At 63.5% G+C, this 55993-nt stretch carries 54 protein-coding genes and 1 tRNA gene (2 of these 55 only partly in view); 42 read left to right on the top strand and 13 right to left on the bottom strand.

What is annotated here, in order from left to right; genetic code table 11:
• Window positions 1-68: transfer RNA gene (locus WH367_RS13245), tRNA-Asp, on the top strand; it begins 9 nt to the left of the window's first position.
• A gap of 140 nt (window positions 69-208) precedes the next feature.
• Here WH367_RS13245 and WH367_RS13240 read toward each other — a convergent pair.
• From WH367_RS13240 to WH367_RS13230, 3 genes are all read right to left on the bottom strand, one after another.
• Entirely contained in the window at window positions 209-967 is a 759-nt protein-coding gene (locus WH367_RS13240) for a 3-hydroxyacyl-CoA dehydrogenase (RefSeq protein WP_312986395.1), read from the bottom strand.
• A gap of 107 nt (window positions 968-1074) precedes the next feature.
• Window positions 1075-2118: a Fe(3+) ABC transporter substrate-binding protein gene (locus WH367_RS13235; protein WP_021028627.1), complete on the bottom strand. Its 1044-nt coding sequence runs from the start codon at window positions 2116-2118 to the stop codon at window positions 1075-1077.
• A gap of 360 nt (window positions 2119-2478) precedes the next feature.
• Complete coding sequence (locus WH367_RS13230; RefSeq protein WP_027011309.1) at window positions 2479-3036, bottom strand: phasin family protein; 558 nt, start codon at window positions 3034-3036, stop codon at window positions 2479-2481.
• Between the two features lie 394 nt (window positions 3037-3430).
• Here WH367_RS13230 and WH367_RS13225 point away from each other — a divergent pair, with 394 nt between their 5' ends.
• From WH367_RS13225 to WH367_RS13165, 13 genes are all read left to right on the top strand, one after another.
• A complete protein-coding gene (locus WH367_RS13225; RefSeq protein ID WP_445228112.1) occupies window positions 3431-3898 on the top strand; it encodes an acyl-CoA thioesterase in 468 nt (155 codons plus the stop codon).
• 176 nt (window positions 3899-4074) lie between these two features.
• Window positions 4075-5328 (top strand): nicotinate phosphoribosyltransferase, encoded by a 1254-nt coding sequence (gene pncB / locus WH367_RS13220; protein WP_339536499.1) that lies wholly within the window; start codon window positions 4075-4077, stop codon window positions 5326-5328.
• A 130-nt stretch (window positions 5329-5458) separates the two neighbouring features.
• Window positions 5459-6880, top strand: a complete 1422-nt coding sequence (locus WH367_RS13215; protein WP_339536498.1) for a sodium:proton antiporter — start codon at window positions 5459-5461, stop codon at window positions 6878-6880.
• Between the two features lie 19 nt (window positions 6881-6899).
• Window positions 6900-7895, top strand: coding sequence for a 2-hydroxyacid dehydrogenase (locus WH367_RS13210; protein WP_339536497.1), 996 nt, complete (start codon window positions 6900-6902; stop codon window positions 7893-7895).
• Window positions 7896-8071: 176 nt separating this feature from the next.
• Window positions 8072-9559 carry a DNA recombination protein RmuC gene (gene rmuC, locus WH367_RS13205; protein ID WP_445228115.1) on the top strand — a complete coding sequence of 496 codons (1488 nt, stop codon included), beginning with the start codon at window positions 8072-8074 and terminating at the stop codon, window positions 9557-9559.
• A 53-nt stretch (window positions 9560-9612) separates the two neighbouring features.
• On the top strand, window positions 9613-10872 hold the full coding sequence (locus WH367_RS13200) for an MFS transporter (RefSeq protein ID WP_021028634.1): 1260 nt from the start codon (window positions 9613-9615) through the stop codon (window positions 10870-10872).
• 85 nt (window positions 10873-10957) lie between these two features.
• Entirely contained in the window at window positions 10958-11311 is a 354-nt protein-coding gene (locus tag WH367_RS13195; protein WP_021028635.1) for a single-stranded DNA-binding protein, read from the top strand.
• 41 nt (window positions 11312-11352) lie between these two features.
• Complete coding sequence (tmk, locus tag WH367_RS13190) at window positions 11353-12048, top strand: dTMP kinase (protein ID WP_339536495.1); 696 nt, start codon at window positions 11353-11355, stop codon at window positions 12046-12048.
• A gap of 1 nt (window position 12049) precedes the next feature.
• Window positions 12050-13093: a DNA polymerase III subunit delta' gene (locus WH367_RS13185; protein ID WP_339536494.1), complete on the top strand. Its 1044-nt coding sequence runs from the start codon at window positions 12050-12052 to the stop codon at window positions 13091-13093.
• Between the two features lie 97 nt (window positions 13094-13190).
• Entirely contained in the window at window positions 13191-13565 is a 375-nt protein-coding gene (locus WH367_RS13180) for a PilZ domain-containing protein (RefSeq protein WP_021027879.1), read from the top strand.
• 156 nt (window positions 13566-13721) lie between these two features.
• Window positions 13722-14528, top strand: a complete 807-nt coding sequence (locus WH367_RS13175) for a TatD family hydrolase (protein WP_339536493.1) — start codon at window positions 13722-13724, stop codon at window positions 14526-14528.
• A gap of 29 nt (window positions 14529-14557) precedes the next feature.
• Window positions 14558-15343: an ankyrin repeat domain-containing protein gene (locus tag WH367_RS13170; RefSeq protein ID WP_339536595.1), complete on the top strand. Its 786-nt coding sequence runs from the start codon at window positions 14558-14560 to the stop codon at window positions 15341-15343.
• Between the two features lie 111 nt (window positions 15344-15454).
• Window positions 15455-17953: a heavy metal translocating P-type ATPase gene (locus WH367_RS13165; RefSeq protein WP_339536492.1), complete on the top strand. Its 2499-nt coding sequence runs from the start codon at window positions 15455-15457 to the stop codon at window positions 17951-17953.
• Window positions 17954-18023: 70 nt separating this feature from the next.
• Here WH367_RS13165 and fabI read toward each other — a convergent pair whose 3' ends face one another.
• Complete coding sequence (gene fabI, locus WH367_RS13160) at window positions 18024-18824, bottom strand: enoyl-ACP reductase FabI (RefSeq protein ID WP_021027875.1); 801 nt, start codon at window positions 18822-18824, stop codon at window positions 18024-18026.
• 121 nt (window positions 18825-18945) lie between these two features.
• Between fabI and WH367_RS13155 the strand changes: the two genes are divergently transcribed.
• Both WH367_RS13155 and WH367_RS13150 read left to right on the top strand, forming a co-directional pair.
• Window positions 18946-20784, top strand: a complete 1839-nt coding sequence (locus WH367_RS13155) for an extracellular solute-binding protein (protein ID WP_339536491.1) — start codon at window positions 18946-18948, stop codon at window positions 20782-20784.
• A gap of 134 nt (window positions 20785-20918) precedes the next feature.
• Window positions 20919-21944 (top strand): microcin C ABC transporter permease YejB, encoded by a 1026-nt coding sequence (locus WH367_RS13150; protein WP_021027873.1) that lies wholly within the window; start codon window positions 20919-20921, stop codon window positions 21942-21944.
• 52 nt (window positions 21945-21996) lie between these two features.
• On the opposite strand, the gene WH367_RS13145 is transcribed toward WH367_RS13150, so the two are convergent.
• Window positions 21997-22470, bottom strand: a complete 474-nt coding sequence (locus WH367_RS13145; protein WP_339536490.1) for a DUF2127 domain-containing protein — start codon at window positions 22468-22470, stop codon at window positions 21997-21999.
• Between the two features lie 170 nt (window positions 22471-22640).
• Here WH367_RS13145 and WH367_RS13140 point away from each other — a divergent pair, with 170 nt between their 5' ends.
• The 4 genes from WH367_RS13140 to WH367_RS13125 all read left to right on the top strand — a co-directional run bounded on the left by WH367_RS13140 (window position 22641) and on the right by WH367_RS13125 (window position 27029).
• Complete coding sequence (locus tag WH367_RS13140) at window positions 22641-23780, top strand: ABC transporter permease (protein WP_339536489.1); 1140 nt, start codon at window positions 22641-22643, stop codon at window positions 23778-23780.
• Window positions 23773-25410, top strand: a complete 1638-nt coding sequence (locus WH367_RS13135; protein WP_339536488.1) for an ABC transporter ATP-binding protein — start codon at window positions 23773-23775, stop codon at window positions 25408-25410. The genes WH367_RS13140 and WH367_RS13135 overlap by 8 nt, the downstream gene beginning before the upstream one ends.
• A gap of 84 nt (window positions 25411-25494) precedes the next feature.
• Window positions 25495-26280: an ABC transporter ATP-binding protein gene (locus tag WH367_RS13130; RefSeq protein ID WP_339536487.1), complete on the top strand. Its 786-nt coding sequence runs from the start codon at window positions 25495-25497 to the stop codon at window positions 26278-26280.
• On the top strand, window positions 26277-27029 hold the full coding sequence (locus tag WH367_RS13125) for an ABC transporter ATP-binding protein (protein WP_339536486.1): 753 nt from the start codon (window positions 26277-26279) through the stop codon (window positions 27027-27029). The genes WH367_RS13130 and WH367_RS13125 overlap by 4 nt, the downstream gene beginning before the upstream one ends.
• Before the next feature lie 84 nt (window positions 27030-27113).
• Here the strand turns inward: WH367_RS13125 and WH367_RS13120 are convergent, their stop codons facing one another.
• The 3 genes from WH367_RS13120 to WH367_RS13110 all read right to left on the bottom strand — a co-directional run bounded on the left by WH367_RS13120 (window position 27114) and on the right by WH367_RS13110 (window position 29525).
• Window positions 27114-27716: a lipocalin family protein gene (locus WH367_RS13120; protein WP_021027869.1), complete on the bottom strand. Its 603-nt coding sequence runs from the start codon at window positions 27714-27716 to the stop codon at window positions 27114-27116.
• Between the two features lie 520 nt (window positions 27717-28236).
• Window positions 28237-28557 carry a MerR family transcriptional regulator gene (locus tag WH367_RS13115; RefSeq protein ID WP_339536485.1) on the bottom strand — a complete coding sequence of 107 codons (321 nt, stop codon included), beginning with the start codon at window positions 28555-28557 and terminating at the stop codon, window positions 28237-28239.
• A gap of 2 nt (window positions 28558-28559) precedes the next feature.
• Window positions 28560-29525, bottom strand: a complete 966-nt coding sequence (locus tag WH367_RS13110; protein WP_339536484.1) for a DnaJ C-terminal domain-containing protein — start codon at window positions 29523-29525, stop codon at window positions 28560-28562.
• 187 nt (window positions 29526-29712) lie between these two features.
• On the opposite strand from WH367_RS13110, the gene WH367_RS13105 reads away from it, so the two are divergent.
• The 8 genes from WH367_RS13105 (at window position 29713) to WH367_RS13070 (ending at window position 39353) form a co-directional block, all read left to right on the top strand.
• The gene (locus WH367_RS13105; RefSeq protein ID WP_339536483.1) at window positions 29713-30087 is read left to right on the top strand and encodes a thioredoxin family protein; all 375 of its coding nucleotides are present in this window, start codon (window positions 29713-29715) and stop codon (window positions 30085-30087) included.
• A 195-nt stretch (window positions 30088-30282) separates the two neighbouring features.
• Entirely contained in the window at window positions 30283-30882 is a 600-nt protein-coding gene (gene rimP, locus WH367_RS13100; RefSeq protein WP_021027865.1) for a ribosome maturation factor RimP, read from the top strand.
• 69 nt (window positions 30883-30951) lie between these two features.
• Window positions 30952-32436 (top strand): transcription termination factor NusA, encoded by a 1485-nt coding sequence (nusA, locus tag WH367_RS13095; RefSeq protein WP_021027864.1) that lies wholly within the window; start codon window positions 30952-30954, stop codon window positions 32434-32436.
• 23 nt (window positions 32437-32459) lie between these two features.
• Window positions 32460-35321 (top strand): translation initiation factor IF-2, encoded by a 2862-nt coding sequence (gene infB / locus WH367_RS13090; RefSeq protein WP_339536482.1) that lies wholly within the window; start codon window positions 32460-32462, stop codon window positions 35319-35321.
• 6 nt (window positions 35322-35327) lie between these two features.
• Window positions 35328-35705, top strand: a complete 378-nt coding sequence (gene rbfA / locus WH367_RS13085) for a 30S ribosome-binding factor RbfA (RefSeq protein WP_021027862.1) — start codon at window positions 35328-35330, stop codon at window positions 35703-35705.
• 4 nt (window positions 35706-35709) lie between these two features.
• On the top strand, window positions 35710-36702 hold the full coding sequence (truB, locus tag WH367_RS13080) for a tRNA pseudouridine(55) synthase TruB (RefSeq protein ID WP_339536481.1): 993 nt from the start codon (window positions 35710-35712) through the stop codon (window positions 36700-36702).
• The gene (gene typA, locus WH367_RS13075) at window positions 36699-38528 is read left to right on the top strand and encodes a translational GTPase TypA (protein WP_021027860.1); all 1830 of its coding nucleotides are present in this window, start codon (window positions 36699-36701) and stop codon (window positions 38526-38528) included. Before truB ends, typA begins: the two co-directional genes overlap by 4 nt.
• Window positions 38529-38879: 351 nt before the next feature.
• Window positions 38880-39353 carry a hypothetical protein gene (locus WH367_RS13070; protein WP_339536480.1) on the top strand — a complete coding sequence of 158 codons (474 nt, stop codon included), beginning with the start codon at window positions 38880-38882 and terminating at the stop codon, window positions 39351-39353.
• A 22-nt stretch (window positions 39354-39375) separates the two neighbouring features.
• Here the strand turns inward: WH367_RS13070 and WH367_RS13065 are convergent, their stop codons facing one another.
• A complete protein-coding gene (locus tag WH367_RS13065; RefSeq protein ID WP_339536479.1) occupies window positions 39376-40266 on the bottom strand; it encodes a LysR family transcriptional regulator in 891 nt (296 codons plus the stop codon).
• A gap of 106 nt (window positions 40267-40372) precedes the next feature.
• Here WH367_RS13065 and WH367_RS13060 point away from each other — a divergent pair, with 106 nt between their 5' ends.
• The 7 genes from WH367_RS13060 (at window position 40373) to WH367_RS13030 (ending at window position 48716) form a co-directional block, all read left to right on the top strand.
• On the top strand, window positions 40373-41551 hold the full coding sequence (locus WH367_RS13060; RefSeq protein WP_339536478.1) for a CaiB/BaiF CoA transferase family protein: 1179 nt from the start codon (window positions 40373-40375) through the stop codon (window positions 41549-41551).
• Between the two features lie 87 nt (window positions 41552-41638).
• On the top strand, window positions 41639-42076 hold the full coding sequence (locus WH367_RS13055) for a MaoC family dehydratase (protein WP_407928857.1): 438 nt from the start codon (window positions 41639-41641) through the stop codon (window positions 42074-42076).
• Window positions 42077-42126: 50 nt separating this feature from the next.
• The gene (locus WH367_RS13050) at window positions 42127-43104 is read left to right on the top strand and encodes a Bug family tripartite tricarboxylate transporter substrate binding protein (protein WP_339536477.1); all 978 of its coding nucleotides are present in this window, start codon (window positions 42127-42129) and stop codon (window positions 43102-43104) included.
• Window positions 43105-43119: 15 nt separating this feature from the next.
• Window positions 43120-44277: an acyl-CoA dehydrogenase family protein gene (locus WH367_RS13045; RefSeq protein ID WP_339536476.1), complete on the top strand. Its 1158-nt coding sequence runs from the start codon at window positions 43120-43122 to the stop codon at window positions 44275-44277.
• Window positions 44278-44290: 13 nt separating this feature from the next.
• A complete protein-coding gene (locus WH367_RS13040; protein WP_339536475.1) occupies window positions 44291-45319 on the top strand; it encodes an acyl-CoA dehydrogenase family protein in 1029 nt (342 codons plus the stop codon).
• Between the two features lie 82 nt (window positions 45320-45401).
• Window positions 45402-46496: an enoyl-CoA hydratase/isomerase family protein gene (locus WH367_RS13035; RefSeq protein ID WP_339536474.1), complete on the top strand. Its 1095-nt coding sequence runs from the start codon at window positions 45402-45404 to the stop codon at window positions 46494-46496.
• A gap of 255 nt (window positions 46497-46751) precedes the next feature.
• On the top strand, window positions 46752-48716 hold the full coding sequence (locus WH367_RS13030) for an oleate hydratase (protein ID WP_339536473.1): 1965 nt from the start codon (window positions 46752-46754) through the stop codon (window positions 48714-48716).
• A 90-nt stretch (window positions 48717-48806) separates the two neighbouring features.
• On the opposite strand, the gene WH367_RS13025 is transcribed toward WH367_RS13030, so the two are convergent.
• From WH367_RS13025 to smpB, 3 genes are all read right to left on the bottom strand, one after another.
• Entirely contained in the window at window positions 48807-49208 is a 402-nt protein-coding gene (locus WH367_RS13025) for a COG4315 family predicted lipoprotein (protein ID WP_027010979.1), read from the bottom strand.
• A 122-nt stretch (window positions 49209-49330) separates the two neighbouring features.
• Window positions 49331-49945, bottom strand: a complete 615-nt coding sequence (locus tag WH367_RS13020; RefSeq protein ID WP_339536472.1) for a Pr6Pr family membrane protein — start codon at window positions 49943-49945, stop codon at window positions 49331-49333.
• 104 nt (window positions 49946-50049) lie between these two features.
• Window positions 50050-50523 (bottom strand): SsrA-binding protein SmpB, encoded by a 474-nt coding sequence (gene smpB / locus WH367_RS13015; RefSeq protein WP_021027262.1) that lies wholly within the window; start codon window positions 50521-50523, stop codon window positions 50050-50052.
• Window positions 50524-50660: 137 nt separating this feature from the next.
• Between smpB and WH367_RS13010 the strand changes: the two genes are divergently transcribed.
• Both WH367_RS13010 and WH367_RS13005 read left to right on the top strand, forming a co-directional pair.
• Entirely contained in the window at window positions 50661-51101 is a 441-nt protein-coding gene (locus WH367_RS13010) for a type II toxin-antitoxin system RatA family toxin (protein WP_116924090.1), read from the top strand.
• Window positions 51094-51450 (top strand): RnfH family protein, encoded by a 357-nt coding sequence (locus tag WH367_RS13005; protein WP_445228111.1) that lies wholly within the window; start codon window positions 51094-51096, stop codon window positions 51448-51450. The genes WH367_RS13010 and WH367_RS13005 overlap by 8 nt, the downstream gene beginning before the upstream one ends.
• A gap of 87 nt (window positions 51451-51537) precedes the next feature.
• Here the strand turns inward: WH367_RS13005 and WH367_RS13000 are convergent, their stop codons facing one another.
• Window positions 51538-52116 carry a DUF4124 domain-containing protein gene (locus WH367_RS13000; protein WP_021027259.1) on the bottom strand — a complete coding sequence of 193 codons (579 nt, stop codon included), beginning with the start codon at window positions 52114-52116 and terminating at the stop codon, window positions 51538-51540.
• Between the two features lie 144 nt (window positions 52117-52260).
• Between WH367_RS13000 and guaB the strand changes: the two genes are divergently transcribed.
• The 5 genes from guaB to guaA form a co-directional block, all read left to right on the top strand.
• Window positions 52261-53736 (top strand): IMP dehydrogenase, encoded by a 1476-nt coding sequence (gene guaB / locus WH367_RS12995; protein WP_021027258.1) that lies wholly within the window; start codon window positions 52261-52263, stop codon window positions 53734-53736.
• Between the two features lie 61 nt (window positions 53737-53797).
• Window positions 53798-54256, top strand: coding sequence for a DIP1984 family protein (locus WH367_RS12990; RefSeq protein WP_239811727.1), 459 nt, complete (start codon window positions 53798-53800; stop codon window positions 54254-54256).
• Window positions 54257-54640: 384 nt separating this feature from the next.
• Window positions 54641-54901, top strand: a complete 261-nt coding sequence (locus WH367_RS12985; protein WP_021027256.1) for a type II toxin-antitoxin system Phd/YefM family antitoxin — start codon at window positions 54641-54643, stop codon at window positions 54899-54901.
• Window positions 54898-55344, top strand: a complete 447-nt coding sequence (locus WH367_RS12980) for a type II toxin-antitoxin system VapC family toxin (RefSeq protein WP_339536471.1) — start codon at window positions 54898-54900, stop codon at window positions 55342-55344. Before WH367_RS12985 ends, WH367_RS12980 begins: the two co-directional genes overlap by 4 nt.
• Window positions 55345-55387: 43 nt before the next feature.
• Window positions 55388-55993: the 5' portion of a glutamine-hydrolyzing GMP synthase gene (gene guaA, locus WH367_RS12975; RefSeq protein ID WP_021027254.1), read on the top strand. 1011 nt of this gene lie beyond the right edge of the window; 606 of the gene's 1617 nt are visible here — the first part of the coding sequence; its start codon is at window positions 55388-55390; its stop codon lies off the right edge, out of view.

The raw sequence follows: 55993 nt of genomic DNA, 5'->3' as shown, positions 1-55993 counted from the left end.
GTTCAGTTGGTTAGAATACCGGCCTGTCACGCCGGGGGTCGCGGGTTCGAGTCCCGTCCACTCCGCCAGATTCCAAAAGCCTTCTTGTCATGCGGCAAGAAGGCTTTTTTCATGGCCGCTGCAGGCGTGCAGCGGCCAAGAAAAAGCCGATCGCCGGGTGGCCCCGCAGATCGGCTTTTGGCTGGCCAAGGCCCGCAGGCCTGTGGTCTTACTTCGGTGCCAGGCGAATGGCGCCGTCGAGGCGGATCACTTCGCCATTGAGCATGTCGTTCTCGACAATGTGCTTGACCAGCTTGGCATAGTCCTCAGGGGTGCCCAGGCGGCTGGGGAAGGGCACGCCGGCGGCCAAGGCATCCTGCACCTCCTGGGGCATGCCAAACAGCATGGGGGTGCCAAAAATGCCGGGCGCAATCGTCATGTTGCGGATGCCGCTGCGCGCCAGATCGCGGGCGATGGGCAAGGTCATGCCGACCACGCCGCCCTTGGAGGCTGCATAGGCTGCCTGGCCGATCTGGCCGTCATAGGCGGCGACGCTGGCCGTCGAGATCAGCACGCCGCGCTCGCCGGTGGCTTCGGGCTCGTTCTGGCCCATCGCTTCGGCGCAGAGACGGATCATGTTGAAGCTGCCAATCAGGTTGACCGTGATGGTCTTGCTGAACAGCTCGAGCGAATGGGCGCCTTTTTTGCCCACGGTCTTTTCAGCCGGTGCGATGCCGGCGCAGTTGACCAGGCCAAACAGCTTGCCCAGCGAGACGGCTTTGGCAACCACGGCCTGGGCTTGCTCTGCATTGGACACATCGCATTGCACAAAGGCGCCGCCCAGCTCCTGGGCCAGGGCCTGGCCTTTCTCTGCCTGCATATCGGCGATGACGACGGTCGCGCCCTCGCGGGTCAGCATGCGTGCCGTGCCTTCTCCCAGGCCCGAAGCGCCGCCTGTGACGATAAATACCTTGTTGGCGATTTGCATCGCTATGTCTCCTGATTGTTGGATCCAAAGCATCTTAGCCCAGAGCCGGGCGGCGAGCAGTCACAAAAAAAGCCCGCGAACGGGCTTTTCGTGACAGTGCGCAGCGCTTATTGGAAGCCGGCGCGGTCCAGCATCTGCTGCACCTTGGGCATATTGCTGCCCACGGCGCTGATTGGGATGGTCTCGCTCTTGAACGGCTTGTTCTGCGTCATCGTCTTCAAAGCCGGGTTGTCGGTCTCGACATTCTTGGCAGCAGGCCACTCGTTGTTGCCGTTGGCAAAGTAGGTCTGGGCCTCGGGGCTGGCCAGGTACTCCAGGAACTTGACGGCATTGTCCTTGTTCTTGCTGTACTTGGCGACGGCGCCACCAGCGATGTTCAGGTGCGTGCCCCAGCTGCTTTGGTTGGGGAACACCACGCTGACCTTGTTGGTGATCGCGACATCGTCGGGGTTGCTCGAGCGCATCAGGCGGGCAAAGTAGTAGCTGTTGGTGATGGCGATATCGCATTCACCAGCGGCCACGGCCTTGATCTGGTCGGTGTCGCCACCCTTGGGTGGGCGGGCCAGATTGTCCTTGACGCCTTGCAGCCATTGCTGGGCCTTGGCCTCGCCGATGTGCTCGGTCACGGCGCCAAACAGGCTCAGGTTGTAGGGGTGCGAGCCCGAGCGGATGCAGATCTTGCCCTTGTTCTTGGGATCGGCCAGCTTCTCGTAGCTGTCGACATCTTCCAGCTTGACCTTGTCCTTGTTGTAGGCGATCACGCGGGCGCGGGTCGAGAGACCGAACCAGGTGATGCCGCCATCGGCTTCGGGTTGGGCGCGCAGGTTGGCGGGAATCACTTCCTCCAGTTTGGCCGAGCGGATCGGCAGGAACAGGTTGTCCTTCTCGCCGCGGTACAGGCGTGCGGCATCCACCATCAGCACCACATCGGCAGGGGAGGCGGCGCCTTCTGCCTTGAGGCGGGCCACAATGCCTGCGTCGTCCGAGTCCACACGGTTGATCTTGATGCCGGTCGCTTTTGTGAAGTTGTTATAGAGCGCCTCATCCGTCGCATAGTGGCGGGCAGAGTACAGGTTGACCACTTCTTGGGCTTGTGCGGCGGCACCTGCCGTGATGGCGCAAGCCAGTGCAAGGATTTTGAAAGAATGCATAGGGCAAAACGTCTCTGTAAAGTTGGAGACGCGATCTTAATTGAAACAAGAATTGTTTCTATTTAAACCATTGCAGGCTCTGAGCTTATTCAGGTCGCGTTAAGTGTGGCTCTGGTGATAAGAAGCGCATGCAGCGCTATTGCCAAATGCAGCGCAAAAAAAAGCCCGGCAAGGCCGGGCTTTAAAAGGATCCAAGAAACCAGGTTTCGAAAAGATCCAAGGAGACAACTGGGTGTGTTGAAATTTTCAACACCATGGGTAAATTATAGGGTTTACCCTTGAGTCTGTCCAGCGAACTGGCGAAAATTTGACCAAACTGTAGGTCTTGGGCAACGGCAGCGCGCTCAAGAGGCTCGCTAGTTAGCGCTTGCGAGCGGTCGCGGCGCTGACGGTGCCAGCAGCCTTGACGGCGTTGTTGGTGATGGTGTTGAAGTTGGTTTCAGCCACTTCACCGGCTTGCTTGACAGCCTTTTGCACGGAGTCGTAGGCATTGTTGGCAGCAGCAACCGCAGTCTTCATCACGGCCACAGCGCTTTCGGAGCCAGCCGGTGCGTTCTTGGCAGCGGTGTCGACAAATTCGTTGAACTTGGACTGGGCTTCAACGGCCTTGTTCTCGAAAGCCTTGCTGAATTCCAGGCTGGTAGCAGCGGCGATTTCGTACAGGTGACGGCTGTAGGCAGCGGTCTTTTCGGCCATGGGTTGCAGCAGGCCGCTTTGCACGCTCAGCAGGTCTTGGGCGTTCTTGGCATCGAGCACGGCCGAGGTGTTGGCCGAGACATCGGACAGCGCAGCGCGGGTTGCAGCCACGTTCAGTTCCACCAGCTTTTCCACGCCTTCGAAGGCCTTGTTGGTCAGGCCCAGCAGGGTTTCCAGATTAGCTTTGTGTGCAGCCAGGATTTGGTCAGGGGTCAATGCCATGTTCATACTCCGTCTCGTTAGAAGTGTTGAAGGTACAAATCCGGGCACGTCCTGTGCGCCGGAGGTTTGTGCATTGCGTTGAATTTGCTGCACTGCACAATGACTCTATTGTTGGGCATCTTCGCGCCTTTTGCAAGCCTTTTTTGTGCAGTGCAGCAAAAAAGTCTTTTGTTTTGATTTCAATCATTTACCATTTGTTTAATTGGTTGATCGGGTAACGAATTAGCCGCCTGGCAACCGACTGAAATCAGCTTGCTCTGACGTTGTAGTTGCGCCATGTGTCAGCACGATGGCAGCGCCTGTGATTGCCTGCCATCGCCTGTCCCCGACGTGCAGCGTGGCGCTGGCGCCTGGGGCCCGCACTTCTACAATGCCTGCGAACGATGTGACCAGGATGGCCAAGATGTCTTCTTCGCAGCAGCATGCCGAGCGCCCCCAGCCCCAGCCCCGATCTGCCTATGCGCAGTTTGTGCGCGTGACCACGCGCTGGGCCGACAACGATGCCTATGGGCATGTGAACAATGTGGTGTATTACAGCTGGTTCGATACCGCTGTGAACCGCTTGCTGATCGAAAAGGGTGTGCTCGATATTGAAGCGAGCAGCAGCATTGGCCTGGTGGTGGAGACCCAATGCCATTATTTTGCGCCGGTGTCCTATCCGCAGGATGTGGATGTGGGCGTGCGCGTGGCGCATCTGGGCAAGAGCAGCGTGCGTTATGAGCTGGCGATTTTTGTCGCCGGTGAATCGCAAAGCGCCGCTTGCGGGCATTTTGTCCATGTCTATGTAGACCGCAGCAGCCGCCGCCCGGTGGCGCTGCCCGATGCCACGCGCCAGGCGCTGGACAGCCTGCGTTTGCCGTAAACAGCTTCCAGGCGCCTTGCCCTGCCTGGCTGCAGGGCAGCGGGCAATCGCCTACACTTGCCGCTGTTGCGACCTTATGAAATAGGCGCTGGGTTGTGGATATGAGACATGGCGCCTGCCGCCAGCAGCCAAATGGGCTGCTGCACGGGTTGGCGCGCAACCCTGTGCTGCCAACCATGATTATCCAAAGTCTGCTGGACACCGACCTGTACAAGTTCACCATGATGCAGGTGGTGCTGCACCAGTTCCCCGGGGCCCAGGTGGAATACAAGTTCCGCTGCCGCAATCCCGGCGTACAACTGGCGCCCTATGTGGACGAGATCCGCGCCGAAATCCGGCAGCTGTGCAGCCTGCGTTTTGCCGATGACGAATTGGCCTATCTGCAATCGCTGCGCTTTATCAAAAGCGACTTCATCGATTTTCTGCGGCTCTACCAGCTCAAGGAAAAATACATCAGCGTGCTGCCGCTGCCCAGCGGCGAGATCGACATCACCATCACCGGCCCCTGGCTGCATACCGTGCTGTTCGAGATCCCGGTGCTGGCCATCGTCAACGAGGTCTACTTTCGCAATACCCAGCCCGAGCCCGACTGGGCCGAAGGGCGCCGGCGCCTGGCAGGCAAGATCGAGGCCATGCGCGGGCCGGGGCTGGAGGCGCTCAAGATTGCCGACTACGGCACGCGCCGGCGCTTCAGCCACCGCTGGCAGCGCGAGGTGCTGGGCAGCCTGGTAGGCGGGCTGGGCGTGGCCACCCATCCTGCGATGCCGGGCGAGCGCCGAGGCCAATTGGCCGGCACCAGCAATACCTTGTTTGCCAAGCAGCTGGGCCTGACCCCGCTGGGCACCATGGCCCATGAATACCTGCAGGCCTGCCAGGCGCTGGGCCCGCGCCTGCGCGAGAGCCAGATCTACGGCTTTGACATGTGGGCCAAGGAATACCGGGGCGACCTGGGCATTGCGCTGTCCGATGTCTATGGCATGGATGCGTTTTTGCGCGACTTCGACCTGTACTTCTGCAAGCTCTTTGATGGCGCGCGCCATGACAGTGGCGATCCTTTCAGCTGGGGCGAACGCCTGATCGCGCACTACAAGCTGCACAAGGTCGATCCGCTGACCAAGATCCTGATCTTCAGCGATGCGTTGACGATACCGCGCACGATTGCGCTGTTCGAGCGCTTCCAGGGCCGCTGCCAGCTGGCCTTTGGCGTCGGCACCAACCTGACCAATGACCTGGGCTACGAGCCGCTGCAGATCGTCATCAAGATGACGCGCTGCAATGGGCAGCCCGTCGCCAAGATCTCGGACACGCCCGGCAAGAGCATGTGCGACGACGAAAAATACCTGGCCTACCTTCGCCAGGTGTTCAACCTGCCCCCCAGCCAGCACATTCCGCCGCAAGGCGTGGCCCCCGCTCCCGCACGTGCGGGTTAATCGGGATGGCTGCTGTCGCCAGCGGCCCGTCTTGGGACAGGACCGCTGACTAAAATCACCGGGCTGCGTGCGTCTGCCGGACGGTGTTGGGCTGCCATGCATGAATAAGCACAAACACAAGGAGCAGGTTATGGGGCAGCAGTATGGGGTCTGGGGCAGGGCGGCGGTGGGCGCTGCGGTGCTGGCGCCCGGGTGGGCCGGCGCGGCCACGGTCAATGGGGCCGAGCTCTCCGTTTTCTGGGGCATCCCCTTTGCCGGCATTCTGCTGTCGATTGCGCTGATGCCGCTGTTTCTGCCCAACTTCTGGCACCACCATTTTGGCAAGGTGGCCGCGTTTTGGGCGCTGGCCTTCTTGCTGCCTTTTGCGGCAGTCTTTGGCCCGGGGCTGGCCGCCGGCAGCCTGGCCCATGCGCTGGTGGCTGAATACATTCCTTTTGTGATCCTGCTCACGGCCTTGTTCACGGTCTCGGGCGGCATCTATATTCGCGGCAATCTGCATGGCTCACCGGGTTTGAACACGGCGATCCTGGCCATTGGTGCGGTGCTGGCCAGCTTCATGGGCACGACGGGAGCTTCCATGCTGCTGATCCGCCCGCTGATCCGTGCCAACGATGCGCGCCGCAGTTGCGCGCATGTGGTGGTGTTCTTTATCTTCATCGTCTCCAACGCCGGTGGCTCGCTCACGCCGCTGGGTGATCCGCCGCTGTTCCTGGGCTTTTTGAAGGGCGTGGATTTTTTCTGGACCGTGCGCCATATCTTTGCCGAGACCCTGTTCCTGGTCGGCGCGTTGCTGGTGATCTTCTACCTGCTTGACCGCTATATGCTGCGCTTTGATGCGCAAAAGCCCCGCAGCGACCCCACGCCCGACACCCACAGCCTGGGCTTTGAAGGCAAGATCAATTTTGTGCTGCTGGGCGCTGTCGTAGCCCTGGTGCTGCTGAGCGGCTTTTGGAAGTCCGACCTGCAGTGGGACATTGCCGGTGTGGCTGTGGGCCTGCCGTCCATCGTGCGTGATCTGGGCCTGATTGCGGTGGCCGTGCTGTCGTTCAAGCTCACCCCCGCATCGGCCCATGCGGCCAACCAGTTTGACTGGGGCCCGATGCAGGAGGTGGCCAAGCTGTTCGCCGGCATTTTTCTCACCATCATCCCCGTCATCGCGATGCTGCAGGCGGGCGCCAATGGCCCCTTTGGCGCCGTGGTGCGCGCGGTGACCCGGCCCGATGGCTCGCCCGACCCGGCGATGTACTTCTGGGCCGCAGGCCTGCTCAGCAGCTTTTTGGACAATGCGCCCACCTACCTGGTGTTTTTCAACACCGCCGGTGGCGACCCCCAGGTGCTGATGACCTCGATGGCGACCACCCTGGCCGCGATTTCGGCCGGCGCCGTTTTCATGGGCGCGAACACCTATATCGGCAACGCACCCAATATGATGGTCAAGGCCATTGCCGAAAGCCGTGGGGTGCGCATGCCCAGCTTTTTTGGCTACATGGCCTGGTCGTGCTCCGTCCTGGTGCCGCTGTTTGTCGTGATGACTTTTATCTGGTTCCGCTGAACCCCCGAGGAAACTGCCGATGTCCCGCCCGAAAATTCTGATTGCCCGCGCCATTTCGCCCGAAGTGGTCACCGTGCTCGAACAGCACTTCGATGTCCGCTCCAACCAGGACGATATCGCCTGGTCGCCCGCCGAGCTGGCCGAGCGCCTGCAGGGCATGGATGGCGTGCTGACCACCGGCTCGCAGCGCATCGATGCGGCCTTGCTGGCCGCCTGCCCGCAGCTGCAGATCTGCGCCAACATGGCCGTGGGCTACAACAACTTTGATGTGGCCGCGATGACGGCGGCCGGCGTGCAGGGCACCAATGCGCCCGATGTGCTGACCGAGACCACGGCCGATTTCGGCTTTGCGTTGCTGATGGCCACCGCCCGCCGCATCACCGAGAGCGAGCATTTTCTGCGCGCCGGCCAGTGGAAGGACTGGCGCTATGACCTGTTTGCCGGCGCCGAGGTGCATGGCAGCACCCTGGGCATTCTGGGCATGGGCCGCATCGGCCAGGCCATAGCCCGGCGCGGCGCGCATGGCTTTGGCATGCAGGTGGTCTACCACAACCGCTCGCGCCTGTCTGCCGAGCTGGAGGCCGATTGCAAGGCCCGCTATGTGAGCAAGCAAGAGCTGCTCAGCACCGCTGACCACCTGGTGCTGGTGCTGCCCTACACCCGTGAGGCCCACCACACGATCGGCGCGGCCGAGATCGCCAGCATGAAGCCGACTGCCACGCTGATCAATATCGCGCGCGGCGGCATCGTGGACGATGTGGCGCTGGCCAAGGCCTTGGCCAATAAGACCATTGCAGCGGCCGGCCTGGATGTGTTCGAGGGTGAGCCTGCGGTGCACCCGGATCTGCTGGCGCTGTCCAACGTGGTGCTGACGCCGCACATCGCCAGCTCTACCATGGGCACGCGCCGGGCCATGGCCCAGCTGGCGGCCGACAACCTGATCGCTTACCTGGGCGGCAAGGCGCCGGTCACGCCCGTCAACCGCCTGGAGCACAGCCGCCGCAGCGCTGCCTGAACGCAAAATATTTCAATAAAGATGGCTGTTTGTGCCCACCAGACGGGTGCAAGCAGCTATTATTTTTGCAGTCTTCTCAAACACGGGGAACGGTTGTGAATCTGGATCTGGATCGGTCGCTGCTCAGCCTGGTGCTGCTGGCCTTGGTACTGCTGGCGGTGCTGGCCAACCTGCTGGTGCTGCTGCTGCGCAGGCCCAAGGTCGATCTGGGGGAGGCCTGGCTGCAGCAGCAGGAGCGCCAGGCCCGTGACCAGCAGCAAACCGTGCAGGCGCTGGCGCGCAGCGAAGGCGCGCTCAGCCACCTGTCGCAGCACATGACCTTGCAGCTGCGCGAGTTGAACCAGGGCAGCCAGGACGTGATGGGCGAGTTCCGCGAATCGCTGGAAGCGCGCATGGCGCAAAGCCTGGCCGAGTCGCGCCTGGGGCGCCAGGAACTGGCCCAGGCGCTGGCCGGGTTCGAGACCCAGCTCGCCCAGCGCCTGGCCCACCTCGATGCGGCCGTCAACCAGCGCCTGTCGGTGCTCGATACCTCGCTCACCCAGCGCGTCGATGCGCTCACCCGTGCCAACCACCAGAGCCTGGCCACGCTCAAGACCGATGTGCAGTCGCACCTGGCGGGCATGCAAGACGGGGTGGGGCGCCAGCTGGCCCAGCTGCTGCAGGCCAACCAGCAGCAGTCCGAGCAGCTGCGCGGCACGCTCAACGAGCGCCTGGCCAGCATCCAGAGCGACAACGCCAGCAAGCTCGAAGAGATGCGCAAAACGGTCGATGAAAAGCTGCATGCCACCTTGGAGCAGCGCCTGGGTGAATCCTTCAAGCTGGTCAGCGACCGGCTCGAACAGGTGCACAAGGGCCTGGGCGAGATGCAGACGCTGGCGGGCAGCGTGGGCGACTTGAAGCGCGTGATGACGAATGTGAAATCGCGCGGCACCTGGGGCGAGCTGCAGCTGGGCATGATCATCGACAACGTGCTGACGGCCCAGCAGTACGCCAGAAACGTCAAGACCGTGCCGGGCAGCGACGAGATGGTGGAGTTCGCCATCCGCCTGCCGGGCCACAGCGATGACAAGCCGGTGTGGCTGCCGATCGACTCCAAGTACCCGGTCGAGCATTACCAGCGGCTGATGGATGCGCAGGAAAGCCTGGACAAGGCGGCGATCCAGTCGGCCAGCATCGGCTTTGAAAACTCGATCCGGTTAGAGGCCAAGAAGATCTACGGCAAGTATGTCTCGCCGCCCAACACCACCGATTTTGCGGTGCTCTACCTGCCCACCGAGGGCCTGTTTGCCGAAGTGATGCGCCGGCCGGGTCTGGTCGAAGCCTTGCAGAACGACTGCCGGGTCATGGTCTCGGGGCCTGCCAACCTGGCAGCGATGCTCAGCAGTCTGCAGATGGGCTTCAAGACCCTGGCCATCGAAAAGCGCAGCTCGGAGGTCTGGGCGGTGCTCGGCCAGGTCAAGACCGAGTTCAACAAGTTTGGCGATGTGGTGGAGGCTACGCGCAGGTCGCTGGACCAGGCGGCCAAGAAATTCGAGCAGGTCGATGTGCGCACGCGGGCCATCCAAAAGCGGCTCTCGCATGTGCATGAGACGCCGGCCGATGGCGAGCTGGGGCCTTTGACCACCGATCCGGACGAAGGCGACAGCGCAGCGGCCCTGACTTAGCCGACAATGCAGGCCAAGCAAGTGCCTGTTGCCCACGGTGCTGAAGGGAACGCGTGAATCGCGAGTTGATACGGCTGATCATCGGCCAGTTTTTTGTCCATACCTGTATGACAGGCACGCGCTTGGCAGCCCCGCTGCTGGCCCTGCGCGATGGCCACACCCCCGGCGCGGTGGGGTTCTTGCTCAGTCTGTTTGCGCTGACCCAGGTGTTCCTGGCGCTGCCGGCGGGCCGCTACGCCGACAAGCACGGCTTCATGAAGCCGATGCTGGCCGCCATTGCGCTGGCCTTTGCCGGCACTGCCATTGGCGTGGCCTTTCCCCGGTTTGAAGTGCTCTGCGTCGCGGCGCTGCTCACGGGGGCGGGCTGCGGCATCTCGATCATCGCGCTGCAGCGCCATGCCGGCCGCGTCGCCCATGAGGCCAGCGAGCTGCGCCAGATCTTCAGCTGGCTGTCGCTGGGCCCGGCGATTGCCAATTTTCTGGGGCCCATGGTCACCGGGCTGATCATCGACCACTCGACCGGCCAGGCGGGCAACAACCTGTCCTACCGCATCGCTTTTGCGGTGCTGGCGCTGTTTTCGGTCGTCGCCTGGTGGTGCGTGCGCAGCGCGCAGGAGATGGAGGCCGAGCCGCCCAAGAGCGATGGCCAGCCCCACCATGCCTGGGATCTGCTGCGCGAGCAGTCCTTCCGCCGCTTGCTGATCGTCAACTGGCTGGTGGCCTCTTGCTGGGATGTGCACACCTTTGTTGTGCCCTTGCTGGGCCATGACCGGGGGCTGTCGGCCTCCGAGATCGGTGCCGTGCTGGGCGTGTTTGCGCTGGCGGCCTTTGTGATCCGGGTGCTGCTGCCTGCCATCTCGCGCCATATGCGCGAGATGACTGTGGTAATGGCCGCGATGGTGCTAACGGCCGCCATCTTTGCGATCTACCCGCTGATGCCCAATGCCTGGGCAATGGCCTTTTGTTCGGCCTTGCTGGGCATCGGCCTGGGCAGTGTGCAGCCCATGGCCATGAGCATGCTGCATCAGATCACTCCCGAAGAGCGCCATGGCGAGGCCGTGGGCCTGCGGCTGATGCTGATCAATGGCTCGAGCGTCTGCATGCCGCTGATGTTTGGTGCCGCTGGCGCGGCCATTGGGGTGGGCGGCGTCTTCTGGGTGATGGGTGCCTTGGTAGGTGCGGGCTCGCGCATGGCCTGGGTGCTGGGCAAAACGCCGCTGCCCAACTTTCGGGTGCTGGACAGCAGCCATGGCGCGGAACCGGCGGGCCATGCGCTGGGCGAGAAACAGGCCCAGCCACCCGATAAGCGCTGACCACAAGCGCTGAGCTTGGTGCCCCGCCTCGCCGGTGGCGGCCGGCCAAGCGGCTAAACTGCAGGGCTTATTGGGGGATCAAAGCATGATGGATGGATTGGTATCCGGGCGCATACTGGGCCAGCCGGTCGAGCGCAGCAGTAAAACCGGCAAGCCCTATGCGCTGGCCAAGGTGCGCGCCAATGCGGGCGCGGGCGACGGCGAGATGCTGATTGTCAATGTCATCGCTTTTGACGATGCCCCGGTGGCGGCGCTTTTGGGCCTGGGCGATGGCGACAGCATCTGCCTGTCGGGCAGCCTGACCCCCAAGGTCTGGGTCGACCGCGATGGCGTGACCCGCCCCAGTGTCGATATGGTCGCCCACCAGGTGCTGACTGCTTACGCTGTGGCCCGCAAGCGCGGCCTGGCCGGTGATGCGGACTTTGACCCAGCCGCCTGAACCCATAGGGGTGCGGGCGGGCACGTACAATCTGGCGCAGCATGACTCCATCTTCTCCCGCATCTTCCCCAGCTGCTTCACGCGGCCTGTTCATCAGCTTTGAAGGCATTGACGGCGCCGGTAAATCCTCGCATATCCAGGGCCTGCACGATGCCTTTTTGGCCGCAGGCCGCCAGGTGGTGAGCACGCGCGAGCCCGGTGGCACGCCGCTGGCCGAGAAGCTGCGCGCGCTGTTCCTGCAGGAGCCCATGGATGCGCTGACCGAGGCCTTGCTGGTCTTTGCCGGCCGGCGTGACCACCTGCAACAGGTGATCGAGCCCGCGCTGGCGCGCGGTGACGTGGTGCTGTGCGACCGTTTTACCGATGCCACCTTTGCCTACCAGGGCGCCGGGCGCGGCTTTGACCTGCAGGTGCTGCAGGTGCTCGAGCGCATGGTGCAGGCCCGGCCCGAGCTGGGCGAGGGCGCACTGCGCCAACCCGATCTGACCATCTGGTTTGACCTGCCCACCGAGGTGGCCGCCGAGCGCCTGGCCGGTGCACGCGCCCCCGACCGTTTTGAGGCCGAACCCCAGCAGTTTTTTGCCCGCGTGGCCGCCGGTTATGCCGAGCGCGCGCTGGCGCAGCCCGCGCGGTTTGCGCGCATCGATTCGCACCAACCCAAGCCGGCGGTGTGGCAGGCGGTGCGCCAGGCCATAGCAGCCCAGGGCTGGCTGCCGGCCAGCAAGGGGGAGGGCTGATATGGCCACCGCCAAGAACACGGCAGCGGCCGAGCCCGTAGCCGCAGCACCGGCGCCCACCGCGCCCTGGATTGCCCAGCAGCGCGAGCAGCTGCTGGCCCAGCGCGGCCATGCCTGGCTGCTGCAAGGCCCCTCGGGCCTGGGCCAGTTCTCGCTGGCCATGGGCCTGGTGCGCGCCTGGCTGTGCGATGCGCCGACGCCCCAGGGCGCCTGCGGCCACTGCGCCAGCTGCCATGCGATCGATGTGCATGCCCACACGGACCTGTGTGTGCTGATGCCCGAGACGGAGATGCTGGCGCTGGGCTGGCCGCTGCCGGAAAAGGCCCAGGCCGACATCGACGACAAGAAACGCAAGCCCAGCCAGGAAATCCGCGTCGATGCGATGCGCGATGCGGTGGAGTTCACCCAGCGCACCTCGGGCAGGGGCAAAGGCAAGGCGGTGCTGGTGTTCCCGGCCGAAAAGATGAATGCGGTGACGGCCAATGCGCTGCTGAAGACCTTGGAGGAGCCGCCAGGCGATGCCCGCTTTGTGCTGGCCACCGAAGCCGCGCACCAGCTGCTGCCCACGATCCGCAGCCGTTGCCTGGCCCACACCATGCAGTGGCCCGATACCGCATCGGCCCGCAGCTGGCTGGTGGCGCAGGACGTGCCGGCCGACCAGGTCGATGCGCTGCTGCAGGCCGCAGGCGGCCGCCCCGACGACGCGCTGGCGCAGATGCATGCCGGCCGCTCACCCCAGGTCTGGAAGAAGTTGCCCAAGGACCTGGCCAATGGCCAGCCCGGTGCCTTGTCCAGCCTGTCGGCACCCGAAGTGGTCGATGCCTTGCAAAAGCTCTGCCATGATTTGCTGATGCTGCGTGTGGGGGCCGCGCCACGGTTTTTTGATGCGGCCGATCTGCCCGCGCCGCCGGCGCTGGCGGTGCTGGCGCGCTGGAGCAAGGCCTTGACGCAGTCGATGCGCACGGCGGCGCACCCCTTCAACCAGGGGCTGATGCTCGAAGCGCTGGTCGCACAGGCGGCCAGCGTGCTGCAGTCTCGGCGCTGAGCCGGGCCCATCTGCCGGTGTAACAGGCCGCTGAAGTGGCCTGTGTTTGCGCTGGCATCTGGAAATAGGCAGCAAAATTTGGTTATCCTTGGAATCTATGAACAGTCCTACCCCCGCACCGGGCACGGCCAGCGCTCGCCCCAGCGTGCTGCAATTGGCCATCAAGGAAAAGGCCGCGCTTTATGCCGCCTACATCCCCTTGTTCAAGGAAGGGGGCATCTTTGTCCCCACGCCCAAGGACTATGCACTGGGCGACGATGTCTACCTGCTGCTGACCTTGCCCCAGGATCCGCAGCGCTACCCCATTGCCGGCAAAGTAGGCTGGGTGACGCCGGCAGGCGCCGGTGGCAACCGCACCCAAGGCATTGGCGTGCGCTTTCCCAAAGACCCCAAAACCGATGAATTGCGTTACAAGATTGAACAGATCTTGGGCACGGCCTTGCAGGCCGACCGCGCCACGCAAACCATCTAAACGCCCAATTTGGACCCTGTCCCACCCCGATTTCTTAGCCGGGCTGACAGGGTTTTACGGTGGTGGCGACCGGCGGAGCAGCCGGAGCGCGGACAATGGCAGCAGTTCTTTGTATTTGGACTGCGGCGCTTTGTTCGTCTGCAGCGTAGACGATTGATGTTCACCGACTCCCACTGCCACCTCAACTTTCCCGAGCTTGTCCAGGACCTGCCGGCCATCCGCGCCAAGATGGACGAGGCGCGGGTGACCCGCGCGCTGTGCATCAGCTGCACGATGGAGGAGTTTCCCGACGTGCATGCGCTGGCGATGCGCTATGACAACTTCTGGTGCAGCGTGGGTGTACACCCCGATACCGAAGGGCTGACCGAGCCCAGCGTGCAGGACCTGGTCGAGCGCGCGGCGCTGCCCCGCGTCGTGGCGATTGGCGAGACAGGCCTGGACTACTACGGCATGGAAGACCGCAAGGGCGGCCGCACGGTTGCCGATCTGGAATGGCAGCGCGAGCGCTTTCGCACCCATATCCGCGCGGCCCAGCAGGTGCGCAAACCGCTGGTGATCCACACCCGCAGTGCCTCGGATGACACCTTGCGTCTGCTGCGCGAAGAGGGCGAGACCGGTGGCGCCGATGCCGCAGGCGGCGTGTTCCACTGCTTTACCGAGAGCATGGAAGTCGCCCGCGCGGCGCTGGACCTGGGCTTCTACATCTCGTTCTCGGGCATCATCACTTTCAAAAAGGCGCAGGATCTGCGCGATGTCGCCGCCTTTGTGCCTGAGGACCGGCTGCTGATCGAGACCGACAGCCCTTATCTGGCGCCGGTGCCGTTTCGCGGCAAGACCAATACGCCCGCCTATGTGCCGCATGTGGCCGCGCAGATTGCGCAGGTGCGCGGCACCAGCGTGGAAGCGGTGGCCGAGGCCACCAACCGCAATTTCGATCGACTCTTCAGCGGAGTGCTGTCATGAAGCTGCCTGCTACACCTGGTTCTTTGTCTGTGCTTCGAGCGGCCTGCGCGGCGGCCCTGTGGCTCGCCTGCGCGGCCGCGCAAGCGGGCTCGTATGACGACTTCTTCACCCGTATCATCCGCGATGACGCCAAGGGCATCGAGGCGCTGGTGCAGCGCGGCTTTGATCCCAACACCGTGAGCGAAAAGGGCGAGACGGGCCTGACCCAGGCCTTCAAGCTTGACTCCTACCGCGCGGCCAAGGGCATGATTGCGCTGCCGACCACCAACGTGAACCTGGCCAATGCCAAGGGCGAGACACCGCTGATGATGGCCGCCATCAAGGGCCAGGTCGATCTGGCCAAGGCTTTGATTGCGCGCGGCGCCGATGTGAACCGCGAGGGCTGGACGCCGCTGCACTATGCCGTCTCGGCCCCGAGCGAAGACGGCTCCGACCTGCAGATGGTGGCGCTGCTGCTGGAGCACCATGCCTATATCGATGCCGCATCGCCCAACGGCACCACGCCGTTGATGATGGCCGCGCAGTACGGCACACGCAGCGCTGTGCAACTGCTGATCAAGGAAGGCGCCGACCCCAAGCTGAAAAACCAGCAGGGACTGACGGCGAGCGACTTTGCCACCCGTGCCGACCGCTCGGAAGTGGTGACCTGGCTGAGCCAGGCCGGCGCTGCAGCGCCAGGGGCGGGTGCCAGCGCTGGGGCTGGCGCTGCCGCTGCTGGCAGCACGGCTGCGCCCAAGCCGCAGCCCGGTGCTTACGTGCCGCAAAAGCCCGCGTTCCCGCAGGAAGGCCGGCGCAAGATCCAGAGCAACTGGTAAGGCGGCAGGCGGCGATGCCCATGTTGTGTTAGCACCCGCTGTGGGCAGGGGCTTGACATTCACACCATGGCAATCTTTAGAGTGGCAGCCATGGATAGAAAGACTCCCGCCATGACTGCCCAAACCACCCCATCCGCCACCCCGCTGCTGCAACTGCCGATCGAGGGCATGACCTGCGCCTCCTGCGTCGGCCGGGTCGAGCGCGCCTTGCAGGCCGTGCCCGGTGTGCAAAGCGCCCATGTCAACCTGGCTACCGAGCATGCCAGCCTGCAGCTGGGCGACCAGGCCCCCGCCGCCCAGGTGCTGGAGCAGGCGCTGGCAGCGGTCCACAAAGCCGGCTACAGCGTGCCTGCACATGCGCTGGAGCTGGAAGTTGAAGGCATGACCTGCGCCTCTTGCGTGGGCCGGGTTGAGCGGGCATTGAAGGCCGTGCCCGGCGTGCAAACGGCCGCCGTGAACCTGGCTACCGAGCGCGCCACGGTGCAGCTGACGGCGGGTGTGCCAGCCGAGCAACTGCTGGCCGCCATTGCCAAGGCCGGCTATACCGCCCGCACTGTGCCACAGGCGGCCGAAGCCAGCGAGGCGGCCGATGCCCATGCTGCGCAAAGCCAGCGCCAGCAGCAGGCGCAGAGCAGCCTGCTGCGTGACCTGTGGCTGGCTGCGCTGCTGGCTGCACCGGTGTTTGTGCTGGAGATGGGCGGCCATCTGCTGCCGGGCTTTCACCACTGGGTGAGCCAATGGCTGCCCCAGCAAAGCAACTGGCTGCTGCAGTGGGTATTGACCAGCCTGGTGCTGGCCGGGCCGGGCCGGCGCTTTTACCGGCTGGGGCTGCCTGCGCTGGCGCGGGCCGCGCCCGATATGAACTCGCTGGTCGCAGTAGGCACCTTGTCGGCCTACCTCTATTCGCTGGTGGCCACCTTTGCGCCTGGCGTTTTGCCTGCGGGCACCGTGCATGTCTATTTCGAGGCAGCGGCGGTGATCGTAGTGCTGATTTTGCTGGGCCGCTGGATGGAGGCGCGCGCCAAGGGCAACACCTCGGCGGCGATCAAGCGCCTGGTGCAGCTGCAGGCCAAGACGGCCTGGGTGCTGCGCGATGGCGACTGGCAATCGCTGGCCATTGACGCGGTGCAGCCCGGCGATAGCGTGCAGGTGCGCCCCGGCGAGCGCATCCCGGTCGATGGCCGGGTAACGGATGGCGAGAGCTATGTCGACGAATCGATGATCAGCGGTGAGCCCGTGCCGGTGCACAAAACGGCAGGCGCGCAGGTGGTGGGCGGCACCATCAACCAAAAAGGCGCCTTGACGCTGGAAGCGACCGAGGTGGGCGGCAACACCGTGCTGGCGCAGATCATCCGCATGGTCGAACAGGCCCAGGGCGGCAAGCTGCCGATCCAGGCCGTGGTGGACAAGGTGACCATGTGGTTTGTGCCCGCCGTGATGGCCGCCGCCGCGCTGACCTTTGTGCTCTGGCTGCTGCTGGGCCCATCGCCCGCGCTGAGCCTGGCCCTCGTCAATGCGGTGGCGGTGCTCATCATCGCCTGCCCCTGCGCGATGGGCCTGGCGACGCCCACCTCGATCATGGTGGCCACCGGCCGCGCCGCCCAGCTGGGGGTGTTGTTCCGCAAGGGCGAGGCGCTGCAGCTGCTGAAAGACGCCCAGGTGGTGGCCGTGGACAAGACCGGTACCCTGACCGAAGGCCGGCCTGCGCTGACCGACCTGGTGCTGGCCCCCGGCTTTGAGCGCGCGGCGGTGCTGGCGGCGGTGGCCGCCGTCGAGAGCCAGTCCGAGCACCCGATAGCCCAGGCCATTGTGCAGGCCGCCCAGGCCGAAGGGCTGCAGATACCGCCGCTGTCCGGCTTTGAATCGGTGACCGGTTTTGGCGTGCGTGCCCAAGTGGGCGCTGCGCGGGTCGAAGTCGGTGCAGACCGCATGATGCGGCAGCTGGGCGCCGATGTGGCGCTGTTTGCGGACGAGGCCGCCCGCCTGGGCGCCGAAGGCAAGACGCCGCTGTATGCCGCCATCGATGGCCAGCTGGCGGCCATGATCGCCGTGGCCGACCCGATCAAGCCCACGACACGCGCCGCGATTGAGGGCTTGCATGCGATGGGCCTCAAGGTAGCGATGATCACCGGCGACAACCGCCGCACCGGTGAAGCGATTGCCCAGCAGCTGGGCATTGACGAGGTGGTGGCCGAGGTGCTGCCCGATGGCAAGGTGGCGGCCGTCAAGCGGCTGCGGGCTGCGCATGGCGCGCTGGCCTATGTGGGCGATGGCATCAATGATGCGCCCGCGCTGGCCGAGGCCGATGTCGGCATTGCCGTGGGCTCGGGCACCGATATCGCCATCGAGTCAGCCGATGTGGTGCTGATGGGCGGCGACCTGCGCGGTGTCGTGACTGCCATCGGGCTCTCGCGCGCCGCCATGCGCAATATCCACCAGAACCTGTTCTGGGCCTTTGCCTACAACGTGGCGCTGATCCCGGTCGCCGCGGGCTTGCTGTACCCGGTCAATGGCACCCTGCTGTCGCCGGTGTTTGCGGCGGGGGCGATGGCGCTGTCGAGCGTGTTTGTGCTGGCCAATGCCTTGCGGCTGCGCCGTTTTAGCGTCTAGACCAGGCTGCTAGACATGAAAAAACCCCGCAGACACCAAGCCTGCGGGGTTTTTGTCTAAGCGTTAAGGCTTAGACCTGGTCGGCCGACAAGCCAGCCGTCTGGCTGAAGCCACCGTCCACATAGGTGATCTCGGCGGTCACGCCAGAGGCCAGATCGCTCAGCAGGAAGGCAGCGACATTGCCCACGTCTTCGATGGTCACATTGCGGCGCAGTGGGGATGCATCAGCCACGCGGCCCAGCAGCTTGCCAAAGTCCTTGATGCCCGAAGCGGCCAGGGTCTTGATCGGGCCGGCGGAGATGCCGTTGGCGCGGATGGCGCGGCCGTCTTCAGTGCGGCCCACGGCCTCGGCCAGGTAGCGCACGGAGGCTTCCAGCGAGGCCTTGGCCAGGCCCATGGTGTTGTAGTTGGGGATGGAGCGCAGGGCGCCCAGGTAGGACAGGGTCAGCAGGGACGACTTGTCGTTGAGGTAGGGCAGGGCGGCCTTGGCCAGCGCAGGGAAGCTGTAGGCGCTGATGTCATGCGCAATGCGGAAGCCTTCGCGCGACAAGCCATCGAGGAAGTTGCCGGCAATCGCCTCGCGCGGTGCAAAGCCGATCGAGTGCACAAAGCCGTCGAACTTGCCCCAGGTGGCGGCCAGGTCGGCAAACATCTTCTCGATCTGGGCGTCATCGGCCACATCGCAGTCGAACACCAGCTTGGAGTCGAACTCGGCAGCAAATTCGCTGATACGGTCCTTGAAGCGTTCACCCACATAGCTGAAGGCCAGCTCGGCGCCTTGCTGGTGGCAGGCCTTGGCAATGCCGTAGGCGATGGAGCGGTTGGACAGCACGCCCGTGATCAGCAGTTTCTTGCCGGTCAGAAATCCCATTGTTCTTCTCCTGATGAGTTCCAGGCCATGAGGAATGGCCAAAAAAGACTTGGGCACCGGCGCAAAGCGTTTCTCGGGGGTAAACGCTTGCACAGGTGGCCAGCTAGGGCAGAATTGTCGCATGCGATTCTGCCTTCCGCTGATTTTGTGTGCTGCCGCGGCAGCACCTGCCTGGGCCAGCCATGCCTACGCCCTCTGGGGCGAGCCGCGCTACGCGGCGGATTTCAAGCACTTTGCCTATGCCAACCCCGAGGCGCCCAAGGGCGGCGAGCTGCGGCTGGTCAGTGCGCTGCGCTACTCCACGTTTGACAAATACAATCCCTTCACGATCAAAGGCTCACCCCCGGCCTATATGGCCGAGATGCTGTTTGACAGCCTGCTGATTGCCAGCCTGGACGAGACGACGACCGGCTACGGCCTGCTGGCCGAGGACATCGATGTGGCCGCCGATGGCATGTCTGCGACATTCAAGATGCGCAGGGCGGCGCGCTTTCAGAACGGCAAACCGGTGCTGGCCCAGGATGTGAAGCACAGTTACGAGGCGCTGATCAGCCAGTACGCCGCGCCCGGCTACAAGACCTTGCTGGCCGATGTGGAAGGCTGCGATGTCATCGACGACCGCACGGTGCGCTTTCGCTTCAAAAAGCCCAACCGCGATCTGCCGCTGACCGTGGGCAGCCTGCCGGTCTTTAGCCGCGACTGGGGCCTGGGCGCTGATGGCAAGCCCAAACGCTTTGACCAGATCGTGACCGATATGCCGATCGGCAGCGGCCCCTACAAGATCGGCCCGGTGGTGTTTGGCCGCGACATCACCTACGTGCGCGACCCCGACTACTGGGCCAAGGACCTGCCGGTGCGCGTGGGCAGCGCCAATTTTGACCGGGTCACGATCAAGATCTACAAGGACAACACCGCCAAGCTGGAGGCGCTCAAGGCCGGTGAGTTCGATGTGATGCGCTTTTTCAGCGCCGGCGACTGGGCGCGGCGCCTCTATGGCAAGCGCTTTGACCGGGGTGAGCTGCGCAAGGGGGACTTTGCCAACAAGCTGCCGTCGGGCTTTCAGAGCTATTTTTTGAACCTGCGCCGCCCGCTGCTGCAGGATGTGCGGGTGCGCGAGGCGCTGGGCCTGGCGTTTGACTACGAGTGGATGCAGCGCCAGCTGTTCTACGGTGCCTACGAGCGCGTGCATGGCCTGTTTGGCAACACCATGTGCGAGACGCATGGCAGCCCGAGTGATGCCGAACTGGCCCTGCTCAAGCCCTTTGAGAAAGACCTGCCCGCCGGCACCTTGGGGCCGCTGCAGGATCCCCCCCGCACCGACCAGGGCAGCAGCCTGCGCGACAACCTGCGCAAGGCCCAGGCGCTCTTGGCCGATGCCGGCTGGAAGGTGGACACAAATGGCGTGCTGCGCAATGCCAAGGGCGAAGCGCTGGAGCTGGAGTTCCTCGACAGCAACGAAGGCGGCATTCGCACCGTGTCCACCTGGATGCGCAACCTGGAGAAGCTGGGCATCAAGCTCCGGCTGCGGGTGGCCGATTACGCGCTCTACCAGCAGCGGGTCGACAAGTTCGACTATGACCTGATATCGGTCAATGTGCCGGGCACCAATATCCCGGGTCAAGAATACGCCGAGCTGTTTGGCAGCGCGGCGGCGGAGCAGGAAGGCTCGGGCAATTTCATTGGCTTGAAGAGCCCGGCCGTCGATGCGATGATTGCCCAGATGGCCAGCGCCAAGAGCGAGCAGGAGCTGCTGCCCGCCTGCCATGCGCTCGAGCGCATCATTGTGGCGGGCCACTACCTGATCCCACAGTGGTATGCCGCCAGCCACCGCGTGGTGTATGACGCCTGGCGCCTGGTCGAGCCGCCGCAGGTGCCGGCCTATGTGCCGGGGGAGACCTGGGTGATGTACTACTGGTGGGCGCGCATGCCGCCGATCACCGCTGACACGGCCAAGCCATGACCCGGTCTGACGCAGCGCCCCGCCGTTATATGATCCTTCTCACCGCCCCAGCGCGCCTGCCGCGCTGCCCAGGCCTTTTCTGCCACAGTGCCACGGCGCTTGCCCGCCCTTGCTGACATTGGAGCCCGCCCCGCATGCTTGCCTATATCCTCAAACGTTTGCTGCTGATGATCCCCACCTTGTTCGGGGTCTTGCTGCTGACCTTTGTGGTGATCCAGTTTGTGCCGGGCGGCCCGGTCGAGCAGTACCTGGCAGAGGCCAAGGCCGGCAACCGGGGCGCGGAGGGCGCGGGCATGGGCTACCGGGGCGCGCAGGGCATTGACCCCAAGCGGCTCGACGAGATCAAGGCCTTGTATGGTTTTGACAAGCCGCCCATCGAGCGCTTTGTGCAGATGCTGGGCCAGTTCGCCCGCTTTGATCTGGGCAACAGCTTTTTCCAGAACAAAAGCGTCTGGCAGCTGATCAAGGACAAGCTGCCCGTCTCCATCAGCCTGGGGCTGTGGACCTTTTTCATCAGCTACCTGATTGCGGTGCCGCTGGGCATTGCCAAGGCCGTGCGTGCGGGCAGCCGGTTTGACATGGTCACCACGGTGATCGTGCTGGTGGGCTATGCGATACCGGGCTTTGTGCTGGGTGTGGCGCTCTTGGTGATCTTTGGCGGGCAGCTGCAGTGGTTTCCGCTGCGCGGGCTCACCTCATCGGGCTGGGAGGAGATGGGCTGGGCCGCCAAGCTGGTGGACTACCTCTGGCATATCACCTTGCCAGTCACCGCCATGGTGGCCGGCAGCTTTGCGGTGACGGCCATGCTCACGAAAAACGCCTTTCTCGAAGAGATCCGCAAGCAGTATGTGGTGACGGCCAAGGCCAAGGGTCTGAGCGAGCGCCAGGTGCTGTGGCGCCATGTGTTCCGCAATGCCTTGCTGCCGATCGTCACGGGCTTTCCGGCGGCCTTTGTCGGCGCGTTCTTTACCGGGGCCTTGTTGATCGAGACGCTGTTTTCGCTCGATGGCCTGGGCCTCTTGAGCTACGAGAGCGTGCTGCGCCGCGATTACCCGGTCGTGCTGGGCACCTTGTACCTGTTTACCTTGATCGGTCTGCTCACCAAGCTGGTGAGCGACCTGTGCTATGTCTGGGTGGATCCGCGTGTCAAGTTTGACTGAGGCGCACATGCCTGCATCGGCCAGCCCAGCGCCAGCGGCCTGCCGCCGCGCCTCAGGCCTTGCGGCGCAGCTGCAGGCGCCGCAGCAGCACGGCCACGACGACGATGTTGAGCAGCAGCACCAGCGCGCCTTGCCAATGGCGGTGCGCCAGCAGGTGCTGCACTTCCAAGGGGATGTACAGCCCCGAGGACAGCGCGCCCAGCCATTCGCCCCAGGCCTTGTCATGCCACAGGCCCCAGGCCTCCAGCCAGCGCAGCGCGATATAGGCCGCGCCCAGCAACACCAGCGTATGGACGGAGGTGGCATTGATCTTGTCCACCCAACCGATCAGCACGGCCGGGTAGCGGGCGTTGGGCGAGAGGCCAACGTGGCCGATCAGCTCCAACGCGAGGCGGTGCAGATCGTGGTGCAGCAGGCTGAGCAGTCCCAACAGGCCCAGCAGCGCGGCAACGCCTTTGAGCGCTTCAAAAATGGCAATGCTTTTGAGCGCGGTGCGCAGGGCTTGGGGGCTGGTGCTGACGGGCATGGCGCAGAGCATGGCCGATGGCGCGCCGTTTGGCTGTCGGCCAATGGCGACAGCGCAGCACCCCGTGCCGTCGCCGCCACAGTTGCCCACGTCGGCCCCAGGCCGCCCTATTCAGTGACAGCAGTGACAGGAGGGGGACGGTGCCCACACCGTTTCTGCAGACCATAACGATGACCGAGCCTGTTTCCCCACTTCCCCCCGGCCGCTCGCCTGCGGCCCGCGCCTGGCGCCGTTTCAAGTCCAACAGACTGGGCTTTTACAGCCTGCTGATCTTTGTGGTGCTGGTGGTGCTCAGCCTGTTTGCCGAGCTGATCAGCAACGACAAGCCGCTCATCGTGCGCTATGAGGGACAGACCTATTTCCCGCTGGCCAAGAACTACCCCGAGACCAGTTTTGGTGGCGACTTCCACACCGCCACCGATTTTCTCGATCCCTTCATCCAGCAGCAGCTGCGCAAGGATGGCAACTGGGCGATCTTTCCGCTCAACCGCTACGGCCCCAACACCATCAACTACTTTGCCAAATCGCCCACGCCTTCGGCACCCTCTGCCGACAACTGGCTGGGCACCGATGACCGGGGGCGTGATCTGCTGGCCCAGCTGATCTACGGCTTTCGCGTCAGTGTGCTGTTTGGCCTGGCGCTGACGGCCGTCGGCACGCTGATCGGGATTCTCACCGGTGCGATACAGGGCTTTTTCGGCGGCAAGGTGGACCTGGTGTTCCAGCGCTTTACCGAAATCTGGAGTGCCATGCCGATCCTGTACCTGCTGATCATCTTCAGCGCGGTGCTGGCGCCCAGCGCCGGCCTGCTGCTGGTGCTGCTGAGCCTGTTTGGCTGGATGGCGCTGTCCGACTATGTGCGGGTGGAGTTTTTGCGCAACCGCCAGATGGACTATGTGAAATCGGCGCGGGCCCTGGGCGTGCCGAGCTGGAAAATCATGTGGCGCCATATTCTGCCCAACAGCATGACGCCGGTGGTCACCTTTTTGCCGTTCCAGATGAGTGCCGCGATCCTGACCCTGACATCGCTGGATTTTCTGGGCCTGGGCGTACCCCCGGGCACCCCGAGCCTGGGCGAGCTGTTGAACCAGGGCAAGAACAGCATCGATGCCTGGTGGATTTCGCTATCGACCTTTGCGGTGCTGGTCGCCACCTTGCTGCTGCTGACCTTTATGGGCGATGCGCTGCGGGATGCGTTGGACCCGCGCAAGCAGCTGAATTCGCCGCGCGCTGGCGCAACGCCTGCTGCGCCTTCGGCTCAGCCTGCGCCGTCGGCCAGCGCAGATGCCAAGGAGGCCCGCCATGCTTGAGCAAGCGCAACCCCCGGTGGCCGTGCCCGCACCGCTGCTGCAGGTCCATCACCTCTATGTGGGCTTTGGCGGCCAGGACGTGGTCAAGGACCTGAGCTTTTGCATACAGGCCGGCGAGAAGCTGGCGCTGGTCGGCGAATCAGGCTCTGGCAAGACAATCACGGCCCTGTCGCTGCTGCGCCTGGTGGGCGAGGCCCAGCTGCGCGGCGAAGCGCTGATGGGTGGGCGCAACCTGCTGCAGATCTCCGAGCGTGAGATGCAAGCCGTGCGTGGTGATGAGATTGCGGTGATCTTTCAGGAGCCGATGACGGCGCTGAACCCGCTGATGACCATGGGCGCGCAGATTGCCGAGGTGCTGCAGCTCAAGCAGGGCCTGGGCGACAAGGCGGCCTGGGAGCAGGCCGTTCAGCTGCTGGCCACCACCGGCATCCCCGAGCCGCAACGGCGCGCCGGCAGCTACCCGCACCAGCTCAGCGGCGGCCAACGCCAGCGCGCAATGATTGCCATGGCGCTGGCCTGCCGGCCCAAGCTGCTGATCGCCGATGAGCCCACCACCGCGCTCGATGTGAGCCTGCGCGGCCAGATCCTGGAGCTGCTGAGCGACTTGCAACGCCAGACTGGCATGGCGGTGCTGATGATTACCCATGACCTGCCGCTGGTGCGCCATTTTGCCGACCGGGTGGCAGTGATGGAGAAAGGCCGGCTGGTGGAGCAGGGCGCCGTGGCCGAGGTGTTTGCCGCGCCCCAGCATGCCTATACCCAGAAGCTGCTGGCCAGCACGCCCCAGCGCCAGGTGGTGGCCCGCCAGCCTGAGGCACCCACGGTGCTGAAAACGCGCGATCTGCAGGTGGCCTATGCCACGCCGCTGCCGGGCTTTGCCGGCTGGTTCCGCAAGGGCCGGTTCGAGGCGGTGCGCGGCGCCAGCCTGGCGCTGGCCCGGGGGCAGACCTTGGGGGTGATTGGCGAGTCGGGCTCGGGCAAATCCACCTTGGCCCAGGCGATCCTGGGCCTGCTGCCCAGCCAGGGCGAGCTGCGCATTGGCCAAGAGACCTGGCAGTTGCCGGCCCAGCGCAACAGCGCGGCCAACCAGCAGCTGCGCCGCAAGGTGCAGGTGGTGTTCCAGGATCCGTTCTCGTCGCTGTCGCCGCGCATGACGGTGCAGGAGATGGTGGGTGAAGGCCTGCAGCTGGCGCAGCCCCAACTGGCTCCAGCCGATCTGCAGCAGCAGGTGCTGGCGCTGCTGCAGGAAGTGGGCATGACCGAGGCCCAGTTCCCGGGCCTGCTCGAGCGCTATCCGCATGAGTTCTCCGGCGGCCAGCGCCAGCGCCTGGCCATTGCCCGCGCGCTGATCGTGGACCCCGAGATCCTGGTGCTGGACGAACCCACCAGCGCACTCGATGTCACCATCCAGCAGCAGGTGCTGGCCTTGCTGCAGCGCCTGCAGCGCGAGCGCGGCCTGAGCTATGTGCTGATCACGCACGATGTGGCGGTGATCCGGGCCATGGCCCATGAGGTGCTGGTGATGAAGGATGGCGAGGTGGTGGAGAGCGGCGAGGTCATGCAGGTGCTCGATGCGCCGCGCCAGGCCTACACGCAGCGCCTGATGGCCGCCAGCCTGGAGCTGGGCTGAGCGGGCAGCGCCCGGCAACGACTTTTTGAGCGGAATAGGGCCGCTGGCAGCGCGCAAGCGGCCTGCGGCATCAACGGGAAATCCATGACAGAACTGCTGCAAGTGACCGGTTTGGGCAAGCGCTTTGGCGGCGTGCAGGCCGTGGCCGATGTGAGCTTTGCCTTGCGCCGGGGTGAAGTGCTGGCACTGATTGGCCCCAATGGCGCGGGCAAGACCACCACCTTCAACATGCTGGGCGGGCAGCTGGTGCCCGATGCCGGCAGCATGCTGCTGAGCGGCACGGCCCTGGGTGGCAAGCGGCCCCGCGAGATATGGCGCCTGGGCGTAGGGCGCACCTTCCAGATTGCCGAGACCTTTGCCTCGCTGACGGTGGCAGAGAACGTGCAGATGGCCCTGCTGTCGGCCGCAGGCCGCATCTTTGGCCTGTGGCAAAAAGCGGCCCGCTTTCAGCGTGACGAGGCGCTGGCCTTGCTGGCGCTGGTGGGCATGCAGGACCAGGCCGACCGCGCTTGCAGCGCGCTGGCCTATGGCGATGTGAAGCGGGTGGAGCTGGCCATCGCCATGGCCCACAAGCCTGTGCTGCTGCTGATGGATGAGCCCACCGCCGGCATGGCGCAGGCCGAGCGCCTGCAACTGATGGCACTGACCCGGCAACTGGCCCGCGAGCGAGACATGGCCGTGCTGTTTACCGAGCACAGCATGGATGTGGTGTTTGCCTATGCGGACCGCATCATCGTGCTGGCGCGGGGCCGGCTGATTGCCGAGGGCGCGCCGGAGGCCGTGCGGCGCAACCCCGAGGTGCAGGCGGTCTACCTGGGCAAGGGCAGCACCTATGACAGCCAGGAACAGAGCCAGGAGCCAGCCGTATGAGCGCGCCGATACCCGATATGCACGCCGATCTGCTGCTGCAGGTGAGCGCGTTCAACGCCTGGTACGGCGAAGCCCATATTCTGTTTGATGTGGGGCTGGAGGTGCGGCGCGGCGAGGTCGTGGCCTTGATGGGCCGCAATGGCGCGGGCAAGTCCACCACGCTCAAGGCCATCATGGGCCTGGTGGAGCGGCGCAAGGGCGCTGTGCAGTTCATGGGCCAGAACATTGCACAGGCCGACCCCTGGCGCATTGCGCGCCTGGGCCTGGGCTATGTGCCTGAAGAGCGGCGCATCTTCAGCGACCTGACGGTACTCGAAAACCTGGAGGTGGGCCGCCAGCCGCCCCGGCGCTGGGCCGATGGCAGCCTGGCCAGCCAGTGGACGGTGGATGAGTTGCTAGCCTTTTTCCCCAATCTGGCCGCCATGCCGCAGCGCGCTGGCGGGCAGATGAGCGGCGGCGAGCAGCAGATGCTCACCGTTGCCCGCACCCTCATGGGCAACCCCTATCTGGTGCTGCTCGATGAGCCCTCTGAAGGCGTGGCGCCTGTCATCGTCGAGCAGATGGCGCAAATGATTGTGCAGCTCAAGCAGCGCGGCGTGAGTATTTTGCTGTGCGAGCAAAACCTGCACTTTGCGCGCCTGGTGAGCGACCGGGCCTATGTGCTGGAGAAGGGTGCGATCGCGTTTGCCGGCAGCATGCAGGCGCTGATCGATGAAGAGCGGGCTGGCGCCAAGCGGATTGGTGTCTAAAGCGCCATCAGACAAAGCAAAGCCTGCACCGAGCGCGCGCAGGCTTGGATACCTCTCCAGCGTTTGAAGGGCCGGGGGTGCGGCTTACCAGTGGCCCGTGGGGTTGATCCCGTCTTGCATCACCCAGTGGATGCGCGAGGTCTCCACGCCCATCAGCGCCGCCTGGTGCACCAGCATGTCGGTGGTCTTGCCATCGAGCACGGGCTGGCGCGAGAGCAGCTTGAACGAGTCGGTGGTATCACCCATCAGCATGGCCCAGCGGTAATCGGGGTCGATGGCGACGACATGGTAGCCCTCGTGGAAGGGACCCATGAACGAGGCCTTCATCGCGCCAAAGTTGGGCGCGCCGACAAAGCGGGCAATGCCATGGCCCTCGACCCAGCGGTGGGTGCCGGCATGGAAACCCCGGGTCGTGATGCCCAGGCTGCCGTCACTCAGCAGCTCGTACTCGACGCGTGAGCGCGTCAGCGGCTTGCCCAGGCCGCGCTCAATGCGGGCGATCTCGTACCAGTCGCCAACAAAGCGTTCTGCGTCAAAGTCGGCGACGGGCTCAATCAGGTCGACCGGCACGACTTTGCGGGATTTGTTGCTGGTCCACCAGTAAACGGCCAAGGCGGCCACGCCAGCTGCCAGGGGGAGCCAGAGAGAGCGCTGTTGCGGTCGTTGTTGATGATCGAGCTCTTGCATAAGAAATTATTCCTTGTTTTGTTTTCTGAATCCTAACCAGATAGGCGTAATTTACAAGCTGCCAGCGCGGGCCAAATGTAAGCAAAGCGCCTGATTTGCGCAGTTGCTTTGCGGTTTGCATGCCTAATTTCGCACCAAGGCACGGGAATTAGCAGGTATTTTTATCTGCTCGCTTGGCATCTGTGGCCTAATGTCGGTTTTGTTTATCGCGAGGTCCCAGGATGGGCAACAAAATCGTTACGGAAGCTGACCGCAAGTTCACCCCTCAACCGGCCCTGCCTAACGGCAAGAGCCTGCCTACTGCTGGCCGCGGCCAACAGGTCAGCCGTGCCCGTGGCACTGCTACCCGTTCCAAGAAGAACCCAGGCAAGCGTACGCACAAGGGCGGTTAATACCGCCTACCGGTTTGCCCCGTCCGCATGCCGCGCTTGCCACGATCAGGCGCGGCATGCGGATGGTGCTTTTTCGGTAAGGATGAGCCCGCATCAGCGGGCTTTTTTGCGTCTGTCTGAAGGGATTGTCAGCGCTGCAAGCGGCGGCGCAGCTCCAGCACCTCTTCCATCAGGTCGACGGTCAGCGCGGCCAACTGGGGGTCGGCATCATAGGTGTGCTCCAGCAGCGCCACACGGCGCGCGCGCACGATGCAGGTGGCCGCGAAGCGCCAGCTGGTGACGGCTTCGGGGTTGCGTGTGCCGGTGCTGGGGGTGAGCACGCCATCGACGACGCGGGCCTGCACCCAGTCCAGGTTGCGCTGGCAGGCCTGGGCCAGGCTGGCCGCATCGAGGCTGTCGTCGTCAATGATCTGCAAGCTGCTGGTGTGTACGGTCGTGTAGTGGGGCATGGTCACACTCCTTGGCGAGGCTGGTAGTGGGGAAAGGCCTGGGCAAAGGCCGCGTAGGCAGCGCGCTCTTGCTCGGTCGTGGCCGGTGGTATGTGCAGTTGCAGCTCCAGGTACAGATCACCTGGCGTGGCAGCGGGCAGGCCCTTGCCCTTGATGCGCAGCTTGCGCCCGGCCGACCAGCCCGCAGGAATCGTCACTTCCAAGGTGCCGGCCGGCGTCTTGACCTCCGCGCTACCACCCAAAGCCGCTTCCCAGGGGCTGACGGGCATCGGCATATAGACATCCTTGCCTTCGGCACGCCAACGCTTGTCGGGGCGAAAGTGCACTTCGAGCAAGAGATCGCCTGCGGGCCCACCCTGGTAGCCGGGTCCGCCCTGGCCGGCCAGGCGAATCATCTGGCCCTCGCGCACCCCGGCAGGGATCTTCACTTGCAGCTGGCGCTCCTGGCTGCGTACTTCGCCATCCTCGGTCACTTCCTGGCCGTGCAGGGTCAGCATGCGTTCGCTGCCCTGGTAGCTGTCGGTCAGGTCCAGCTCGATGCTGGCGTGCTGGTCTTCGCCCCGCATCGCCGCACGTGGCCCGCCGCTGCCAGGGCCACCGCGCTGGGCGCGTGCCGCGTCGCCAAACATCTGGCGAAAGAAGTCGCTGTAATCGGCATCGCCCCCCATGCTCTGGCGGCGAAACTGGTAATCGCCGCTGTCAAAGCCCTCTGCGCTGCGGAAGGGGTTGCCCGCGCCTGCTGCAAAGCCGCGCGGCGCGTCGAGCATCGCGTCGTATTCGGCACGCTTTTGCGCATCCGACAGCACCGCATTGGCCTCGTTGACCTCGGCCATGCGCTGGGCGGCGTCTTTTTCCTTGCTCAGGTCCGGGTGGTATTTGCGGGCGAGCTTGCGAAATGCTTTTTTGATCTCGTCTGCGCCGGCCTTTTTGTCCACGCCCAGAACGTCGTAGTAGTTTTTCGAATCCATGCCTGCTCCCGAAGATATGGCAGTTTGCTGTTGTACAGGCAACTGCCCAATGGCTGATGACTTCCTAGAACTTAGTTGCTTTTGGGTCTGATTCAAGTCAGAGAAGCGCGTATTCTCAAAGGCAGCAGGGCCCTCGGATACCGCAATGGTGGTACAAATACGCCTTTGTGTGTGGGATGGGTTGTGTATGACCGAGGCTGCGACGGCGCCCTGGCTGGTGGTGTGTTTGTGCGCGCAGTGGTGTGGTACCTGTGGCCAGTACCAGCCTGCCTTTGATGCGCTGGCCAAGGAGTTGCCCGGCATGGCCTTTGTCTGGCTGGATGTCGAGGACGAGGAAGAGGCGCTGGGCGAGCTCGATATCACCACCTTCCCCACGGTGCTGCTGGGGCGCGGCACCGAAGCCATGTTCCTGGGCCCCGTTCTGCCCCAGCCTGGTGTGCTGCAGCGCATGCTGGAGCGTTTTTCGCAAGGTGACGCACAGGCCTTGCCCCCCGGCGATGAAGCCCATGCGCTGCTGCAGCGCACCGCGGCCATCGTGCAGGCGCGCAATACGCAGACTTAGTCGTTCGCACGCCTAAAAGCCACTTCGCATCATTGCATCGATACTGGTTTGCCCCTATAATTGATGTCTACACGACCAACTGGGCGGTGCCAACCGCCCATTTTTTTTGGTCGCATGTTTTTCAGCTCGATGCTGCGGAATGTGTAACATTCCGTGGTTCTCGGGTTTTTTGTATTTGCGGGATAAATAGCACACGTGAGCTTGCAAGAAACCACCCTACAAACGGTGAGCGGCCTGGGCTACGACTTGGTGGAGATCGAACGCTCTGCCAGCGGCCTTTTGCGCATCACCATCGACCTGCCTTGGAATGCGGATGAAGTCCGCCCGGAAGGCGTGCCAGAGCAGTTTGTGACGGTGGAGGATTGCGAGAAGGTCACCCGCCAGCTGCAGTTTGCACTGGAAGTCGATGGCGTGGAATACAAGCGCCTGGAAGTGTCCTCGCCCGGTATTGACCGTCCATTGCGCCATGAGCAGGATTTCATCCGCTTTGCCGGCGCGGTGGTGGACCTGACGCTGAAGGAGTCCATCGGTGCAGCTGCCGAGGGCACGACCATCAGCGCCAATCGCAAGAAGTTTCGGGGCACGCTCGAGCGTACCGAGGCAGGTGGCTGGCAGATCGTCTGGAGCGATGCACCGCCTGTGAAGCCCGGTGCCCGCGTGAGCAAGAAGCGCCCACCGGCACCGCTGCAAAGCCTGGGTTTTACGCTCGATGAGTTGCGTGAAGCGCGTCTGGCACCCATCGTGAGCTTCAAGGGCAGGGCGGCAGCAGGTGCTGCCGACGAACCCCAGGCCTGAGTGGCCCCGCACATGGTGGCGCTGATGATGCCGCCTTCTGGTTAAAGATTGAAATAGGAGAGTCGTCGCATGAATCGCGAATTGTTGATGCTGGTGGATGCCATCGCGCGCGAAAAGAACGTAGAGCGCGATGTGGTGTTCGGCGCTGTGGAATCTGCCCTGGCCCAGGCTACAAAGAAGCTGTATCCCGGCGAAGTGGATGTGCGTGTGGCTATCGATCTCGATACCGGCGACTACGACACCTTCCGCCGCTGGCTGGTGGTGCCCGATGATGCGGGCCTGCAAAACCCTGACGCCGAAGAAATGCTGATGGATGCCGTTGACCGCAAGGCAGACGCGCAGGTGGGCGACTATATCGAAGAGCAGATCGAGTCGGTGCCTATCGGCCGTATCGGTGCCATGGCGGCCAAGCAGGTGATCCTGCAAAAGATCCGTGACGCCGAGCGCGAGATGCTGCTCAACGACTTCATGGCACGCGGCGACAAGATCTTCAACGGCACCGTCAAGCGCATGGACAAGGGCGACATCATTGTCGAGTCCGGCCGCGTGGAAGGCCGCTTGAAGCGCGGTGAAATGATTCCGAAGGAAAATCTGCGCAATGGTGACCGCGTTCGCGCGATGATCATGGACGTGGACCTGACCCTGCGCGGCGCGCCGATCCTGCTCTCGCGCTCTGCGCCCGAGTTCATGGTCGAGCTGTTCCGCAACGAAGTGCCCGAAATCGAGCAAGGCCTGCTGGAGATCAAGAGCTGCGCCCGTGACCCTGGCAGCCGCGCCAAGATCGCCGTGCTCAGCCACGACAAGCGCATTGACCCGATCGGCACCTGCGTTGGCGTGCGCGGCAGCCGCGTGAACGTGGTGACCAATGAGCTCGCCGGCGAGCGCGTGGACATCGTGCTGTGGTCCGAGGACCCGGCCCAGTTCGTGATCGGCGCGCTGGCTCCGGCCAATGTGTCCTCGATCGTGGTGGACGAAGAAAAGCATGCCATGGATGTGGTGGTGGACGAGGAAAACCTCGCGATCGCCATCGGCCGTGGTGGTCAGAATGTGCGTCTTGCCTCCGATCTGACGGGGTGGAAGATCAACATCATGGACGCGGCCGAATCGGCCCAGAAGCAGGAAGAGGAAACCAGCACTTCCCGCAAGCTGTTCATGGAAAAGCTGGATGTGGATGAGGAAATCGCTGACATCCTGATCGAAGAAGGTTTCTCCAGCCTGGAAGAAGTGGCCTATGTGCCGCTGCAGGAAATGCTGGAAATCGAGAGCTTCGACGAAGAGACCGTCAATGAGCTTCGCACGCGCGCCAAGGATGCGCTGCTGACGATGGAAATCGTCCACGAAGAGAGTGTTGCCCGTGTTTCCCAAGCGTTGCGTGATCTGGAAGGGATGACGCCTGAGTTGGTAGCCCAGCTGGAAGCTGGTGGAATCCACACGCGTGACGACCTGGCCGATTTGGCCATTGATGAATTGACCGAGCTGACCGGACAGTCTGCCGATGACGCAAAAGCCTTGATCATGAAGGCCCGCGAACATTGGTTTGATGGACAGGAATAAGGTCAGGAGGCACGGAACAAGATATGTCGAGTAATACTGTCGCCGAGTTCGCTGTTGAACTCAAGAAATCACCGGATACATTGCTGGAACAACTGCAAGCCGCAGGCGTGTCCAAGCACGATGCATCCGATGCACTGACTGAAACGGACAAACAAGCGCTGTTGTCCCATCTGCAGGCCGCCCACGGCGCTGCCGACCGCAAGAAGATCACATTGACCAAGAAATCTACCAGCGAGATCAAACAAGCCGACGCCACGGGCCGGGCGCGCACCATCCAGGTGGAAGTGCGCAAGAAGCGGACCTTCGTCAAGCGTGACGAGGTGGCAGACGCCGATTCCGACGAAGCCCTCAAGCACGCCGAAGCCAAGCAAAAGGAAGCCGAACACAAGGCTGACCTGGTCAAGCGCGAAGAGGAAGCCCGCCGCGAAGTGGACCTGATCGGCAAGCAGGAAGCCGATCTGGTGCAGCAGCGTGCCGAGCGCGCCGAGCGTGAAGAGCGCGAGCGCAAGGAACGTGAGGCGGAAGAGCGCGCCGCTGCCTACGTGGCCAAGACGCAAGAGCGCAAGGCCCAGGAAGCTGCCGAGCAGGAAGAAGCTGCGCGCCGCCACGCCCAGGAGCTGGCTGCCCGCAACGAAGCCCAGGCTGAAGCCAAGAAAAAGGCCGAAGACGAATCCAAGGCCCGCGAGGCGGAGGAAACCGCGCGCGCAGTCGATCTGGACGAGCGCCGCCGCAAGGCCCTGGCCGAGGCAGAAGCCATTCGCGCCATGATGAACGCGCCCAAGAAGGTGCTGGTGGCCAAGAAGCCTTCGGAAGAGAAGAAGGAAGTCAAGGCCGCTGATGCCAAGAAGGGCACCTTGCACAAGCCTGCCACGACCGGCACTGGCGCGGCCAAGCCTGCCGCTGGCGCAGCGCCTGGCAACAAGGAAGTCAAGTCGGCCAAGCTGTCCTCGAGCTGGAGCAACCAGAACGACAGCAACGGCAAGAAGAAAGAACTCAAGACCCGTGGTGATTCCTCGGGTGGTGTGGCCGGTCGCGGCAACAACTGGCGCTCGGGCCCCCGTGGCGGCCGTCGCGGCAATGACCGCAACGACCACCGTGGCGCCCAATCGGCGGCACCGGTGGAAGCACGCGTGCTCGACGTCTATGTGCCCGAGACCATCACCGTGTCCGAGCTGGCCCACAAGATGGCCATCAAGGCATCCGAGGTGATCAAGTCGCTGATGAAGATGGGCCAGATGGTCACCATCAACCAGCCACTGGACCAGGACACCGCGATGATCGTCGTGGAAGAAATGGGCCACAAGGCGCATATCGCCGCACTGGACGATCCGGAAGCGTTCACCGCCGAAGAAGAATCCCAGGCCGAATCCGAAGCGCTGCCACGCGCGCCGGTCGTGACCGTGATGGGCCACGTCGACCACGGCAAGACCTCGCTGCTGGACTACATCCGCCGCAGCAAGGTCGCTGCGGGCGAAGCCGGCGGCATTACGCAGCACATCGGTGCCTACCACGTGGAAACCCCACGCGGCATGATCACCTTCCTGGACACCCCTGGTCACGAGGCCTTCACGGCCATGCGTGCCCGTGGTGCACAGTCGACCGACATCGTGATTCTGGTGGCCGCTGCCGACGACGGCGTGATGCCCCAGACCAAGGAAGCGATCAAGCACGCCAAGGCCGCTGGTGTTCCTATCGTGGTGGCCATCACCAAGGCTGACAAGCCCGATGCCAACCCCGAGCGCGTCAAGCAGGAGCTGGTGGTCGAGCAAGTGGTGCCCGAAGAGTACGGTGGTGACTCGCCTTTCGTGGCCGTGTCGTCCAAGACCGGCCAAGGCATTGACGAGCTGCTCGAGCAAGTGCTGCTGCAGGCCGAAGTGCTGGAACTCAAGGCACCGGTGGAAGCCAATGCCAAGGGTCTGGTGATCGAAGCCCAGCTGGACAAGGGCCGCGGCCCGGTGGCCACGGTGCTGATTCAGTCCGGTACCTTGAAGGTGGGCGATATCGTGCTGGCCGGTCAAACCTATGGCCGCGTGCGTGCCATGGTCGACGAAGACGGCAAGGTTGCCAAGGAAGCCGGTCCATCGCTGCCCGTTGAAATCCAGGGTCTGTCGGATGTGCCGCAAGCTGGTGACGACTTCATGGTGCTGCCCGATGAGCGCCGCGCCCGTGAAATCGCGACCTACCGCGCTGGCAAGTTCCGCAATACCAAGCTGGCCAAGCAACAAGCGGCCAAGCTGGAGAACATGTTCGCCGAAATGGGTGCGGGCAACGTGCAATCGCTGCCGATCATCATCAAGGCCGACACCCAGGGTTCGCAAGAAGCACTGGCTGCCTCCTTGCTCAAGCTGTCGACCGACGAGGTCAAGGTGCAGATGGTCTACACCGGCGTGGGCGGTATCAGCGAGTCGGATGTGAATCTGGCGCTGGCCTCCAAGGCGATCGTGATCGGTTTCAACGTGCGTGCCGATGCGCAAGCGCGCAAGACCGCCGAGAGCAACGATGTCGATATCCGCTACTACAACATCATTTACGACGCTGTCGATGAGTTGAAGGCGGCCATGTCCGGCATGCTCGCTCCCGAGCAACGCGAAGAGATCATCGGTATGGCCGAGATCCGCACCGTGTTCGTGGCCTCCAAGATCGGCACTGTGGCTGGTTCGTACATCACCCAGGGTCACGTTACCCGCAATGCACACTTCCGTCTGCTGCGCGACAACGTGGTCATCTACACCGGTGAGATCGACTCGCTGCGCCGCCTCAAGGACGACGTCAAGGAAGTCAAGGAAGGCTTCGAGTGCGGTATCAAGCTCAAGAACTACAACGACATCAAAGAAGGTGATATGTTGGAAGTCTTTGAGATCAAGGAAATCGCTCGTACGCTGTAATTTCCGATGGCAACTCGCAAGAAAACTGCTGCGCCCAATCGCAGCTTCAAAGTCTCCGACCAGATCCAGCGGGATCTGTCGGAGCTGATCGCCCGTGAGTTGAAGGACCCACGTGTGGGCATGGTGACGCTGCAAGCCGTTGAGGTGACGCCGGACTATGCCCACGCCAAGGTCTATTTCAGCTTGCTGATCGGTGACCCCGACCAGACCCAGGACGCACTGAACCAGGCAGCTGGCTTCTTGCGCAATGGCCTGTTCAAGCGCCTGCATATCCACACCGTGCCGACCCTGCACTTCATCTACGACCGCACCACCGAGCGTGCCGCCGACATGAATGCCTTGATCGCCAAGGCCGTGGCATCGCGCGGACCCGAGGAAGGCTGATCGCATGCATGCCTCTCGCACACGGGTGCAGCGGCGCCCTGTGCACGGGGTGTTTCTGCTCGATAAACCCATTGGCCTGTCCAGCAACGACGCTTTGCAAAAAGTGAAGTGGCTGCTGCGCGCCGAAAAAGCGGGCCATACCGGCACGCTCGACCCATTGGCCACGGGTGTGCTGCCGCTGTGTTTTGGCGCGGCCACCAAGTTCAGCCAATTGCAGCTCGATGCCCCCAAGACCTATGAGGCCCTGGTACACCTGGGTGCCACCACCACCACCGGCGACGCCGAGGGTGAGCTGCTGCAGACCTGGGCGGTGGATGCGCCCGCGCTGACGCCCGAGAAACTGGCCGCCGTGGCGGCCCGCTTCACCGGCCCCATCAGCCAGGTGCCGCCGATGTACAGCGCGCTCAAGCGCGATGGCAAGGCCCTCTACGAATACGCCCGCGCCGGCATCACGCTCGAGCGTGAGCCGCGCGCTGTCACCATCTTGCATCTGACGCTGTCGCGTGTGCAAGAAGAGCAGGCCTTTGTCGCGCTCAAGATGACGGTGCGCTGCAGCAAGGGCACCTATGTGCGTACGCTGGCCGAGGATATTGGCCAGGCGCTGGGCTATGGCGCGCATTTGCGCAGCCTGCGCCGCATAGAAACCGGTGGGATCGACCTGTCCCGCTGTATCAGCCTGCAAACCCTGGAAGCGACGCCCGATGCGGAGCGCCTGCACACCGTGTTGCCTGTCGACACGTTGCTGGCAGCGCACACCCGTGTCACGCTCGATGGTGATAATGCAGGCAGATTTTTGTCCGGCTTGCGCCGGCGGGGTGAATGGGCCGATGCCGATGCAGTGGCCGTTTACGGAGAAGAGCCTCCTGCGCTTTTGGGTGTGGCACACATCCGGGCGCGCGAGCTCATTCCCGACCGCCTCTTAAGCCCCGTCGAGATTCAACAAATTTTGGAAGGAACGCCGCGCCCACAAGCCAGCGGCATTTTGGAAACATCATGAGCAAACAAATCCGCAATATTGCGATCATCGCCCACGTTGACCATGGCAAGACGACCATGGTGGACCAGCTGCTGCGCCAGTCTGGTACCTTCGCCGAACACGAAAAAGTCGTGGACACCGTGATGGACAACCACGCCATCGAACGTGAGCGCGGCATTACCATTCTGGCCAAGAACTGCGCCGTGTCTTGGAACGACACCCACATCAACATTCTCGACACCCCTGGTCACGCGGACTTCGGTGGTGAAGTGGAACGCGCGCTGTCCATGGTGGACGGTGTGGTGCTGCTGATCGACGCGCAAGAAGGCCCCATGCCCCAAACGCGTTTCGTGACCAAGAAGGCACTGGCCCTGGGTCTGAAGCCTATCGTGGTGGTGAACAAGGTCGACAAGCCCGGTGCCAACCCCGACAAGGTCGTGAACGCTGCGTTCGACCTGTTCGACAAGCTGGGCGCGACCGATGAACAGCTGGACTTCCCTGTGGTGTACGCCTCGGGCATCAACGGCTGGTCGTCGAAGGAAGAAGGCGAGCCAGGCGCGCAATGGGGCCCCGACATGTCGGCCCTGTTCGAAACCATTCTGGAACACGTGCCTGCTGTGCAGGGCGACGCGACTGCACCGCTGCAGATGCAAGTCTCCGCACTGGACTACTCCACGTTCGTGGGCCGTATCGGCGTGGGCCGTATCACCCAGGGCACGCTCAAGCCCGGTCAGCAAGTGGCCGTGATGGCCGGCCTGGACGGCAAGAGCTACACCGGCAAGATCAACCAGGTCCACACCTTCCAAGGTATTGACCGCGTGCAAGCGACCGAAGCCGGTCCTTCCGAGATCGTGCTGATCAGCGGTATCGAAAACATCGGTATCGGTGAGACCGTGACCGACCCGGCCAATCCACAGCCTCTGCCGATGCTGAAGATTGACGAGCCGACGCTGACCATGAACTTCTGCGTGAACACCTCGCCTCTGGCAGGTCGTGAAGGCAAGTACGTGACCAGCCGCCAGATCTGGGACCGCCTGCAAAAGGAGTTGCGCTCCAACGTGGCCCTGCGCGTCAAGGAAACCGACGAAGACGGTATCTTTGAAGTGGCTGGCCGTGGTGAACTGCACCTGACCATTCTGCTCGAAGAAATGCGCCGCGAAGGGTATGAGCTGGCCGTGTCCAAGCCACGCGTCGTGATGCAAATGATCGACGGCGTGCGCAACGAGCCTATCGAGCTGGTGACGGCTGACATCGAAGAAGGCCACCAAGGCGGCGTGATGCAAGCCCTGGGCGAGCGCAAGGGCGAGCTGGTGAACATGGAACCCGATGGCCGCGGTCGCGTCCGTCTGGAATACCGCATTCCGGCCCGTGGCCTGATCGGCTTCACCAACGAATTCCTGAACCTGACCCGTGGTTCCGGCCTGATCGCCAACATCTTCGACAGCTACGAGCCACACAAGGGCGAAATCGGCGGCCGCAAGAACGGTGTGCTGATCTCGATGGACGACGGTGAAATCTTCACCTACGCGCTGGGCAAGCTCGACGACCGTGGCCGCATGTTCGTCAAGCCCAACGACCCTGTGTACGAAGGCATGATCGTCGGTATCCACAGCCGTGACAACGACCTGGTGGTGAACGCCACGCGTACCAAGCAGCTGACCAACTTCCGCGTGAGCGGCAAGGAAGACGCGATCAAGATCACGCCTCCTATCGAGCTGTCGCTGGAATACGGCGTGGAGTTCATCGAAGAAGACGAGCTGCTGGAAATCACCCCCACCAGCCTGCGCGTGCGCAAGCGCCACCTGAAGGAACACGACCGCAAGCGCGCATCGCGCGAAAACGCATAATCTGCGTTGCGACGTGATCCAACACCAGCAAAGGCCGCATCTGCGGCCTTTTTTGCGTCTTAGACTTGCTGAAAGTAGGCGGGCGAACTGTGGCGAACACGACACTCGCGGCATGGCGCTGCCAACATCAAATGATAGAATTGAACTATTAATTTAATAATATAAATTAATAAATATTAACAATTTGCGAGGCCGATTTTCGGCCTTCGTCTTTGTTTTTGAGCAATCGATGCGGGCCGATTTGCGCCATTTGTGCGATCTATACCGCACGTGCTTGATGACCCCATCGATATCCATCGGTAGCCAAAGTCTGCCGTTCATCCTTGTTATTTCTTCATGGAGTAGTTCGCTTTGAAGTTCCATTATTTGGCAGTGTTAGCTGCAGTGTCGCTGTCCGGCTGTGTCAGCAACCCATCGACTTCGTCAACCGATGCCAAGCCCCAGGATCTGGTGCAGGCCATCCAGATCTTTGAACAGGTCTGCATCAAGCAGGCCCCGTCCTTTGCGGGCTCGATCCAGGCAGCAGCCGAGTTCGGCGTCAAGGATGTCATGGATGGGGGATTTGCCACATTTGCGTCTAAACCCGACAAGAGCCTGACTGTGCAGGTCAAAGAGGGACGAGAGTGCGCTGTAACCACGCCTTCGCAGCGCGACAGAACGCTGAGCAAACAGCTGCTGTCCGTTATTCAGAAATATTCCACCACCACGGTGGCGACACGCATCCCAACCCAGGGAACCATTGAAGGCACAAGCTTCCTGTTCCACCACGACCGCAAGGGTGGCGAGGCCTTTGTCATGCTGGCCAAGGATGGCGTCAAGAAGTAAAGGGCTTCAGCTCGTATGTTCATCACTGTCCCAAGCTCAGCAGCAGCTCCTTCAAACGCTGGGCAGTAGCCACCGGCTGGCGCTGGTTCAAGGCCAGCGCAATGCCGATCTGGGGCAGGTGCTGGGTGTCGGTCAGCTCGCGGAAGATGACGCCGGGTGTCGCGGCCTTGGCGACCACGGCCGGCACCAGGGCCACGCCCAGGCCGGCGCCCACCAGGCTCACCAAGGTCTGGGCCTGCACGGCATGCTGCTTGATCTGCGGCATAAAGCCGGCGTTCTGGCAAGCCAGCACCACGAGGGCATGCAGGCCCGGCACCTCGCTGGGGCGGTAGTTCACAAAGGGCTGGTCGGCCAGGTCGATCAGCCGCAGGCTGTCCTTGATCTGCAGCGGGTTGCCTGCGGGCAGGGCGGCAATCAGGCGGTCGGGCTCGACGGGGGTGATGGACAGTTCGGTGGCCTGCGTGACGGGGTAGCGCAGCAGACCGGCATCAAAATCGCCGCTGGCGACCTGGGCGCAGATCTCGCGCGTCGTGGATTCGGTCAGCACCAGGTCAATCGCAGGGTGGGCGGCACGAAAGGCCTGCACCAGCTGCGGAATCAGCGAGAACGTGGCCGAGCCGATAAAGCCGATATGCAGGCGCCCCAGCTCGCCACTAGCGGTGGCCTGCGACACGGCCTGCACCTGGCGCGCATGGTAGAGCGCGAGCTTGGCGCTCTCCAAAGCAGCCCGGCCCGCGCCCGACAGCACGGTGCCGCGCCGGTCACGCTCGAACAGCTGCACGCCCAGGTCGTCTTCGAGCTTGCGGATTGACTGCGACAGCGGCGGCTGCGACATATGCAGCTGCTCGGCGGCCTGGCGGTAGTTCAGGGTTTGCGCCAGGGTGACAAAGTGGCGCAGTTGGCGCAAGTCCATTGATATCTCCTGTGTATCAGTACCTGTCAATTGCGACATAGACACAGCTGTGAAACATATCAAATAATGCCATTCATCGCTATCACCACAACGACGGAGACAAGCCTTGAGTGCATTGACAGGCCTGCGGGTGCTGGACCTTTCCAGCGTGATTTTCGGGCCGCTGGCCAGCCAGGTGCTGGCCGATTACGGCGCCGAGGTGATCAAGATCGAGCCGCCTGGCGGCGACTCCACGCGCTACACCGGGCCGGCGGCCGAAGCCGGTATGTCGGCGCTGTTCATGGGCTCCAACCGCAGCAAGAAAAGCGTGGTGCTGGACCTCAAGGCGCCCGAAGCCCAGGCAGCGCTGCATGCGCTGCTCAAGACCGCCGATGTCTTCATGCACAGCATGCGGCCGCAAAAGCTCGCCAAGCTGGGGCTCGACCCAGTGCGGCTGCGCGCCCAGTACCCGCGCCTGGTCTATGTGGGCCTGCATGGCTTTGGTGAGGACGGCCCCTATGCCGGCCTGCCGGCCTATGACGATGTGATCCAGGGCATGAGCGGCCTGGCCGACCTGATGGAGCGCCAGACCGGTGAGGCCCGCTACCTGCCCACGATTGCGGCCGACAAGACCTGTGGCCTGGTGGCAGCGCATGCGGTGATGGCGGCCTTGTTCCAGCGCGAGCGCACGGGCGAGGGCAGCTTTGTCGAGGTGCCGATGTACGAGACCATGGTGGGCTTCAACCTGGTCGAGCATTTCTACGGCATGCATTTTGAGCCCGCGCTCAGCGGCGCTGGCTACCCGCGCGTGATGGCGCCTTGGCGCAAGCCCTACAAGACCTTGGACGGCCATGTCTGCATGATGCCCTACACCGATGGCCACTGGCGCCGCTTTTTTGCCGCCGTGGGCCAGGCGGAGCTGGCGCAGGACGAGCGCTTTGCCACCCAGGCCCAGCGCACCCGCCATATCGCGACCCTGCTGGAGACCATGAGCAGCTATGTCGCGCAAAAGGACACCGCCTACTGGCTGCAAACCTGCGAGGAGCTGGAAATTCCCGCCGCCCCCGTCGCCCGCATGGACGACCTGCCGCGCGACCCGCACCTCCAGGCCACCGGCTTTTTTGTCGAGCAGCACGACCCCGCCATGGGCACCGTTCGCTTTCCGCGCTCTTCCGTGCGCATCGATGGCGCGCAGGCGCCCATCGGCATGCCGCCGCGCCTGGGTGAGCACACCGAGCAGCTGCTGCGCGAAGCGGGTTGGGACGATGCCCGCATTGCGGCGTTGCAGCCCTCGGTGGCTGAATGAAATGCAGAAAGTAAAAACACCATGACCGCCCATAACTGGATTTCTTCGACCGACAACCGCGCAGCCAAGCTGGCAGGCACTGCCCGCATGGGCCAGGGCTTTGTCTGGCAGGACCTGCAGGTCGGCCAGCAGCTGCGCACCTTTCGCCGCACGGTGACCGAGACCGACCTGGTCAATTTCATCAACACCACCGGCATGCTCGAGGCCATCTTTATCGAAGACGGCTACGACGGCGGCGCGATCCGGGGCCGCCCGGTGCCCGGTGCGCTCACCTACACCTTGATCGAAGGCTTCATCCTGCAAAGCATGATCCAGGGCACGGGCCTGGCGATGCTGGAGTTGCACCAGAAGATCCTGGGCCCGGTGGTGGTCGGAGACACGATCGAGGCGCTGGTGGAGGTGACCGATATCAAGCCGACCAGCAAAGGTGGCCGGGCGGTGGTGACTTCGCGCATCGAGGTCTACAACCAGCGCCAGGAGCAGGTGATGGTCTACACCGCCGTGCGCCTGCTCGCTGGGCGCTAGGCGATCACCGCAACCCGCGTCAGATGAAAAAACACATACAGGAGACAAAGATGCAATATGGTTTGGTACGTCGTTCCGCCTTGCTGGCCCTGGCGATGGTTGCTGTTGGTGGGGCCGCACAGGCGCAGGAGCCCTGGCCCAGCCGGCCGATCACCCTGGTCGTGCCGTTCCCGCCTGGGGGGCCTACCGATATGGTGGCCCGCGTGCTGGCCCAGCAGGTGGGCCAGCAGCTGGGGCAGACGGTGATCGTCGACAACCGGCCCGGTGCCAACGGCAATATTGGCAATGCGCTGGTGGCCAAGGCCGCCGCCGATGGCTATACGGTGCTCTACAACACCTCGTCGATTGCGCTCAGCCCCTCGCTGTACAAAAAGCTCAGCTATGACGTGGCCAAGGACCTGCGCCCGGTCGCATTGACGGCCGTGGTGCCGCTGGGCCTGGTAGTCAACCCCAAGGTGCCTGTCAGCACGGTGCAAGAGCTGGTGAAGTACGCGCAGGACAACAAGGGCAAGCTCTCCTACGGCTCGGCCGGTAATGGCAATGTCACCCACCTGGCCGCCTTTCAGGTGGTGCAGCACTATGGCATCGACGCCAGCCATGTGCCCTACAAAGGCAGCGCCCCGGCCGATGTGGACCTGGTGGCCGGCCAGATCGAGTTCATGACCGACACCATCAACTCGGTCGCGCCCTTCATCAAGGACGGCAAGCTCAAGCTGCTGGCAGTCAGCACCGCCCAGCGCATTCCGAATTTTCCGAACGCTCCCACCCTGGCCGAAAGCGGCATGACCGGCTTTGAGGCTGGTGCCTGGCAGGGCGTGATGGTACCAGCCAAGACGCCCGATGCCGTGGTGCAGCGGCTGAACGCAGAGCTGCTCAAGGCGCTGAAGGACCCAGGTGTGCTGGAGAAGCTGCGCGTGCAGGGCACCGAGCCGCTGGGTTCTACCCCGCAGGCCTATGGCGACTATATCCAGAGCGAGATCAAGCGCTGGGCCGGCGTGGTCAAGAGCACGGGCGTGTCCCTGGATTGAACGAAAGCGAAGACGATGACGATTTTGAACGGACTGGCGCTGACGCGCATTCCGCCCGAAGGCGAAGCGCTGCGCGCCCAGGTGCGTGCCTTTTTGCAAGAGGCGGTCAAAGACATTCCCGCCCATATCCGCGCCAAATCCTGGAGCGGCTACGACCCGGCCTTCAGCCGCAAGCTGGGCGAGAAGGGCTGGCTGGGCATGACCTTTCCCACCGCCTATGGCGGCCACGCGCAGGGTGCGTTTGCGCGCTATGTGGTGGTCGAGGAGCTGCTCAATTTTGGCGCCCCGGTCGGCTCGCACTGGATTGCCGAGCGCCAGAGCGCGCCCTTGATCCTGAAGTACGGCACCGAGGCGCAAAAGCAGCGCTATGTGCCGCCGGTGGCGCGCGGTGAGAGCTTTTTCTGCATCGGCATGAGTGAGCCCAATGCTGGCTCGGACCTGGCCAGCGTGCGCACGCGCGCCGTGCCCAACGATGCCGGCTGGCTGCTCAATGGCCAGAAGATCTGGACCACCAACGCCCAGCACTGCCAGTACATGATTGCGCTGGTTCGCACCTCGGGCGAAGCGGCGGATCGGCACAAGGGCCTGTCGCAACTGATCGTGGATTTGAGCCTGCCGGGCGTGACGGTGCGGCCCATCGAGGACATGTCGGGCGACCGCCATTTCTGCGAGGTCTTTTTTGACAATGTGCAGCTGGCCCCCGATGCGCTGGTGGGCGCCGAAGGCCAGGGCTGGGAGCAGGTGACGGCCGAGCTGGCCTTTGAGCGCAGCGGCCCCGAGCGCCTGTTTTCGTCGGTGGTGCTGCTGGACCAGTGGCTGGCTTTTTTGCGCACGCAAGCGGCGCCGCGGGCCGAATCGCTGAAGCTGGCCGGCCAGATCCTGGCGCGTCTGGCACCGTTGCGTGCGCTGTCGGTGGCGGTGCAGGAAAAGCTGGTGCAGGGCCAGAGCCCCATCGTCGAGGCTGCCCTGGTCAAGGACCAGGGCACGGTGCTGGAGCAGTTCATACCGGCTGCGATTGCCGATGACTTGATGGCGCTGGAGGGCGAAGCGGTGCCGCACGAGCTGCTGCTGACCCTGAACTACCTCACCCTGGTATCGCCGTGCTACACGCTGCGCGGCGGCACCCGCAGCATATTGCGCGGCATGATTGCGCGCGGCCTGGGCCTGCGTTGAGCGCAAGGAGAAAATGATGGACCATTTGATTACCGAGGCCCTGCGCGATTTGCTGACCGGGCAATGCACGCCCGCTGTGGTGCGCGCGATCGAGGGCGAAGTGGCTGCCAGCCAGAGCCCCGCCGCTGCGGCGCTGTGGCAGCAGATTGAAGACACCGGCTTTGCCGACCTGCTGCTGAGCGAAGAGGCTGGCGGCGCAGGCCTGGCCTTGCGCGATGCCTTTGGCGTCTGGGACTTGCTGGGCCAGCACGCGATGCCGCTGCCGCTGGCAGAGACCATGCTGGCGCGGGCCTGGCTGGCAGCTGCCGGTGTGGCGCTGCCGCAGGGCGCTATCGCCTTGGCACCAACGCTGGCGGCGGCTGAAGGTGGCCTGCGGGCCAGCGGTGTGCGCGGCGCCCGCGTGGCGCCATGGGTGCTGGGCCAGCAGGGCGCTGATCTGTGGTTGCTGCCGGCGGCCGCCGCGCAGGCCAGTGCCAGCATTTTTGTGCTCGATGCGGATCTGCACTGGCCTGAAGCCGCGCTGGCCTCGGCCACGCGCATGACGGCTGCCGCCTCCTTGCTGGTCGCACAGGCCGGGCTGGTGTCGGCCTTGCTCGCGGGCAGCCTGCTGACGGTGTTTGAGAGCACCTTGAACTTTGCCAACGAGCGCCAGCAGTTTGGCCGCCCGATTGGCAAGTTCCAGGCGATCCAGCATGAGCTGGCGGTGATGGCCGAGCATGTGAGCGCCGCACGCATGGCCGCGCAGATCGCCTGCGAGGCCGATGGCGTGGCCGCAGACCCGCTCAAGGTGGCCGTGGGCAAGGCGCGCACCAGCGAGGCTGCGGTGGAGGTGGCATCGCTCGCGCATTCGATCCACGGCGCGATTGGCTTTACCACCGAGTTTGACCTGCAGCTCTACACCCGCCGCCTGCACCTGTGGCGCCAGACCGCTGGCAGCGAAAGCTATTGGCAGCTACAGGCTGGCCAAGCATTGTTGGCGGCCGATGGCATGGCGCTCGATGTGATCCGCCAGATCACCGACAGCTGCACGCCCGTAGCCTGATTTGGCACCTGATTGACCGCAGCCCGCGCCGTTTTTCGGCTATGGTGGCGGTTGTTTTCAGAAGAACAAGGAGTCAAATCTTATGTCGGTCTACACCGAAGATGTGCAAAGCGAAGTGCGTGGCCAGCTGGGCTTGATCACGCTCAACCGGCCCAAGGCGCTGAACGCCTTGTCGCTGGCGATGGTGCGCGAGCTGCGCGATGTGCTGCTGCGCTGGCAGCAGGACGAGAAGGTGCTGGCCGTAGCGATCCGGGGCAGCAACAAGGAGGGCGCCTTTGGCGCTTTCTGCGCTGGCGGCGATATCCGCTTTTTGCATGCAGCGGGCATGGCAGGCAACCCCGAGCTGGAGGATTTCTTCAGCGAGGAATATGCGCTCAACCACCTGATCCACCATTTTGGCAAGCCCTATATCGCGTTCATGGACGGCATCGTGATGGGCGGCGGCATGGGCATCAGCCAGGGCGCAAGCCTGCGCATCGTCACCGAGCGCACCAAGATGGCCATGCCCGAGACCGCCATCGGCCTGTTCCCCGATGTGGGCGGCGGCTACTTCCTCTCGCGCTGCCCTGGCCATGTGGGCGAGTACCTGGGCCTGACCGGCCAGATGATCGGCGCGGCCGATGCGCTGGCCTACCAGCTGGCCGATGGCTACCTGGACAGCGCGCAGCAGCAGGCGCTGTGGGACGGGCTGGCCAGCGGCAGCTTTGCCAACGGCCAGGCCGTAGAAGCCTTTGTCAAAGCTACCCTGGCACCTCTACCTGAGCGCGCAGCCAACCCCGATGCCGAGATCGCCCAGTATTTTGGCCTGGCCGATGTGCCGGCCATCATCGCGGCGCTGGAGGCCGGCAGCAGCGACTTTGCCCGCACCACCGCCGAGACCCTGCGCAAGCGCTCGCCGCTGATGCTGTTTGTCGTGCTCGAGCAGATCCGCCGCGCACGCGGCATGGGCCTGGCCGAAGACCTGCGCATGGAGCGCGACCTGGTGCGCCACTGCTTCTATTTGCGCCCAGACCGCAAAAGCGAAACGCTCGAAGGCATCCGCGCGCTGGCGGTCGATAAGGACCACCATCCCCGCTGGAGCCCCGCCCGCATTGAAGAGGTGGACCTGCAGGAAGTGGCGCAGATGTTTGCCAGTCCTTGGCCGGTAGAGGCGCACCCGCTGCTGGCGCTGAACTAAGAGCCGCTACCACAACCCTTGATACGTCGTTGCCAAGCCTTGTCGTACGTCTGTACTGCCTGCGGCTTGACGCCTAGTCTCAACCGCAAACCTTCGGTTTGCTGGGTCGTGTTAGCAGCTCTAAGCCATCAGGGCTTGCGAGCCATACGAGGGCGTGCGTGAATACGTAGGCCCTTGCCGACTGTCAAAGGGCCTGGCGAATCGGTGTGCTATACCTTGGCATGTGATCCTCAGGTATCCATGAAAGGCAAGACCATGACGCATGCAGACTCCCAGGCCTCCTCGATCCGCGTGGAGGCCAATATCGGCGAAGGCTTTTGGCGCAAGGGCCCCCAAGACAGCCTGCCACCACCGGACATGATGGGCGCCTATATGCGCAACCGGCCGGTGCTGGGCGCGCCGGTCGTGGGGCGCAAGGCCTGGATCATCGGCAGCGGCATTGCCGGCCTGGCAGCCGCCTTCTACATGATCCGCGACGGCGGCATGGCGGGCGAAGACATCACCATCTTGGATACGCTGGATGTGACTGGCGGCTCGCTCGATGGCGCGGGCAATGCCGAGCAAGGCTATATCGTGCGCGGCGGCCGCGAGATGAACTGGAACTATGACAACTTCTGGGACCTGTTCCAGGATGTGCCGGCGCTGGAGCTGCCCGAGGGCTACAGCGTGCTCGACGAATACCGCTTCGTCAACGACAACGACCCCAACTGGTCCAAGGCCCGGCTGATGCACCAGCAGGGCAAGATCCGCGATTTCTCGACGCTGGGTCTGACCAAGGCGCACCAGTGGGAGATCGTCAAGCTGCTGCTCAAGCGCAAGGAGGAGCTCGACGACATCAGCATCGAGTCCTATTTCAGCGCCAGTTTTCTGGAGACCAATTTCTGGTACCTGTGGCGCTCGATGTTCGCGTTCGAGAACTGGCAAAGCCTGCTGGAGATGAAGCTCTACATGCACCGCTTCCTGGACGCCATCGATGGCCTCACCGATATGTCGGCGCTGGTGTTTCCCAAGTACAACCAGTACGACAGCTTTGTCGTGCCGCTGACGCGCATGCTCAAGGACAAGGGCGTGAAGGTGCAGTTCAACACCCGTGCCTATGACCTGGACATGAAGGACGATGCGGGCAGCCGCACGGTGACCGCGATCCGCTGCAAATCCGCAGGCCAGGAGGTTCAGATTGACGTCGGTCCCCATGATGTGGTGTTTGCGCTGACTGGCTCGATGACCGAGGGCACCGCCTATGGCGACCTGGACACCGCGCCGGTATTGGCGCGCGGTAATGAGGAGCCGGGCGAGGACAGCGACTGGACCCTGTGGAAGCGCCTGGCGGCCAAGTCGCCGGTGTTTGGCCGGCCCGAGAAGTTCTATGGCGATGTGAAGGGCTCGATGTGGGAGTCGGCCACCTTGACCTGCAAAGCCTCGCCGCTGATCGACAAGCTCAAGGAGCTGTCGGTCAACGATCCGTACTCGGGCAAAACGGTGACCGGCGGCATCATCACCTTCACCGATTCGAACTGGGTGATGAGCTTTACCTGCAACCGCCAGCCGCACTTCCCCGACCAGCCCGGCGATGTGCTGGTGCTGTGGGTGTATGCGCTGCTGATGGACAAAAAGGGCAACCATGTGGCCAAGACCATGCCCGAATGCACGGGCCGCGAGATTCTGGCCGAGCTGTGCTACCACCTGGGCATTGCCGACCAGATCGATGCGGTGGCGGCCAATACCAAGGTGCGCCTGGCCTTGATGCCTTACATCACGGCGCAGTTCATGCCCCGCGCTGCCGGCGACCGGCCCCATGTGGTGCCCGAGGGCTGCACCAACCTGGCCTTGGTCGGCCAGTTTGTCGAGACCAGCAATGACATCATCTTCACGATGGAGAGCTCGGTGCGCACCGCGCGCATCGGTGTCTACAGCTTGCTGGGCCTGCCCAAGCAGGTGCCAGACATCAGCCCCACGCAGTACGACATCCGCAACATCATCAAGGGCGCGCGGGCGCTGAATGGCAACCAGCCCTTTGTGGGCGAGCGCTTGCTGCACCGGGTGCTGGGCAAGACCTATTTCGCCCACATCCTGCCGCCGCTGCCCGAGAACGAGGAGACCTTGCGCGAGCGCGCGGAATCGGAGCTGGCGCAGCTGCTGGGTAAGGGCGGCCAGGCCTTGAGCAAGGTCTCCGCCTGGCTGGAGCGCTACAGCAGCAATCTGCGCGACAAGTCCAAATAAGCAGCACGCTGGACAGATCGCCCCAACGCAAAGAGGTGGCCGCAAGGCCACCTCTTGTTGTTTGCGCTAAGGGCTAAAGGCGCTGGCCAATCAAGGCTTGGCCAGCTTCCATACACCGCCGCCCATGCCATCGCCACGCTTGTCGCCTGCCTGGCTGTCTTTGGCAAAGTAGTACAGCGGCCAGCCCTTGTAGGCCCATTGCTGGGTGTTGTCGGTGCGGGTGATGATGCTGAAGTCACCAATCGGCTTGGCACCGGCGGCCACGCCCAGTGGCGGCCAGTTGGTGGCGCATTGCTGGTAGCAGGTGGATGCACCGCTGCCGGCAGTGTCCTTGGTGAAGGTGTAGAGCGTGCGGCCATCGGGGCCGACGAGCACGCCATCTGCGGATCGCACTGGCGTGCTCGTGTCCGCCGCTTTGTGGTGCATGGAGCCACAGGCGGTCAAAAGAACGGCGGACAGCGGAATGGCCAGTACAGCAAGCTTGGAGAACATAGACGGCACCCAGGTTGGTTGATGGTGTCCTCAATATAGGTGGGGGCGCTGGCCTGCCATGTCGGACAGATGCCCATCCTGGCCGCGCGCTGCGCCCAGCCGCCGGTCCGCTGTGTCGGGCCTTATCGCATGCGCTTGCCGGCAGCCAGGCCTTGGGCGGCAGCCAGCAGCACACTCCCCAGCACGACAAAGCCCAGCGCAATCGCTGCCGCATAGACCGCTACACCGCCAAAGCCACCGACATGGGCCGGGTTCAGAAAAGGGTAGGGGTACCAGCCCGTCAGCTGGCCGCGCAGCAAGGTGTAGAGGAGGTAGAGCGCCGGCAGGACCAGCGCCTTGCCCAGGGCCTTGCGTGCCAGCGGCGTGGCCGGCGGGGCGAGCAGCCAGTCGAGCACCACGGCGACCGGCATCAGGTAGTGCAGTACCGCGTTGATCCAGGCCTGCATCAGGCCCACATCCAGATTGCGCAGCAGCAAGGCAAACACCAGGCCGACAATGGCCATATTGAGCGCGGAGAAAAAACGCAACAGGCTGAGCCAGGGGCGTTCGCCATGCGCCGGTGTGCATGCACTGATCACCAGCACCAGCGCGGCCAACAGGTTGGACAGCACCGTGAAATAGCTGAAGAAGTTGGCAAAACGCAGGCCGTGCGCGGCATGCAGGGACAGCTGTTGGCCGATGGCCGCAAGGACCAGGGTGGCCAGGCCAAAGCGCGCAAGCCGCAGCAGTGTGAGCATGGCGGGGTCTCCCGTCAGAATGGAGCCGCTATCTTAGAGCCTGGATATACCTTTTCTCAGGCACTGGCGCCAAGGGAAAGTGGCAATCTGGGCCATCTGGTCTATCAGCGGTTATGCACCTTCATCGCGCGCTCGACCTCGCGCTTGCCTTCGCGGTCCTTGATCACATCGCGCTTGTCGTGCTCGGCCTTGCCCTTGGCCAGCGCAATATCGCATTTGGCCAGGCCGTTTTTCCAGTGCAGGTTGATGGGGACGAGGGTGTAGCCCTTTTGCTCGACCTTGCCGATCAGGCGCTTGATCTCGTCCTTCTTCATCAAGAGCTTCTTGATGCGTGCGGCATCGGGGCTCACATGGGTGGAGGCGGTCTTGAGCGGGTTGATCTGGCAGCCCATCAGAAAGAGCTCGCCGTTCTTGACCAGCACATAACCATCGGTGAGCTGGGCCTTGCCCTCGCGCAGCGCCTTGACCTCCCAGCCGTGCAGCACCATGCCCGCTTCGAAGCGTTCCTCAAAGAAATAGTTGAATGCAGCCTTCTTGTTATCGGCTATGCGGCTGTTGGTGTTGTTCGTCTTCGACATAATTGCAATATTAGGGGCAAAACGGCTTTCCCAAGTCCATAGGGCTGCTGGGGGCTGCGCTTTTTGTTCTGGTCTATGATTTTATGAATGTTTCGGGCCGCAGCCGGTTTGCTGCTGCGGCCCTCTCTCCTGTCTGCATGAAAACTGTCAACAAGTCCGTCCTGATCTGGTACAGCCCCCAGGAGATGTTCGATCTCGTGGCCGATGTGCCGCGCTATCCCGATTTTCTGCCCTGGTGTGACCATGCGCGCGTGCTCGAGCAGCACGCCGATGGCGTGACGGCCGAGGTCGGCATTGCGTTGGCGGGCATCAAAAAATCCTTTGTCACCCGCAACACCTATGAGCCAGGCAAGCGGCTGCAGATGGCCCTGGTCAAGGGGCCGTTCTCGCAGCTGCAAGGCGACTGGCGCTTTGAGCCGGTGGGCGATGGCAGCCAGCGCGCCTGCAAGGTATCGCTGAGCCTGAGCTATGGCTTTGACAGCATGGCGCTGGCCGCCGTGGTTGGCCCCATTTTTGACAAGATCGCCGCCACGATGATGGATGCCTTTATCCAGCGGGCCGAGAAGATCTATGGCTGATACCGCAGCGGGCGCCGCGCTGATGCAGATCGAGGTGGTCTGGGCCCAGAACGGCCAGCCCCAGACGGTGCAGCTGCGGCTGGCCGCCGGTGCCAGCCTGGCCCAGGCCCTGGCAGCGGCTGGCCAGCAAACCGGCCAGGTGTTTGCCGATGCGCAGGATGCGGGCATCTGGGGCCGGGTGCGGCCCCGCAGCCAGCTGCTGGCCGATGGGGATCGGGTGGAGCTGTACGAAGCGCTCAAGGTCGACCCCAAGAAAGCGCGCCGTGAGCGCTTTGCCAAGCAGGGCGCCCGCGGCACCGGCCTGTTTGCCCGGCGCAGGCCGCAGTCCAAGGCCGGCTACGGCGCCTAAAGAAAAGGTCCACAGCCATTACGCGGCCATCGCCGCATAAAAAAAGCCAAGCAGATGCTTGGCTTTTTGGCGTGGGGCAAGGGCTGATCAGCAGTTGTTGAAGATCACCTCATCGGTGCGCTTGATCTCGGCATCGCGCTGCTCGGCGCTCTGGAACACCATCTCGCCCTTTTCATTGGGTGCGCGCACGGCCTTGCCGGTGTCATACATCGCCTTGGCCTGCTGGGCGCGCTTGCAGTTGTCGGCCTTGGCTGCTGCTTGCTTGGCTTTTTCAGCGGCATCGGCATCGGCCTTGGCTTTGGCATCAGCTGCCTTCTTGGCTTCGAGCTCCTTGTCCTTACCGGTAGCGGCCTTGGCAGCGGCTGCGCCGCCAGCCGGGGCGGCCCCAGCAGCGGGGGCGGGGGCTGCTGCGCCATCGCCAGACTCGCCCTCCTGGGGCGCGGGGGCGACCTCGCGCAGCGCAGGGCCTGTGCCCGAGGACTGCACGCCCTTGAGCGAGCCGTAGCCCTTGGGACGCTTGACGATGTTTTTCTCTGGCACGTCCAGCCCGGGTGGTCGGTCGCTGAAGACCTTGCGGCCATCTTTGTCGATCCACTGCCATTGGGCCATGGCGGGCGCGCCAATGCCAATGGCTACCGTGAGCAGGAGCAGCTTGATGAGTTTCATAGAAGGCGAGTGTAGCTTGCCGATTGTCAACGCCAGACAAAGTTGTTGGTTAGAGATAACAACCTGGAGTTGTGGGGCTGTCATACGGCGGCCCTGCAAGCTGCTTACAAAAGACGGTAGAATCTTTCTTTTGGAGCCTTCACAATGCGCCTGATCGGAAAAGCGCTCACCTTCGACGATGTGTTGCTGGTGCCCGCATACTCCCAAGTCCTGCCCAAGGACGTCTCTCTCGCCACCCAATTCTCCCGCAATATCCGCCTGAACCTGCCCCTGGTGTCTGCCGCCATGGACACGGTCACGGAAGCCAGACTGGCGATTGCCATCGCCCAAGAGGGCGGTATTGGTGTGATCCACAAGAACATGACCGCCGAGCAGCAAGCTGCCGAGGTCTCCAAGGTCAAGCGCCATGAATCGGGCGTCGTGCACGACCCGGTGGTGATCACGCCTGAGCACACGGTGCTGCAGATCATGCAGCTGTCCGAGGAGCGGGGCATCTCCGGCTTCCCGGTCTGCGACGGCGGCAAGGTGGTTGGCATTGTGACCAGCCGCGATCTGCGCTTTGAGACCCGCTACGACGTCAAGGCGCGCGACATCATGACGCCGCGCGACAAGCTGGTGACCGTCAATGAAAAGGACGACACCACGCCCGCTGCTGCCAAGGCTTTGCTCAACAAGCACAAGCTCGAGCGCATTCTGGTGGTGAACGATGCCTTTGAACTCAAGGGCCTGATCACCGTCAAGGACATCACCAAGCAAACCACCTTCCCCAATGCCGCACGCGACCGCGCCGGCCGTCTGCGCGTGGCGGCGGCCGTGGGCGTGGGCGCTGGTACCGAAGAGCGTGTGGACCTGCTGGTCAAGGCTGGTGTGGACGCCCTCGTGGTGGACACCGCCCACGGCCACAGCCGTGGCGTGATCGAGCGCGTGCGCTGGGTCAAGCAAAACTACCCCCAGGTCGATGTGATCGGCGGCAACATCGCCACCGGCGCAGCGGCGCTGGCGCTGGTCGAGGCCGGCGCTGATGCGGTTAAGGTCGGTATCGGCCCCGGCTCCATCTGCACCACCCGTATCGTGGCCGGTGTGGGCGTGCCCCAGATCATGGCCGTGGACAGCGTGGCCCAGGCCCTGCAAGGCACCGGTGTGCCCTTGATCGCTGACGGCGGTATCCGCTTCTCGGGCGATATCTCCAAGGCCCTGGCCGCTGGTGCATCCACCATCATGATGGGCGGCATGTTTGCCGGTACCGAAGAAGCACCCGGTGAAGTGATCCTCTACCAAGGCCGCTCGTACAAGAGCTACCGCGGCATGGGCTCGATCGGCGCGATGCAGCAAGGCTCGGCCGACCGCTACTTCCAGGAATCGAGCACCGGCAACCCCAATGCCGACAAGCTGGTGCCCGAGGGCATTGAAGGCCGCGTGCCCTACAAGGGCTCGATGGTTGCCATCGTCTACCAAATGGCCGGCGGCGTGCGCGCATCGATGGGCTACTGCGGTTGCGCATCGATTGCCGAGATGAACGAGAAGGCCGAGTTTGTGGAAATCACCGCAGCCGGTATCCGTGAGTCGCACGTGCACGATGTGCAGATCACCAAGGAAGCGCCGAACTACCGCGCTGACTGATGGTCCTGAGAATGGCTGCCGCTGGCAGCCATTTTTTTGGAACCCCTTTGAAGGAATGCCGATGAAGCTTGCCGAAGCCCTGTTGCTCAGAGCCGACCACAAGAAAAAGCTGCTCTCGCTGCGTGAGCGCATTGCCCGCAATGCCATCGTGCAAGAAGGCGAGCAGCCCAAGGAGCGGGTCGAAGACCTGCTCGCTGAGGCCACCTCGACCTTGCTGGCGCAGCAGCAGCTGGTGCGCGCCATCAACACCGCCAACGAGACGGCCCGCTTGGCGGATGGCCGTCTGTTGGCCGATATCCTGGCCGAGCGCGATACCCTGGTCGCCCAGCATTCGCTGCTGGTCGCCACCATCGCCGCCACGCACAAGGATGTGGATCGCTACAGCCAGCGCGAGATCAAATGGCTGCCGCAGATCAACGTGGCCAGCTTGCAAAAGCAGGCCGATGACCTGTCGCGCCGTATTCGCGAGACCAATGTGGTGCTGCAATCGGCCAATTGGCAGGTCGATGTGGCGGCATAGGTTTTCACTGACCCAGCAGGAGATGACTGTCTAGTTTTTGGAGCGCCACGGGCGAGTGCAAAGACCCCGGCCGGGAGCCAGGGGGTTGAAAATATTCTGGGTCCCATCTGGATGCGCGGAGGGCAGCGCAAACGTGCTCAATACACGGCTTACCCATCAGCCCGGAACCACGTACCCTGTACCTTTGACAGCGTATACCTCACTACCTTGCACTGACGCGGCGCTCCTCTCCCTCTTGTGACAACAGCCCATCAGGCGCTGTTGCACCACAAGCAGCCACAACCAAAACCCCTTCAATTCTGGTCTATTGGCATAAAACTGGTCTGAATGATAGAATCTGGTCTGAATTGATGTTCAGGCCAGATTTTTTTGTCACCCATTTCCATGCACAGCGTCGGTATCTACGAAGCCAAAACCCGTTTCTCTGCCCTGGTCGAGTTGGTCGAGCAGGGCGAGGAAGTGCGCATCACGCGCCACGGCAAAGAAGTGGTGCGCATGCTGCCGATGCGGCGCAAGCCGGTGATCACTGACGAGCAGATCGCCCGTGAGCTGGCGCAGATCGAGGCCTTGCAGGCCAGCATCGCGCCGCCACCCGAAGCAGATTCGGTCCCCCAGCTGCGCCGCAGCGGCAGGAGCGCTGCATGAGCGCCGCCTTCAGTGCCTTTGTGCTCGATGCCTCGGTCACCGCAGCCTGGCTGTTGCCGGAAGCGGCGAGCAGCGATACCCAGCGCCTCTACGCCCGCATTCGCCGCCATGAGGTGGACCCGCAAGCGCCCAACCTCTGGTTTTGGGAATGCAGCAACCTGGTGGCCACCGGCGCCAACAGCGGCCGAATCCCGCTGGGCAGTGTCGAAGGCCTCTGGGGCGTGCTCGATGCGATACGCCACCGGGTGGAGCTCCATGACCTGGCCCCCGCCCAGCACAAGGCCGTGCTGGATGTGGCGCTGGCCACCGGCCTGCCGGTCTACGATGCCGCCTATCTGTGGCTGGCACAGTCGCTGCGCTTGCCGCTGGCCAGTTTTGATGCTGCGCAGGTGGCAGCCGCCCGCCAATGCGGAATCACCGTGCTGGCCGCCGACGATTTTTGACCCATCCACCCCTTTTTCTCCATCCAAACCCAACGATCCTGCTATGCAACACGACAAGATCCTCATCCTTGACTTTGGCTCCCAAGTCACCCAACTGATCGCCCGCCGCGTGCGCGAAGCCCATGTCTACTGCGAAGTGCATCCCTGCGATGTGAGCAGCGACTGGGTGCGCGAGTTTGCCGCTGACGGCAAGCTCAAGGGCGTGATCCTGTCCGGCAGCCATGCCAGCGTCTACGAAGTGGACGACCGCGCACCGGATGCTGTGTTCGAGCTGGGCATTCCCGTGCTGGGCATCTGCTACGGCATGCAGACCATGGCCACCCAACTGGGCGGCAAGGTCGAAGGCTCCAACAGCCGTGAGTTTGGCTACGCCGAAGTGCGCGCCCATGGCCACACCGAACTGCTCAAGGGCATCGAAGACTTCGTCACCCCCGAAGGCCACGGCATGCTCAAGGTCTGGATGAGCCACGGCGACAAGGTCACCGCGCTGCCACCAGGCTTCAAGGTCATGGCATCGACGCCATCCTGCCCGATCGCCGGCATGGCCGATGAAGCCCGCCGCTACTACGCTGTGCAGTTCCACCCCGAAGTGACGCACACCGTGCAAGGCCAGGCCTTGCTCAACCGCTTTGTGCTCGACATCTGCGCC

Source organism: Comamonas sp. MYb21, from assembly GCF_037479395.1.
Lineage (GTDB): Bacteria > Pseudomonadota > Gammaproteobacteria > Burkholderiales > Burkholderiaceae_C > Comamonas.
The sequence above is the reverse complement of the archived record's forward strand: the minus strand, read 5'-3'. Positions and strand labels throughout refer to the sequence as shown.

Bases quoted from the DNA above. Each gene is read 5' to 3' on its own strand.
- WH367_RS12980 (WP_339536471.1), top strand. From the start codon at position 54,898: ATGAGCGCCGCCTTCAGTGCCTTTGTGCTCGATGCCTCGGTCACCGCA.
- WH367_RS13055 (WP_407928857.1), top strand. From the start codon at position 41,639: ATGGGCCAGGGCTTTGTCTGGCAGGACCTGCAGGTCGGCCAGCAGCTG.
- WH367_RS13115 (WP_339536485.1), bottom strand. From the start codon at position 28,557: ATGCCCCACTACACGACCGTACACACCAGCAGCTTGCAGATCATTGAC.
- WH367_RS13180 (WP_021027879.1), top strand. From the start codon at position 13,191: ATGAACAGTCCTACCCCCGCACCGGGCACGGCCAGCGCTCGCCCCAGC.
- WH367_RS13020 (WP_339536472.1), bottom strand. From the start codon at position 49,945: ATGCTCACACTGCTGCGGCTTGCGCGCTTTGGCCTGGCCACCCTGGTC.
- WH367_RS13025 (WP_027010979.1), bottom strand. From the start codon at position 49,208: ATGTTCTCCAAGCTTGCTGTACTGGCCATTCCGCTGTCCGCCGTTCTT.
- WH367_RS13175 (WP_339536493.1), top strand. From the start codon at position 13,722: ATGTTCACCGACTCCCACTGCCACCTCAACTTTCCCGAGCTTGTCCAG.
- infB (WP_339536482.1), top strand. From the start codon at position 32,460: ATGTCGAGTAATACTGTCGCCGAGTTCGCTGTTGAACTCAAGAAATCA.
- WH367_RS13050 (WP_339536477.1), top strand. From the start codon at position 42,127: ATGCAATATGGTTTGGTACGTCGTTCCGCCTTGCTGGCCCTGGCGATG.
- smpB (WP_021027262.1), bottom strand. From the start codon at position 50,523: ATGTCGAAGACGAACAACACCAACAGCCGCATAGCCGATAACAAGAAG.
- WH367_RS12990 (WP_239811727.1), top strand. From the start codon at position 53,798: ATGAAGCTTGCCGAAGCCCTGTTGCTCAGAGCCGACCACAAGAAAAAG.
- WH367_RS13030 (WP_339536473.1), top strand. From the start codon at position 46,752: ATGACGCATGCAGACTCCCAGGCCTCCTCGATCCGCGTGGAGGCCAAT.
- WH367_RS13145 (WP_339536490.1), bottom strand. From the start codon at position 22,470: ATGCCCGTCAGCACCAGCCCCCAAGCCCTGCGCACCGCGCTCAAAAGC.
- fabI (WP_021027875.1), bottom strand. From the start codon at position 18,824: ATGGGATTTCTGACCGGCAAGAAACTGCTGATCACGGGCGTGCTGTCC.
- WH367_RS13105 (WP_339536483.1), top strand. From the start codon at position 29,713: ATGACCGAGGCTGCGACGGCGCCCTGGCTGGTGGTGTGTTTGTGCGCG.
- pncB (WP_339536499.1), top strand. From the start codon at position 4,075: ATGATTATCCAAAGTCTGCTGGACACCGACCTGTACAAGTTCACCATG.
- WH367_RS13040 (WP_339536475.1), top strand. From the start codon at position 44,291: ATGATGGACCATTTGATTACCGAGGCCCTGCGCGATTTGCTGACCGGG.
- truB (WP_339536481.1), top strand. From the start codon at position 35,710: ATGCATGCCTCTCGCACACGGGTGCAGCGGCGCCCTGTGCACGGGGTG.
- WH367_RS13110 (WP_339536484.1), bottom strand. From the start codon at position 29,525: ATGGATTCGAAAAACTACTACGACGTTCTGGGCGTGGACAAAAAGGCC.
- nusA (WP_021027864.1), top strand. From the start codon at position 30,952: ATGAATCGCGAATTGTTGATGCTGGTGGATGCCATCGCGCGCGAAAAG.
- WH367_RS13130 (WP_339536487.1), top strand. From the start codon at position 25,495: ATGACAGAACTGCTGCAAGTGACCGGTTTGGGCAAGCGCTTTGGCGGC.
- WH367_RS13185 (WP_339536494.1), top strand. From the start codon at position 12,050: ATGGCCACCGCCAAGAACACGGCAGCGGCCGAGCCCGTAGCCGCAGCA.
- WH367_RS13235 (WP_021028627.1), bottom strand. From the start codon at position 2,118: ATGCATTCTTTCAAAATCCTTGCACTGGCTTGCGCCATCACGGCAGGT.
- WH367_RS13140 (WP_339536489.1), top strand. From the start codon at position 22,641: ATGACCGAGCCTGTTTCCCCACTTCCCCCCGGCCGCTCGCCTGCGGCC.
- WH367_RS13005 (WP_445228111.1), top strand. From the start codon at position 51,094: ATGGCTGATACCGCAGCGGGCGCCGCGCTGATGCAGATCGAGGTGGTC.
- WH367_RS13035 (WP_339536474.1), top strand. From the start codon at position 45,402: ATGTCGGTCTACACCGAAGATGTGCAAAGCGAAGTGCGTGGCCAGCTG.
- WH367_RS13215 (WP_339536498.1), top strand. From the start codon at position 5,459: ATGGGGCAGCAGTATGGGGTCTGGGGCAGGGCGGCGGTGGGCGCTGCG.
- WH367_RS13120 (WP_021027869.1), bottom strand. From the start codon at position 27,716: ATGCAAGAGCTCGATCATCAACAACGACCGCAACAGCGCTCTCTCTGG.
- WH367_RS13010 (WP_116924090.1), top strand. From the start codon at position 50,661: ATGAAAACTGTCAACAAGTCCGTCCTGATCTGGTACAGCCCCCAGGAG.
- rbfA (WP_021027862.1), top strand. From the start codon at position 35,328: ATGGCAACTCGCAAGAAAACTGCTGCGCCCAATCGCAGCTTCAAAGTC.
- WH367_RS13045 (WP_339536476.1), top strand. From the start codon at position 43,120: ATGACGATTTTGAACGGACTGGCGCTGACGCGCATTCCGCCCGAAGGC.
- WH367_RS13000 (WP_021027259.1), bottom strand. From the start codon at position 52,116: ATGAAACTCATCAAGCTGCTCCTGCTCACGGTAGCCATTGGCATTGGC.
- WH367_RS13240 (WP_312986395.1), bottom strand. From the start codon at position 967: ATGCAAATCGCCAACAAGGTATTTATCGTCACAGGCGGCGCTTCGGGC.
- WH367_RS13230 (WP_027011309.1), bottom strand. From the start codon at position 3,036: ATGGCATTGACCCCTGACCAAATCCTGGCTGCACACAAAGCTAATCTG.
- tmk (WP_339536495.1), top strand. From the start codon at position 11,353: ATGACTCCATCTTCTCCCGCATCTTCCCCAGCTGCTTCACGCGGCCTG.
- guaB (WP_021027258.1), top strand. From the start codon at position 52,261: ATGCGCCTGATCGGAAAAGCGCTCACCTTCGACGATGTGTTGCTGGTG.
- WH367_RS13150 (WP_021027873.1), top strand. From the start codon at position 20,919: ATGCTTGCCTATATCCTCAAACGTTTGCTGCTGATGATCCCCACCTTG.
- WH367_RS12985 (WP_021027256.1), top strand. From the start codon at position 54,641: ATGCACAGCGTCGGTATCTACGAAGCCAAAACCCGTTTCTCTGCCCTG.
- WH367_RS13165 (WP_339536492.1), top strand. From the start codon at position 15,455: ATGACTGCCCAAACCACCCCATCCGCCACCCCGCTGCTGCAACTGCCG.
- WH367_RS13210 (WP_339536497.1), top strand. From the start codon at position 6,900: ATGTCCCGCCCGAAAATTCTGATTGCCCGCGCCATTTCGCCCGAAGTG.
- WH367_RS13065 (WP_339536479.1), bottom strand. From the start codon at position 40,266: ATGGACTTGCGCCAACTGCGCCACTTTGTCACCCTGGCGCAAACCCTG.
- WH367_RS13135 (WP_339536488.1), top strand. From the start codon at position 23,773: ATGCTTGAGCAAGCGCAACCCCCGGTGGCCGTGCCCGCACCGCTGCTG.
- WH367_RS13125 (WP_339536486.1), top strand. From the start codon at position 26,277: ATGAGCGCGCCGATACCCGATATGCACGCCGATCTGCTGCTGCAGGTG.
- WH367_RS13155 (WP_339536491.1), top strand. From the start codon at position 18,946: ATGCGATTCTGCCTTCCGCTGATTTTGTGTGCTGCCGCGGCAGCACCT.
- WH367_RS13225 (WP_445228112.1), top strand. From the start codon at position 3,431: ATGGCCAAGATGTCTTCTTCGCAGCAGCATGCCGAGCGCCCCCAGCCC.
- WH367_RS13195 (WP_021028635.1), top strand. From the start codon at position 10,958: ATGATGGATGGATTGGTATCCGGGCGCATACTGGGCCAGCCGGTCGAG.
- typA (WP_021027860.1), top strand. From the start codon at position 36,699: ATGAGCAAACAAATCCGCAATATTGCGATCATCGCCCACGTTGACCAT.